This is a genomic window from Clostridium senegalense JC122, assembly GCF_000285575.1.
In the GTDB taxonomy this organism is placed as follows: Bacteria; Bacillota; Clostridia; order Clostridiales; family Clostridiaceae; genus Clostridium_J; species Clostridium_J senegalense.
Window position 1 is genome coordinate 401,758 of the sequence record NZ_HE611051.1, and the last position, 55,710, is coordinate 457,467.

Here is a 55,710-nt window from a genome sequence, read left to right on the forward strand (position 1 = left end):
CATCTTTATATGTATTATCCTTTGTAATCACAAAACTAAATTTATAATCATTTTAGAATTTTTACTGTATCATAATATATGGAAGATGTAATACTCAAAATAGTTACTGCACAAGCTATTACTACAGTGTTAATAGTTAAGATTTTGGCATTACTGCTCAATTTATTACTTATATCAGATATAAATATTAAATTTTCTCCTCTATAATATAATTTTTTAGACTTTTTTAAAACACTTACTAGGATAACTATGGTACTAAAAAAGAAAAATAAGTTCCTATTATGTTAATAATTAGCACTAGAAAACAAAAATCTAATGAGGACCTTATTAACGGAGTAAGTGCTAAAACATATGATGTAATTATTAGTATTACTCCTAAAGTACATTTAAAAATAGATTGATTTTTACACATAACTTTTTCTTTTTATTTTTCAATAATTCTATCAATTCATATGTTGTTATAAGTTTATAACTTTTGATTTCTGAAATTATAAAAAATATGCTTATAATTATTAATGTAATTATTAATTCTTTAAAGTTTATATTTATTGAAGCATATTGCTTATTTTTAGATAAAGTAAAAATAAGCATTAACATTAACTTTGATAATATGGTTGCTAAAAATATTCCTAAAGTTGAAGCTATAAACAATACTATTAACTTTTTATTAAAAAGAAAAAATAAACCTTCTTCTTTCTAACACCAAGCATCCTATATACACCTATTTGCTTTTTTATTCTGTTTACTAAATTAACATTACTTAATCCTAAAAGAATACCAAAAATAATTGTAAAAATTATAATTGAATAAATAATTAACATAATAAAGAAAATACCTATTTCTTTAGAAAAATTTTTATCACCTATAATAATTAATGTACATATAGCAAAAACATAACAAATTAATATAAAAAAATATTCTTTAAAACTTGCAAAATCTTTCTTGAAATTTTTAAGAAAGTCTTTAACAAATTTCATTTTTTATTCCCCCAAGCATTGCAATCATATCTGTTATTTTAAAATAAAATTCTTCTTTACTTTCACCTTTTACTATTTCAGTAAATATCCTTCCATCTTTTATAAATAAAATTCTATCTGCATAACTAGCTGCCAGTGGATCATGTGTAACCATAATTATTGTTATCTTATATTCCTTGTTTAAATTTTGTAAATTACTTAAAAATATTTTACAACTATTAGAATCAAGTGATCCTGTTGGTTCATCTGCTAAAATTAATGATGGATTCGTTATAATTGCTCTACAAGCCTCAGCTCTTTGTTTTTGACCACCTGAAATTTCATAAGGATAATTACTTAACACATCATAAATACCTAATTTTTTAGTTAAATCTTCAACCTTACTTTCCATTATTTCTACTTCCTCATTTTTAAAAGTTAATGGTAATATTATATTTTCCTTTATAGTTAAAGATTCTAAAAGGCTTGTCTCTTGAAATATAAATCCTAACTCCTCTTGTCTAAGTTTTGATATTTCCTTATCATTAAGTTTATTTATGTCTATATTATTTAAAAGAACACTTCCATCTGTAATACTATCAACACTAGAAATTATATTTAACAACGTAGTTTTTCCTGACCCTGAAGGCCCCATTATCCCTATAAATTCTCCCTTATCAACAGTAAAACTTATATTTTTAAGTGCTTTAAATTTATTATTTCCAAATCCATAAATCTTGCTTACATTATCTACCACAAGTATATTATCCATATAACTTCTCCTTAAAACTGTTAAATTATATCTTTAATGTTATATATTATATTATAATTCTTTTTTATGCAATATATAACAATTAGTTGCAAATACAACCATACTAAATATAATTAATACACTAACTTGAGAAAAAGTATATATTTTGCTTTGAAACATCATATTAGTTGAATAAAATGGTAAATTTTCTATTATTGTTTTTACTCCATCACTTAATCTTGAAGATTGTAGTGCATTTCCGAAAAGAGCTAATATTAAATCGAAGTAGCATATATAAGTTACTATTGCACCAATATTGCTATTATCAGCTAACATAGTCATTAAAAATATACTTAAAGCTAAGCTACAACTATAAAGAATAAAATATGATAAATCTTTTATACTATTTATAAAATTCATTGAATCTAAACCTGTATTAGAAATAATACTAACAACTATACTTCCTAACATAAGTGCTATATAAAATATAATTGAATTTATAATTATTGAAATTAATTTAGATAGAAATATTTGAAACCTACTATAAACTCCTGAATATAGTACTCTATTAACATTTTTTTCAAAACCTTTTCCTAATATGAAAAAATTAGTTATTAAGATTCCATAGGACAACATGTTGTTAAAATTTCCTGGAAAACTTTCTATATTACGGCTTCCCAATATAGCCATTAAACAACATATTATTATAATTAATACTATGTTTCTATTTTCCTTAAATACTTTTCTTTCCTTTAAAGTTAAATCAAAAATTTTATTCATATCTATTTTGCTCCTTTTACAAATTATTTAATCTCTCTTTTATTCATTATTAATAAGGAAATTATAGAAAATGCTATTCCCCAGCAAATCATAACTAATACTCCATTTAAATTACTTCCATTCATTAATTCAGAAGTTATATAAAAAGGTGTTTTAGTAAATATATATAAGCCTGTTGGTACTTCCACTAACTTATTAACCATTACTACAAACGCTGCTGCCAAAAAAATTTACTACTCCTAAAATCAAGCTACCTACAACTACAGTTATTTTTGTTTCATAAGTTATAGATACTATAACCATAGCTAATGCCCCTATAGTGAACGTTGTTGCCACTAAAGCTATTAATAATCTTAAATGATTCAGATGTATAAAACTTTCAATGCCTAATTTATTAGGTATTGAAAGTGCTGCAAACAATCCGTTAACCTCTGTCGTAATCCACACTATTACCCCTAATAAAATTAAAGAAATTATTTTAGAAATCATTATTTCTGTTCTTGTAAAAACTCCTGAAAATATTGTTTTTGTTGTATTATGTTCTATATCATTTGCTAATACTAAAAAGCTTAGATATACTATACCAATATATAACATACGCAAAAATTCAAAATTATAACAATTAATATCGTATCCACCAGGTTGTATAAAGAAAATCCATATAGCGGAATATATAAAGCATAATATTGTTCCTAAAATATATTGTTTAGATTGAAGTATGTTTTTAATAGTTTTCCAAGATAAATTTAATAATTTAAACATTTATATCACCGCCTACTGTTTTCATAAATTTTTCTTCTAAACTTTCCTTCTCTTCATAAACACTTGTAAATAAAATTCCATCATTTATAAGTTCTTTTATAATTTGTTGAATCTCAATTTTATTTTTTTGTATTTTTACTTTATCTACATCTTCAGTTGAAAACTCTATATTTTTTTCTTTAAAAAATCTTTTAAATTCTTCTATATTTTTAGTTTCAAAAACAGTAGTAGCTATTTCACTACCTTTGTTTTTTAAATCCTCGCATCTAATTACTTCGCCCTTTTGCATAAATATAACTCTGTCACAAAGCATCTCAATTTCTGAAAGTATATGACTTGATATTAAAACTGTAGTTTTCTTTTTTTCTGAAATATATTTTATAAATTTTCTTATTTCTATTATTACATTTGGATCTAATCCATTAGTAGGTTCATCAAGTATAAGTAATGGTGGGTATGAAAGTACTGCCTGTGCAATACCTAATCTTTGTCTCATACCTAAAGAATATGTTTTTACTTTTTTATTAATAGCATCTTCTAAACCTAACATTTTTACAATTGTAGAAATTTCATCATTATTTTTCACTCCTGATATTTGAGCGAAAAACTCTAAATTTTCATATCCAGTTAAATTAGGATATAATCCTGGAGTTTCTATAACACATCCTACTTTTTTTGTTTTACTTTTTTTCATGTTCATAATATTTTCATTTTGTATAAAAACTTCTCCATCATACTTATTAGTAAGTCCAGTTATTATTTTCATAATAGTTGTTTTGCCTGCTCCATTTGGTCCAACTAACCCAATGATTTCACCTTCATTGATAGTGAAATTAATATTTGAAAGCACAGTCCTTGTTCCATACTTTTTAGTTACATTGTTTATTTTTAAAATATTATTCATAATTTTTTCCCCCTAGTCATTTATGTTTTAATCTATTTATATTTTATCGTCTTATTAGGGCCCTATCCATTTCATTACATAACAAACTCTACCTATAAACTTACATTTTTGTAATATTATAATGCTTATTTTCTATTTTTCACTTTATTATAAAGAGAAATGTATTTATAATTGTATTGTAAGTAAAAAATGTATTTTTACGGTAAGGACGGTGTATTATGTTTAAGATACTTATAGTGGAGGATGATTTAGATTTATCTAATCAATTAACTATTCATTTAAACAAATGGGGTCATAATTCAAAAGCTGTGGGAAACTTTCAAAATATTTTGCCAGAATTCAAAGCATTTAATCCTAATTTAATTCTCTTAGATGTGAATTTACCTTTCTATGATGGTTTTTACTGGTGTAATGAAATAAGAAAAATTTCAAAAGTGCCTATAATTATTATCTCTTCTAGAGATTCTAATATGGACATAATAATGGGAGTTAACTTCGGTGCAGACGACTATATTAGCAAGCCTTTTTCTTTTGATGTACTTTTAGCAAAAGTTAATGCTATTTTAAGAAGAAGCTATAATTTCACAAGTGACTCTAATGATATTTTGGTACATAATGATGTAACTTTAGATTTGACCCAAGGCATTGTATATTATAATGATCAATCTATAGAACTTACTAAAAATGAACTTAAAATTATTTCTATTCTTATGAAATATAATAAACAAATTGTCTCTAGAGATAAAATTATGGAAAAACTTTGGGATAGCTCTTGTTTTGTCGATGATAATACTTTAACTGTAAATGTGAATAGGTTAAGAGGTAAACTTAAAGAACTGGGATTAGAAAATTTTATTGAAACAAAACGTGGAATAGGATATATAATCAGTTAAATGAACTTTTTAAAATTTATTAAAGACAATAAAACCTTTTTTATATTTGACAGCAGTTTTTTAGTATTTCTATATTTAATTATTATTTGTTCTCCTATTACAGGAGATATCTTTAATATATTCTCATACATATTCATAATTAATATTTTATTTTCTTCTTTATATTTGTTGTATTTATATAATAAAAGAAAAAATTTTTAATATTACTATATTCGTCTTTAGAAAATAAAAATTTCAATGAATTATCTAAACTAAATAAAACTTATGAGGAGAGTTTATATTTTAATTTATTTAAATCTCAAAATATGATATATGAAGATACTTTAAAGACTTTTATAGATAAATATACTGAAAATGAGGAATTAATAACATTATGGATTCATGATATAAAAATCCCTATTTCTATAATTAAACTAGTTATAGATGAAAATATGGATTTGAGCTTTGAACCAACTCTTAAAGACATTGATTTTCAAGTTAGAAATATAGATGATTCTTTAAATAAATTACTTTATTTAACCAGATTAGATGATTTTGATAAAGATTTTATAATATCAAATGTTAATATTAAAAAATAATAGAAAAAGTTATAAGTAAACATGCTAAGTATTTTATATCAAAAAAGCTTAAATTGAAACTTATTAATTTAGATTATTACATATTAACTGATGAAAAATGGCTATTTTTTGTAATTGATCAATTAATAAGTAACTCTATAAAGTATGTTAATTACAACGGATGTATCTTAATAAGATGCCATATAGAAAATAATAATCTTATTCTTACAATATATGATAATGGCATAGGTATTAAACAAGAAGACCTTTCAAGGGTTTTTAATAAAGGCTTTACAGGAAATAATGGAAGAGTTAATACTAAATCTACTGGTCTTGGACTTTATCTAGTCAAATCTTTATGTGATAAAGTAGGCTATACTATTTTTATTAAATCTAAAATTAATTGTTATACCGCTGTGTCAATTGGTTTTCCTAATTTTTCTGATAAAAAAATATAAGAAAAAAGAAGCTCTTTAATTATTTTGAGCTTCTTTTCTCTTATATTAAATATTGTATAAATACTGTTGCTAATCCTAAGAAAAAGAAAAATCCTAAAACATCAGTAGCTGTTGTTACAAAAACTGCTGATGCTAATGCTGGATCTATTTTTAATTTTTTAAGTGTCAATGGAACTAAAAATCCTGCTGTCGTAGCTACTGTCATATTTAAAATCATAGCCAGTCCAATAACCAATCCAAATACAGGTTTTCCAGACCAAATTCCACCTATTATAGAAATACATATCCCAACTGAAAGTCCATTGGTTAAACCTACACCTATTTCTTTAAAGAAAATCTTTTTAGCATTTTCAAAATTTAATTCCCCTAGGGCTAATCCTCTAACAACTATTGTTAATGTCTGCGTTCCTGCATTTCCACCCATGCCTGCAACTATTGGCATAAATGTAGCTAATATAACAACTTTACTTATAGTTCCTTCAAACATACTTACTGTTGCTGAAGCTAACATAGCAGTAAGTAGATTAACAAATAACCATGGAAGTCTACTTCTTACAGATTCAAAAAGTGTTCCATTAACTTTTTCACTTTCACCAACTCCACCTAAACGATGTATATCCTCAGTTGTTTCATCTCTTAAAACATCTATTATATCATCAACGGTTACAATACCTAGCATCTGCTTTTCATCATTTATAACAGGCATTGTTAAAAACCCATATTTTTCAAACCTATGTGCAACTTCTTCCTGGTCCATGTCATGATGGACACTTATAACGTTGCTATTTAAAACATCAATAATTAATGTATCAAAAGGACTTACAACTATTTCTCTTAATGATACAACACCCTTTAACTTTTCATCTTCATCTACAACATACAGATAATATGCACTTTCTGCATTTGGAGCAACTTTTTGAAGATATTTTAATGTTTCTTTCACAGTCATATTTTCTTTAATTGAAATATATTCTGTTGCCATTATACCACCAGCTGTATCTGGCGCATAAGTAAGCAATTGTTTAACATCTTCAGCTTCTTCAACTGGCATGTTATCTAAAATTTTCTTAGATTCAATTTCATCTAAGCTACCTAGCAAGTCTGCGATTTCATCAGATGACATTTCTTTTAATATATTTTTTTGCTTTTTCTCGGAAAAATTCACCAAAAGTGCATATTTTTCTTCATCATCTTCTTCGTCTATAACTTCTGCGATTAGCCATTCTGGTATTCTATGAAGTATTTTGATTACATCTACAGCCTCTATTTCATGTAGTACATCTAATATGTCTGCTGGATGTATATCCTCTATTATTTCATCTATTCCCTTTTGTGAACCGTAAAGTAATAACCTTTTTAATTCTTCCCTGTCCATTTCAAGTTTCATCAAACTCCTCCTTTAAATTAAGAGAAGCCTTGGAATAAAAAGTGTATAAATGAATTCAAGGCTACTCTTATATATTTACTTGTAAAATTGCACCTACTATAAGGGTCGCTGTCCATTTATATCACCTCCCAAATTTATAAAAAACTATTAAATATCATTAAAAACAATAAAAAAAGACCTTCCAGCTCCTTGCTAAAAAATCTAGTATCTTTTAGTTGTAGAGCTTTAGCACTATAAAGCTTAGACTTATCGTCAGCTACATTAAAAATTACCTTTGCGATAATTCCTGTTAACCCATTGGAATCTCTCGATTTTTCTGGGCAGTAGCATGTGTCTTTATAGGAGCCTCACCTAACAATTCAATTTTTCTTCCACATATAATATTATTCCTTTAAATAATACATGTCAAATCAAATTTTATATTTTTAAATCTTATTATAAATTCTTCATAGCATTATTTCTCTAAATTTATAATAAGATTTTCATTGATAAATTAAATCAAAAACATAGCTAAATAGCAAAAAAGGATATTCAAAATAAATTTTAAATATCCTTTTTAAATAATTAATTATTTTTCTTTAACAAAAGTTCCTTCTTTCATTATTACATCCATTTTATCAACAGATATATTTTTTATATCCTCTAATGGGTTTCCATCTATTACAAGAAGATCAGCAAATTTTCCTTCTTCTAATGTTCCTGTTATTTTATCTATTCTAAGCATTTCAGCTCCATTTTTAGTAGCAGCCATTATTGTCTCCATTGGTGTTAAACCTGCCTTATTTAATGCATACATTTCAGTGATTGCATATTTACCATATGGAGTTAAACTACTACAAAACGAATCTGAACCTACTGTAATTCTAATACCTTTTTTATTTGCATTCTGAAGATTATCTATTATACGATTCAATTCTTTTTCTGCAATTGTTGCACCTGGATATTTATCATGTATTGGTCTATATGGTGGTTCATATACTGTAAACCACTCAAAGAAGAATTGAAGAGTTGGACAGAAAGTAATATCTTTTTCTTTCATTATCTCAAGACATTCCTCATTTAATTCTTGTCCATGTATAATTGCAGAAACTCCTGCTTTACAAGAATTTAATGCTCCCTCATATCCTTCTGCATGTGACCAAACTGGTAATCCTACCATTTTACATTCATCAACAACTGCTTGTATTTCTTCCATACAATAGTGTGAATCTGCTTTAGCATCTAATCTCCATATGCCACCACCTGTTGACCATATTTTAATTGCATCTGGATTTTCACGTAATCTTTTTCTTATAGCTTTGCGAAGTTCCCAAGGTCCATCGATACGTTCTGCCCAAGGATGAGAATCGTTGTTGTAATCTAATGGTAATCTATGTGAATCACCATGTCCTGCTGTTCTACAAAATCCTAATCCTGTAGTTACAACACGTGGTCCTGGTATTATGCCTTCCTCTATCATATTACGAATATGTATTCCCGAACGTGAGATTTCTCCTACAGATGTTAATCCATGTTCTAATGCTTCACGTGCTTGAGCAACTGCTACTATTGTTTTTTGTATAGGTGGTTCAAGTACCCAGTCACTATCATTATCAGTTAAGTTTCCACTAAAGTGAAGATGACTATCTATTAATCCTGGCATAATAGTCTTGCCATTTATCTGTACTTTTTCATAATCATCCTCAATCGTTTTCATTGCTCCTGCATAAACGATTTTCTTGTCTTCAACAAGTACTAGTGAATTTTCTATTGAATCTTTTCCTGTTCCATCTATTAGCAATCCGCCAACAAATGCAATTTTACTCATAAAAATTCCCCCTAAATTGTATAGGTTTATTTTCTGATGTTTCAAATTCATTAATATTAAAATTGTTTAAACCTATGCAAATTTCTAAAATTTTATTAAGCATATAAAAAATAAAATATCAATATTCTAAACAAATAAGTTAGAATACTAATCTATTATTTATTTAATTATGCCTTTTATTAAAACATCACTTTTAGTATATATTAATTGGGATTTTTTATCTATATAAAATTTAAACTTTATTAACATAAATTTAAATTTTATGTTATATTTTCTTGTTAAATAATTTCTATCAAAAAACTGTACTAAGTTCTATGTTTTTCAACTTAGTACAGTATTATTTAAATTACTTTTTGATTAATATTTTACTATTTTTTATTAAAATATATCCTATTAAAAATACGATACAATTAAGAATTACACATATTATTAAAGCACTATTTACAGATATTTTTGCAAAAAAACCGATTATTATATTGCAAATTGCAGCTACTATGTTACCTATCATTGCATAAGCTGATAATATTGTAGCTCTATTAATAGAATCTATACTGGCATTTTTTATAGTTTCTGTTAATGGTTGTGTAATTGCAAAAGATCCTTCAATAATAAATATTAATCCTATTGTTATATAAGAAATGTTATTAATTATCAATATGCTATTAGCTACAATAATTAATATTATAGCTAAAATATAAGTGTTGTTTCTTCCTATACGTTTTTTCACTACATGTGCTCTAATTGCTATAAATGTAGCAATTTGCATAATTGCCGCTAATATTCCAAACCACTTCATATCTATTCCACTTCTTATATACAGTGGTTGATTTAAAAATACACAAATACTATGAGTAGTTTCCGAAATAACTGCTATTAAAACGATAAAAATCAAAATTTTTTTATTTACTAACGAAAACTTTAAACTTTCTATTATAGTTTCTTTTTTTTCATCACTCTCAAATTTTACATCTTTTAAAAAAAAGCTTAATAAAAAAGTTACTACATAGGCCATTATTGTAACTAATGCTAATAAATCTAAGGATTTTTTAACCATTATCCCGCTTAAAAGTGACGATATTAGAAAACCTAATGTAGAGCATCCACTATATCTTCCGAAGGTCTTATCACTATCTTCTTCCTTTATCGATCCATATAATATTGCACTATCGCATCCTGAAATTCCTGAAATAGCTAACGCAGCTAATATTGCTTCTAACAAAAACATATTAAATGACTTTGCATAATAAAAAGCTATTTTTGACAATAAAAATAATCCAAAAGAAATATTTAAAGTCTTTTTATATCCTATTTTATCTCCAATAATACCCCAGGGAATTTCAAAAAACATCATAAGCAACACAAATATACTTTCCAAAAAGAATATTTCATTTAATTGAAGCCCTCTATCCAATCTATAAATAGTTGCGAAAGCTCCATAAAACACTAGACCTTGAAAAAAGGCTATAATATATAATATATATTTATTTTTTAATCCTTTCATAATCGCCCTCCATTATTCTAAACACTTAGGATTCCAAGTTTCGTTTTTAATTTATCTAATATAAATAAAATTATTTTTATTAACAAATCAAATTTTAAACTTATATTCCTATATTTATTTGCATAACAAATAAACCTAAAAACCTAGGTTCTTTTAAAATTCACATCACAAAATTATACTTCTGTAATGCTATTTAACTTGTTAGTACAAATCAATGTTTAGATGCGACCATAAAGGCATTCCCCTTTCAATTGTATATTCAAGTAAATTATACCATAATATCCAATATAGTTTTTAATAATATTTTATTAATTTCTTTTTATATACTTACATTAAGTTAATTATTAAAAATTTAATTTTTTAGTAACATTGTGAACTGTATATTAATATATTACTAAGAGAAAGATAGTATTTTAATGAAAATTTATACATTTGAACTTTTTTATGTTGTTTTATAAATTTAAATTTATTAGGAGTTGAGCATTTTGAAAAAATTAATTTGTATTCTAATTTCTCTATGTACTATTACTTTTATTGGGTGTTCTAATAATTCTAACGAAAATTTAAAACCTAAGGACACTTCTAAGGCTGTCAATTTGCAAACAAAAAAAGATTCATCTAAAAAAGATGTCAGTAATTCTACAAATAAAAAAGAAGCAATTCCATCTAAAGATGCTTCTAAATCAAATGATAGTTCAAAAGATGTAGAAACTATAGTTAACAATCTTTCAAAAGAAGATGATGCTAATAATGAAAATGCATCTAATTCAGAAAAAGTAAATCCTGAAACTGTTAAAGAAAGTCCTTCTATTTCTGAATCTGAAATCATGAATCTTATAAATAATGGTGAACAAGCTTTAAGGTCCATATTTAAAGGCTCTGCCTATTATTCCAAAAACATTATAATTAAAAATGATGTTTATTATGGTGAAGTTACTGATTTTAGTTCAAGAGAGGAAATGGCCGATTCTTTAAAACCATATTTCACTAATGAAGCTATAAATTCACTTTTAGATAAGTATTTAATAACCGAAAATGGGAAATTGTATTTTACTATAGGAGATGCTGGTAGACGTGTTAACTATGCTGATTCTCAAAGAAATATTGAATACAATGAAAATCAAATAACTGTAACTTTTTCTCGTGTATATTCTGAAAATGACATAGGCAAAGAAGTAAAAACTCTTCAACTTATTGATGGCAAATGGTTATTTACAAACTTTTGGTATGTTTAATATAATTTATATAAGAGAATACCCTTTATGTTCTTTTATTTTTAACCAAAATTTTTTTAATTATTATGCTAAGTTTTCAACTTAGCTTTTTTGTATTTTCAAATTTGTTATAATGTGCTGCTTTTAGTGATATACTTATTATATAAGTTTAATATTATTGGAGTAGAAAATGAATTATATAATTTTTGATTTAGAATTTAATCAAATCACAAATACTAGCAAAAATGATTTAAAATCTAATACTGACTGCCCTTTTGAAATAATTCAAATTGGAGCAGTAAAATTAGATAAAAACTTTAATTTAATTGATAGGTTTAATTCTTTTATAAAACCACAAATATACTCTGAACTTAATCCTATTATTGAAAAATTAACTTCTATAAATATTAATATTTTAAATAATGGTGATAATTTTGAAGATGTTTATAATTCTTTTACTAATTTTGTTTCTTCTAATGATATCTTTGTTGTTTGGGGAGCTTGTGATATGAAAGAATTATTTAGAAATGCCAAACATTATAATTTAGATGATTCATTATTACCTAAAAAATTTATTGATATTCAGAAATATGCATCTAAATACTTTAATTATAAAAAAGGTAAAGTTATAGGACTAAGTACAGCTATAGATTTACTATCTATTTCTGTTGATGGGAATTTTCATAATGCTTTAAATGATGCTTTATACACATCAGAAATATTTAAAAAATTATATAAAAATGATATTATCCCAACCATATATGAGATTACTAAAAGTACTAGTCGAAAGACTAATAGTACTTCCAAGGTTGATTTAGAAGGATTACTTAATCAATTTGAAAAAATGCTTAATAGAAAAATTACTAAAGAAGAAAAATATATAATTAAAACTGCATATTTTATGGGCAAAACTAATCAATTTAATGTTGATTAGTAATAAAAGCTATGAAATTTATATAAATTTCATAGCTTTTATTCTATACTCAAATAACTTATTCTTGTTTAAATCTTTCTATTATATAGTCAACTATATATTTACTAGCATTACCATCTCCATATGGATTATTAGCCTTTGCCATTTTATTATATTTTTCTTCGTTATCTAATAATTCTTTAGTTAAATTATAAATATTTTTTTCTTTTGTTCCTGCTAATTTTAACGTTCCTGCTAATATCCCCTCAGGTCTTTCTGTAGTATCTCTTAAAACTAAAACAGGCTTTCCAAGTGATGGTGCTTCCTCTTGAATTCCACCACTATCAGTCATTATTATATATGCTTTATTTAAAAAATTATGAAAATCCAATACTTCTAAAGGTTCAATAAGATGTACCTTTTGATTATTCCCTAAAACTTCATTAGCAATTTCTCTTACAATAGGATTCAAATGCACAGGATAAACCACTTGAACGTCATCAAACTCATCAACAATTCTTTTTATAGCCTTAAACATATTTTTCATAGGTTCTCCTAAATTTTCCCTCCTATGAGCAGTTAAAAGAATCATTCTGTCACTTCCAATTTTATTAAATATAGGATGATAGTATTCATTGTTTACCGTTGTTTTTAAAGCATCTATAGCTGTATTTCCTGTGACATATATGTTTTCTTCTTTTTTTCCTTCTTTAATTAAATTTTTCTTAGATATTTCAGTAGGTGCAAAATGCATATCTGCTATTATGCCTGTAACCTGTCTATTTACTTCTTCTGGGAATGGAGAATACTTATCATAAGTCCTTAGTCCTGCCTCTACATGACCAACTGCAACCTGATTATAAAAAGCTGCTAAGCTACCAGATAGAGTTGTTGTTGTATCTCCATGAACTAAAACTATATCAGGTTTAACCTCTTTTATAACGTCATTTAACTTTTGTAGTGCATTTGTTGTTATATCAACTAATGTTTGACCTTTTTTCATTATATTTAAATCATAATCTGGATTTATATCAAATGCAGTTAATACCTGGTCCAACATTTCTCTATGCTGTGCAGTAACACAAACAACACTTTTAACATTTTCCCTACTATTTAATTCTTTTACTAAAGGTGCCATTTTTATTGCTTCCGGTCTTGTCCCAAACACAGTCATTACCTTTATCATTACATTTCCTCCTTAAATCAATACACTTTTAATAGTAACCTTATACTCTATCCATTATACCTGCTTATATTATCATACTTAATATTATTTTTTATATAATAATTTTACAGTATATATTATCCTTTGTATCTATTATACTTAAAAACTCTTTTTTTACACAAATTTGTACACATTACTAATTTTAATATATAAAAATAGGAAATTTAACATAATTAAATTTCCTATTTTTTTGAAATATTTTATTTATCATCTATAAATTTTGATATTAGCATGGTACAAACTGTATTCCCTGCTGAATTTATAAGTGTAGCAGGAGCATCAATAATTGTTGCTATAACAAGCATAATAGCTAATCCTTCTGGTGGAAATCCAAATATACTTAGAATAAGCATTTCACCAATTGCTCCACCACCTGGAACTGCACCTACTACAGCACCAATTAGAAGACCAACAATTAAAATTGTAAATAATGTACCAAAATCATCAGTACTTCTTCCAAATATCCCAAATAAAAACATTATCTTAAATATACCACCTACTACAGAGCCGTCTTTGTGTATATTGACACCTAATGGCATAATAATATTAGCAAGAGTATCTGAAACCCCCATCTTTTTTGCCGCTCTAATATTAGCAGGAATACAAGCTGCACTTGAACAAGTAGCAATTGCTGTAATTGATGGTTCTGCTGCATTTTTCCAAAATAATTTTATTCCTTTTTTTCTATCTGCTACATAAGCATAAAAAGTAAAAAATCCAAAATAATATATAATTGTTATAGCTAAATATAATACAAATACCTTAGCATAACCCTGTAAAATTTGACTGCCTAATTGTCCTATAACTGAGGCAAAGTAAGCTCCTAATCCAATTGGAGCATAATACATTATTAAACTCATCATTTTCATTGTTACTGCTGCTCCACTATTTAAAAATGAAGCAAAAGGTTTACCATCTTCTTTAGATAACATTGTAGCAAATCCAATTAACATAGAAAATATTATTAATGCAAGAAGATTACTTCTTGATAATAACTCTGAAAAATCTTTTACAGTTATACTAGAAACAATTTTTTCAAATATACCAACATGTTCAGTCGCATTACCTTCAAAATTACTCATAATCTCTTTAAATATAGATGGATCTAATCCTTTAGTTGGATCAAATAACTTAAAACTTACAACACCTATAATACCTGCAATAGTAGCAGTAATAGCAAAAACTACTATAGTCGTTCCTAAAATCTTACCTAGTTTTTTAGAATTATCCATATTCGCAATAGCAGAGGATATACTAAAAAACACTATCGGTACTAATAATGAAAATATTAAATTTAAAAATAAATTTCCAAAAGGCTCAAAAACTATAGCTTTTTCTCCCATCGTTAATCCTATAATTCCACCAATAAAAATTGATGCAAGTAAAATTAATGATGACTTATAATTTTTTAAAAATTTCACTCTCATCTTACCTTTCTACATGTTTATTAAATAAACTCATAAACACTCAATTCAAACCCCTTTTTATTATACAAGTTACAGTCAAACTTGAAAATACATTAATGTAACTTGGTATATTTTGTATAAAATTAAGCTTTAATTTATAATATTATAAATATAAAAATAATTTACAAATCTAATTGTTATTTAAAAAAATGCTTAAAAATGATAATTAATTTACCATCCCTAAGCATTGATTTCATAAATTATAATTTAAACATAAATAAATTGAAGTTTAAGTTTTCATACTTATTTACTACTGTGCAACATCTATAAATTTAAATTCTTTTACATCAAATAAACCTTTATCTGTTATTTTTAAATTTGGTATTACTGGTAACGATAAAAATGATAATGTTAAAAATGGATTAAAATCTATATCTGGTGCAATTTTTTCTACTGCTTTATGTAAATTATTTAAATCCCTAACTACATCTTCACTACTTCTTTTTGTTATTAATCCACCTATTTCTAATTGTATAGATGCTAATACCTTATTATTATGTACAACTATTATTCCTCCACCTATTTTCTCAAGTTCTTTAGTTGCAAATAATATATCCTCATCATTACACCCTGCTACAATCATATTATGAGAATCATGTGCTATAGTAGTGGCTATGGCTCCTTTTTGTATTTTTAATCCATTTATTATACCTAACCCAACATTTCCCATTCCTTTATGTCTTTCTATTACTGCTATCTTCAATAAATCCTTAGTTATATCACTTTCAAACTTCTCTTTATTTGTTAATTCACTTTTATTTATTTTCAAATGATTACTCTCTAATTTATTTGGTATAAGACCTATGACATTTATATGGTTTTTATTTTTTAAATCTATGGAGAAACTTTTTAAATCTAAATATGGTAATTTAACACTATTATATTCATTAAAATTATAAGTTTTATTTTTTAAGTCCCAAACTATTTCATTATCCTTTAAAACAACTTTCCCATTTTTATATACCATATCGATTGAGAAATTATTTAAATCATTTAAAATTAAAAAATCTGCTATATATCCTGGTGCTATTGCCCCTTTATTTTTTAACTTATAACATTCAGCAGTATTTAAAGTAGCCATCTGTATAGCTGTTTCTGGTTTTAATCCATATTCTATAGCCATCCTTATAGAATGATCTATGCTTCCATTTTTCATCAAATCATCTATATGTTTATCATCTGTACACAAACATACTCTTCTAGAATTTGATATACTTGTTGCTTTTATTAACTCTTTTAGGTTTTTTGCAACTGTACCTTCTCTTATTAAAACATACATTCCTCTTCTAAGTCTTTCAATAACTTCTTTTGCATTATGACACTCATGATCCGTTGTTATACCTGCAGTACTATATGCATTTATCATATACTCATCAAATCCTGCACCATGACCATCTATTACTAAATTTCTCTCTTTTGCATCATATATTTTGTTAATCATTGAATCTTCACAATTAAATACAGCTGGACTATTCATAACTTCGGCCAAACCTAAAACATTATCTTTTTTATATAAAGGTAATAAATCTTCACTTTCTAAAACTGCCCCTGAACTTTCAAATCCCGTAGCAGGAACACAAGAAGATAACATAAAATAATAGTCTAATGGTAAATCATCACTCAATTCCATCATAAGTTCTATGCCCTTACATCCTAAAACATTTGCTATTTCATGAGGATCTGTAACCATTGATGTTATTCCATGCTTAATTGCAGCCTTGTAATATTCATTTGGAGTTGTTAATGACGACTCTATATGTGCATGTCCATCTATAAGTCCTGGACATATATATTTTCCAGTTCCATCTATTATTTCTTTTCCATCATATTCTCCAAGACCAACTATATATCCATCTCTAATCGCTACATCACATATAAATGTATCATTTTGAAATACATCAACTACTGTTATATTCTTTATTACTAAATCACTTAACTCTTTATTTATTGAGCTTCGAATTTGTCCTTTTAATATTTCTTTTTTCATTATTCAATCCACCTTATAAAATATTTAACCTTCGTGGATATAAGACTATAAGTGAATTTTTTAAACTTATATACGGTTTCTAGTTCACTTTTAAAATTACTTTAAAATCTGAACAGACCTAAAAAGTTATGCAAGCTTTTAGTTATTCAACAAACTTAATTTAAAACTTGTAACACTATATACTTTTCAATTAATAATAAACTTAGCCAAGTATATTCTGTCTTCATAGCTATACTATTTACGGTAGTATTGTAGAAACGTCTAACCCATATTATTAGACTTATACGAAGGTTATTGTTCCTATTATATTTAAAAGGATTTTTTATGTCAACAGAAAAGTTTTTTTAACATAAAAATAGATAGTAAATTGTATAAAAATTTACTATCTATTTTACAAACTAGCCTATTTTCTTAAATTTATTTTTGTTAATATATAAAGTAATTCCAGCACCTAATATTAAAAATATTACTCCTAGTTCAATTATATCTTTAGTACCATATTTTGAACCTGTTTGTGGTAAACTTTTATCATTATTTTTTTTATTATTTGTGCTACTTTCTTTATTACTAGAGTCCTTATTTGGCTTTTCTTCAGGTTTAATCTCTGGTTTCCCATTAGGATTTTCTTTTGAATCATCCTTAGGATTTTCTAGTTCTGGTACAAAATCTTTTATATCATCCCATGTTATACTTCTTATGTTTTGACTTCTTCCATCTTCACTTGTAGGTATATTTACTTTTCCTTCATTAATAAGGCGAACTGCAGCCTCTCTTTTATCTGGATCAAAATTATAACCTGTAATCTTCCAATTATTATCTACATCAGGTTGTATTTTACCACCTTTTTCATTTATTATATATTCTCTTATTAAATCTCTAACTGCACTAACTTCATCATCTGCTGTTTTGTGTATAACTTCTACATTATCATCTTTAAATAAATCGCCTAAAAGTCTAGTACTTGTTCTATAATCATTAGCTGTTAAGTAAATCACATCATTATCATTAACTTTAGTTCCATCCTCATAAGTTAAATTTTCTATTCTTTGTCCAGTTGGCTTAGATATATTAATGTCATAATTAACTCCCGCAAACATATCATATTCATATCCTCTCATTTCAGGATTAAAGGATACTGTTAAATCTCCATCTTTATATTGATTATAATAATTTGCTGACCATTCCATATATTTTTTAAGTTGAGTTCCATTAATCTTTAAAGTATATAATGTATTATCAAACTTATATATTTTAACTACATCACATTTTCTTATTGTTCCTTCATTAATATTAGCACTTGGACTAAATAATGCTGCTGAAGTAATGTTCCTTGCTCCCTCTGGAATATGTTTCTTTGTGTAATATAACTGTGTATTTAGTATTAAATCCATAACTGCAGTATCTTGTATTTGTCCTTGAGTTATTCCCTTTATTTCATCTTGTGGAGCTAAATTTCCACCTGTTAAAGTTCCTATGATTTGAGTAGCTTCTTCTACTGCTTTATCATGGAAAGGTTTAAGTTTTTCATTTAATTCTTGATCAATAGGATAATCTTTTACATTTACAATATCAGATTGCTTATCAATTACACTATATTTGCCATCTTTATTTTTGCTTACTTTTAAGTTTATTTTTGAAACTTGTTCCCCTTGTTTACCTGGTTCTGTTATTAATACCCCATTTACAATATCTCCTGGTATTTTTGAATGTGCATGACCACATATTATAGCCGCTAATTCCGGACAAGCATTTGCTAAATCTGTTGCATTATCCCCATCAATATATTCTTTATTCTTACCCATATGAACTGTTGCAATTATTACGTCAGCTTCATTATTAGATTTTATTTTATCTATTGCTTTTCTTGTTTCACTTACAGGATCAGTAACTTTATATCCTGGCAACTTAGGACCATCCCATTTTAGTATATTGGGTGTAGTCATACCTATGTTAGCAATCCTTACCCCATCTATTTCTTCAATTACATATGGCTGTCCTAATAAGCTTTCATCTGGTTTATAAACATTTCCACATAAAACCTTCATTTTTTCAGGCTTATTTACTGTTTTTTCTACAACTTTATCACCATAATTAAACTCATGATTTCCTAATGTCCAAGATGTATAACCAATCTCGTCCATGGCGTATAACATTGGATGTATATCATCATTTATAAATAAGTCTGACATATTATCTTGCACGGTGTCCCCTGCGTCTACTATTATTGTATTTGGATTTTCAGATTTAAGCTGTTTAAATAATGATGATATTTGAGTTAACCCACCTTTTTTTTGTTCTTCATTACTTGCATAATCATGAGACATAAACCATCCATGTAAATCAGATGTTCCTAAAACTTGAATTTCTTTAACCTCATTATTAGCAAATGCCTTCGTTGGAATACTTCCTAAAGTTAATGAAGTTACAATAGATAAAGCTACAACTGTTGCTATTTGCTTTTTTCCTTTTAATTTTTTTAACATAAGAATCCCCCATTATAATAGATTTATTAATTTATGTATCTAAAAGTGGATAATTAATCCTTATCTTATTAATTATCCACCTTTAACTTATTTTTAATTATACTTATGCAGCATCATTTTTATCTTTTTTCTTGCTTACTATCATTATAAATGCAGCTGAAGATACCAATATAAATCCTAGTATTAACATATCAGTATTTCCTCTTGCAGCACCTGTTTGAGGTAGCTTCCCTTCTTTATTTCTATTATTTGAAGAAGGCTTAGTAGCTGGTTTTACTTGTGGTTTCACCTCTGGTTTTACTTCAGGTTTCACCTCTGGTTTTTCTTCAGGTTTTTCTTCAGGTTTTGGTCCTTGAACAAGATTATTTCCATAAGTATGTGATAATGTACCTTCTGTTTTGAATTTTTCTACTAAAGAATCTCTTAGTGGCACCATTGTATCTTTAACATTTATAGCTCCTGAAAAGTCATAATTATCTCCACCACCATAGATCATATCGTTAGTTGCTAATGTGTAATATTTATCCATTTCCACTGGTGTTCCATCTAATAAATCCATTGAAAGTATTCTATCTCCAAACTCTTTATTTGGATCATAATATACTTTTAAGCCATAGAATTGACCCCAACCATAGTTAGCTGGTGCTATTCCATTTTCTATAACTTTTTTTAAATCTGAACCCTTTATTTCCATAGTTACAAGTGTATTATCAAAAGGTAATACTGTATACATGTCTCCCATAGTTAAAGTACCTTTTGATAATGGTGCTCTTATTCCTCCACCATTCATGACACAAATTTGAGTACCTGCAACTTCTGCTAAATTTTTACTTATAAATTCACCTAGTTCAGTTAATCCCTTACTTCTATCATGAGGTAAGTCTACTGTTAAATCTGCTATTTTTTCATCTAATAATGGTTTTAAATCTAACAAATAATTTTCTACCATATTTTTAGTTTCAGCATCTTCAACTAATGTATCTGCTCTTTCATATAAAACATCTACAGACGGTGCTATAGATTTTATAGTTTTATCTTCATTTAAACTTATCTGAAGTTTTGCTATTGCTCTACCATTATTCATACCTTGTACTATAGGTACATCATTTACTATTCCTGAAATTTTAGTATGTGAATGAGCTGATACTATAGCATCTAATCCTTCTACTGATGCTAAATTGGCAACTTCACCTGTTATACTTCCATCTTCAGATTGTTTTCCACCTATATGTGTTAATGCTATAACAACATCTACTTTTTCTTCTTCTTTTAATTTTTTGCTTAATTGTGTAGCAATTTCTACTGGATCTTTAAATGTTAATCCTTGAATATTTTCAGCTTTAGTTGCGATTGCAGTATCTGGTGTTATAAGTCCTATAAATCCTATTTTAACACCATCAACTTCTTCTATAGCATATGGTTTTACCCATGAAACTGTATCATTAGTTGAATCATCATAAAGATTTGCTGCTAAAAAATTAAAATCTCCTTGTTCTTGCCAATTAGGTATCTTATCTCTTCCCCAATCAAACTCATGATTTCCCAATGCAGAATATTTAAGACCTAATATTTTTATCATATCTGCCACCGGTTGTCCTTCTTTCAAGTTAGACATAGGACTACCTTGGAATAGGTCTCCACCACTTACTACTACAGTATTAGGATTTTCACTTTTAAACTTTTTTAATTCTCCTATTAATTTTGCTGCTCCAACATTTTTTCCTGATTCTTGTAATGCACCATGAAAATCATTGAAACTTAAAATATTGATAACCTTTTCACTTTCGCTAGCCAATACGTTTTCTGCATCAAATTGGAAAACAAGAGAAAACATCATTATAAATGCTAGCAAAAACGAACATTTTTTTAAACTTTCTTTTCCTTTCATAAGTATCCCCCTTAATGAAATGTTTTTGTAATAATTATACACTATTTAATTAAATATTGTAACACTTTTACGTATTTTAACTTATATTGTATATTATTTGTCGAAATTTGAAATATTTATATATTTTATTATATAATTTAAAAAGCTGCTTAAAATATATAACAAATATATTTTAAGCAGCTTTTTTAACATTTAATTATGATAATCTATAGCTTTAGAACTTTCAATCATTTCTTTTAACGGAGCTAAAACATGATTAACATGATATGGATGAGATTGATAAATATTCATATCCTCTAAGGAATTAAATTTTGTCACAAGTGCAACATCATAAGATCTTTCTGTATGTAATTCATCTACACCTACTTCTAAGTATTTTAGGCAATCTATTTTTCCATTCATACTTAAAAATATTTCTTTTGCTTTTTTTAAATTTTCGTCACTTGGATTTTTTAGTTTAAAAAATACTATATGTGTAAACATATAATCCCCCCTTATTTAGACATAATTAAATAAATAATAGACCAGTATTCTCATATATTTGCCACGAATACTTTGTCGATAAAGTCCAGCCATAGCCCCACTATGACTGAAATTCACCTCCTTTTCTCGTTATAAATATCCTTCGAATTTTTGGTATCTTATTCTTTTTATATGTCTGAAAACATTATTTTTTTAACATTTTAGCTGAAAGCATTGCCTTCGCTATTAACAATTTGTCACTATTATAAATTGATATATCTACTTTTGAATAGTATCTTCCTACATCTACAACTTCTGCATATATATCTATAACTCTTCCCATTTGAACAGGTTTCATAAAATAAGATGAAAAACTATCTATTGCAATATTTGCGTTTACGTTATTTTGTCTTAAAGCCATAGTTCCCATAGTTGATAATAACATATTTAATGCATTCCACGAAGCTGTTCCTATAGAATCTAGCATTTCTGGAACAATTTCCCCCCAAAAATGAACCTTATCTTTACTTGTTGGCTCAAACTTAAAATTTTTTATTATTAAATCATCCATAGTTTCACCAACATGTGGCTGCCTAATTGCTATCTGCATAGCTTTTATTACATCCTCACGTGAAATAATTCCAACTAATTTATTTCTATTTACAACTGGACATAACTTTATACCTTCCCAAGCCATTATATGTGCAGCATAAGCAAGTGTAGTTGTTGGCATTACAACTATAGGCTTTTTTACCATGATTGTATCTATTATATCGTCATCATTAGTATCATTAGGTATATCTGCTAATGTAACAATTCCTACCACCCTTGCTTCATTATCTATTACTGGATATCTTTCATGGCCAGTTTCTCGCACCAATTTTTTTAAAGTTTTTATAGTATCACCACTGCTAAGACAAGTAGGACTATTCCCCATAATATCTTCTACTAAAATTATATCTTTTTTTATATTATTTTCAAACAATGCCTTGTTTATCATACTTGCTACTGTAAAAGTATCATAAGTTGATGATATCAATGGCAGTCCATTTTTATTAGCTAATTCTTTTATTCTATCACTACACTCAAAACCTCCAGTTACTAAGACTGCGCATTGTTTTTCTAAAGCGAGCTTTTGTGCAAGTTCTCTGTTTCCAACAATAAACAAACAATCTGCATCTATATATTTATGTATACTTTCAACTTCCATGGCACCTATTACAAATCGTTCTAACGTTCTTTCTAACCCAGCATTTCCACCTAAAATTGTGCCTTCAACAATAGCTACAACGTCTTTAAATGTTAGTTTATCTATATGTCTTTTTTCTAATTTTTCTACTCTCACCGTTCCAACCCTAGGTATTGTATTTACTATTCCTATGGTTTCACACTCTTTTATAGCTCTATATGCTGTTCCTTCACTAACACCTAAGCCGTTACTTATTCCCCTTACAGAGATTTTAGTTCCTATATCTAATGAAAGTATAAATTTTATAATTTCTTCATGTTTTGACATTAACTACCATTCTTCCTTCCTAAGTTCTTCAGCTATTTTTTCAATTCTTCTTAATCTGTGATTTACCCCAGACTTTCCTACAGGTGGATTAAGCATAGCACCTAATTCTTTTAATGACTCATCTGGATATTCTAATCTTAATTCTGCTATTTCCCTCAAGTTTTTAGCTAGTCTATTAAGGCCTATTTCCCTTTGAATAAGCTTTATACTCTCAATTTGTCTTACCGCTGCATTTACAGTTTTACTTAAATTAGCAGTTTCACAATTAACAAGCCTATTTACATTATTTCTCATCTCTTTCATTATTCTTATATTTTCTAATTCTAAAAGAGAACTATGAGCACCTATTATATTTAATAAATCTACAATTTGTTCTCCCTCTTTTATATATACAACATAACTACTTTTTCTTTGTATAACTTTAGAAGATAATCCATATTCATTTATTAATTTGCTTAATTCATTAGCATAATCTAAATTATGAGTTACAAATTCTAAATGGTATGTTTTTTCTGGATTACTTATGCTACCCCCACCTAGAAATGCACCTCTTATATAAGCTCTTTTAGCATTAACATCTTCAACCATACTTTTAGAAATTGTATAATTCAGACTAAAAAAACTTTCTTCAGTAAGTATACCTACATCTAATAGTAACTGCTTTACATTCATATCTTCTTTTATCATAACTATATAAACATTATTTTTCTTTAATGAATTACTTCTTTTTACTATGACTTGAGTGTGTATATCAAAATGCTCTTTTAACAACTTGAATATTAATCTAGCTATAGCAGGATTTTCAGTTATGATTTTAAAATTCAAGCTTCTATTAGCTCCTATACCTAATGTACCACTAGCTCTCATTATACCTGAAAGCTCTGCTATAGCTTCTTCTTTACTTAATTCTACATATCTACAAACTTCATTTTTTACCTTTAGTGAAAATGACATCTTTATTTTTTCTCCCTACTCTTTCTAGATTCTTTTAACATATGTGATAAATAAAAAAACTCTATGATTCTTTTATCATCATAAAATAAACTTTTTCTAAGTACTGTTTCTACTAACGTTGCTGCCAACTTATCTTCATTGTGTTTTATATGGCCCTTTTCATTTAATTTTATAAAATTTCCTTTTATATATTGAATTTTCATTTTTTTATTTTTTTTATTGTCTTGTTTTACTAAGTAATAATCATCATGCACACATCTGGATTTATCTTTTTCGCTTAACTCTGCATCATTTACTATTGCATAATCTATAACTTTATCTGATGAGTGCTTATATATTGCTTTTATGTGATCTTCTACAGAATAATTATCACTTTCACCCATTTGAGTTAATATATTTGATATATATATTTTAAGGCCATTACTTTTTTCTATAGCTTCAGTAATTCCGTCAACTAAAAGATTAGGAATTATACTTGTATATAGACTACCTGGCCCCAAAACAACTGCATCAGCTTCTAATATAGCATCTATAGCCTCATCTATAGCTTTAGCTTTAGATGGTTCTATATACACCTTATTTATGCTTGTATTGTCTTTTATACACTCTTTAGGTATATTAGACTCCCCTTTTACAATCTTTCCATTTTTTAATTTAGCACATAAAGTTATATTATCTAAAGTTACAGGTACTACCCTTCCCTTTACTGCTAAAACCGAACACGTTTTCTTCACAGCTTCATTAAAATTATCTGATATTCCATGCATAGCTGCTAAAAATAGATTCCCAAAATTTTGATTTTCTAAGGCTCCTTCTTTAAATCTGTACCTAAATAAATCCTCCATAACAGGTTGCGTATACGCCAATGCTGTTATGCAGTTTCTTATGTCTCCTGGTGGCAACATACCTAAATCTTTTCGCAATACTCCTGACCCACCACCATCATCTGCGACAGTAACTATAGCTGTTATGTTACTTGTATATTTTTTCAAACCAGTAAGTAGTGTAGATAGTCCTGTTCCTCCCCCTATAACTACTATTTTAGGACCATTAATAAGAACTTTTCTTTCATATAAAATTTCTGGAAGTGATTTACTTTCTATTCCATCATTTCCTATGTCCAAACTTCCTAAAGACAACATTTTTGCCCCATATCTTGTTAGTCCATAATAAAATACTGCTGATCCTACTAATCCTACAAATAAGAACATAAAATCAACGTTTTTATCTCTTATTGAATCTACTAATTTCAAACCTCCAAATGCACATAAACAAGAGCCTAATATAATATAAAACACCCATCTTTTAATCCCTAAACCTGGCCTAAGCCAGTACTTGAGCCTCATAGCTTTCCAGCTCCTCTACTAACATCTTCATTTATGTCTCTATGGTCTATAGTAACAGTATACCCACTATTTTCTAAAACCTCATAAATTTTATTTGCTATTGCTACAGATCTATGTCTTCCACCAGTACATCCAATTGCTATTATAAGCTGTCTTTTACCCTCTTTTTTATAATTTGGTAAAAGAAAATGTAACATATCACTTAACTTATCTATAAATATTTTCGTTTCATCTTTACTTAATACATAATCCCTAACTGGAATATCTTTACCTGAATATGGTTTAAGCTCTGCAATATAATATGGATTTGGTAAAAATCTAACGTCAAAAACTAAATCTGCATCTACAGGAATTCCATATTTAAAACCAAAAGATAGCACATTTACAAAAAGTTTTGTTTCTATTTGTCCCTGCTCTCCTAATATAGTTATTATTTCTTCATTTAATTCTTTATTACTAAGTTTAGTTGTATCTATTATATAATTAGCTTTTTCTCTAACTTCTTTTAGTTTCTTCTTCTCTATAGTTATACCATTTAATATTCTTCCCTCTGGTGCTAAAGGATGTTTTCTTCTAGATTCCTTATATCTTTTAACTAAAACTTCATCTGTAGCCTCTAGAAATAGCATTTCATAATCATTATAACCATGTTCTTTAAGAACCTTTAGACTTGCAAATAAGTCATCGAAAAATTTTCTTCCTCTTATATCTACTACTACAGCTATTTTATCTATTTTTCCTTCTGTTTGATAACATGCCTCTGCAAATTTAGGAATTAATGTAGGAGGTAAATTATCTACACAAAAATATCCTAAATCTTCAAGACTTCTCATAGCTTGAGTTTTTCCTGCCCCTGACATTCCAGTAACTATAACAAATCTCATACTAAACCATCCTTTTTATATTTAAATTTTTTTAAATTATATCACTAAATAGTAAACTAATCTTCTATTTTAATTTATTTCTGATTTTCTTAAATTTCTATTCTTAATTTTTTAACTAATATACTATAATATTTCTTAATAAAAAAATCAATAAATATTTATAGTAATATTCTTATAACCTCTTTAACTATATTTATATAATCATACATTATAATATTATAACATATTTAATTTAAGAAAATAAAATCCATTATAGTAATACCTATATCCTTTTAAGCATATTTATTCCATTATTAAATAATAAAGTAGCTTCTATAAATTCTCCATAGTTTACTTGTAAAATACTTCCTATTTCTTTAATTTTTTAATGAATTTCAAAAAATAATTATATTATATATCACGTTAAAGTGCTGATTTTTAGCTATTAAAAGTAAAAGTTAATAAATTTTTAATAATTTGTAATATTATTGAAAATTTTTATTTTAATAGTAAAATCTATAACAGAGGAATAAACAAAATTTTCAAAAAACAACGAGGGGGTTATATTATGAATTATGCAGTTAGATCAGAAATACTAAACTTAAATGTCTATAAAGCAGGTAAGCCTATAGATGAAGTAAAAAGAGAATTAGGTTTAAATGAAGTTATAAAATTAGCATCTAATGAAAATCCATTAGGTTGTTCTGAAAAAGTTAAAGCTGTTTTAAAAAATATGATAGATGAAGCTAATATGTATCCAGATGCTTCTAACTATGAATTAAAATATAATATAGCTAAAAAAAATAATGTTCATTTTGATCAAATTTTTTGTAGTACAGGTTCAGATTCACTTATAAAAGTTATTTGTAATACTTTTTTAAATTCTGGTGATGAATCTATAATGGGTGAAGTAACTTTTTCAAGATACATTGATTCCACTAAACTTATGGGTGGAAAAGTTATTCAAATTCCAATGAAGAATCATGGTTTAGATTTAGATGCCATGGTTAATGCAATTACTGAAAAAACAAAAATTATTTGGTTATGTAATCCTAATAACCCTACAGGCACAATATTTACTAAATCTGAACTTGAAAATATTCTTAAAAAAATACCTTCACACGTAATAGTAGTTATGGATGAAGCTTATATAGAATATGTAACTGATGATGATTATCCTGATTCTTTAAGTTTATTACCATCATATCCAAATATGATAATTCTTAGAACATTTTCTAAAGCTTATGGCTTAGCGGCATTGAGATGTGGTTATGGTATTGCAAGTAAAGAACTTGGTGGATATTTCAATAGAGTTATTGGACCTTTTGATGTAAACTTATTTGCACAAAAGGCAGCTGTTACCGCATTAGAGGACCAAGATTTTATAAAATTAGTTCATAGTACTAATAAAGATTGTAAAGAATACTTATATAAAGAACTTGAAAATCTAGGTTTAGAATATATTAAAAGTAATACAAACTTTATAATGTTTGATACTAAAAAAGATGATATAAATTTATTTAATGAGTTACTTAAACGTGGTGTTATAATAAGACCTGGAAGTTTCTTAGGAATGCCTGGTTGGATAAGACTAAGTATAGGTACTAAAGAACAAAATATAGTATTTATAAATGCATTAAAGGAAGTTTTAAGTTTATAAAAAAAGCAACTGCATTAGCAGTTGCTTTTAATTTATTATAATTTATTTATCTTCACCTATTATTCTTACTTCCGGATATAAATCAACATCAAACTGTTCTTTAACCTCTTTTTGAACCAACGCTATAAGATCTAATATATCTTTTGCTGTTGCATTTCCTTTATTAATTATAAATCCTGAATGTTTAGTAGAAACTTCTGCTCCACCTACACTTTTTCCTTTTAATCCTGCATCTTGTATTAATTTACCTGCAAAATGTCCTTCTGGTCTTTTAAAAGTACTTCCAGCAGAAGCATACTCTAAGGGTTGTTTAGAATTCCTTTTATCTGTTAAATCATCTATTCTTGTTTTTATATCTTCACTATTATGTCTTATTAATTTTAAAGTAGTTTCTAAAACTATATAATTATGAGTCATTACTACACTATGCCTGTATCCAAACTCTAAATCTTCCTTAGATAGTTTTATTAAATTACCTTCTTTATCAACTACTAACACACTTTCAACAACATCTGCCATGCATCCATTATAAGCACCTGCGTTCATAGTAGTAGCTCCGCCTATACTTCCTGGTATTCCACAAGCAAATTCAAAACCTTTTAAAGATGCCTTTAAAGATTTACTAGTTACATCACATAGCTTAGCTCCACTTTGTGCAATAACTCTATCCTCTTCAACTTTTATATTATTTAATTTACTAAACTTTACAACAACACCTCTTATACCTCCATCTTTAACCAGCAAATTTGAGCCATTTCCTAATATAAAATAATTACTTTCATATTTTTTGCATAATTTTATTATGGAAATAACTTCTTCATAATTAGTTGGATAAACTAAGATATCAGCAGGACCTCCAACTTTAAAAGTTATATGATCTTTCATAGGTGAATCAAATTCTATATTTTCTTCCTTTAATACAAGTTTTAATTCATTAATCAATTCTTTCTTCTGACTCATCTCTTACCTCTTTCACAAAATATTTACATATCTATAGTATAATTTATTACCATGTTATTTATCAATAATTACTATATATTTTTTCCTTTTCCTTGTAAATAATCTGTAAACATTTTTTCATCATAATTCATTATAAGCTCTTTTGGAAAACCTATATCTTCAACTAATTTTTCAACCATTGAAAATTCACCAATATTAAAGCAGTTATGTGCATCGCTTCCAAAAATCATCTTAACACCATATTGTTTACAGAGTTCTGCTATCTTATAACAATTCTTATCGCTACCTTTTCTAGAACTTACAAATGAACTGTTATTAAGCTCTATTATTTTATCTTCTTCTTTAGCCTTTATAACTACTCTTTCCATATCTATAGGAAATTTAGGATTTCCTGAATGACCAATTATAAATACATCTTTATTTTTTATAGCACCTATAATTGCATTTGTGTTTTCTTCTATTGTACCAGATTTTATACAAACATCATGTAAACTTGCAATCATATAGTCTAATCTTCTAGCTATTCTTTCAGGTATGTCTAAATTTCCTTCATAATCAATTATATTTGCTTCACAACCTCTTAATATTTTCACTCCATAAAGTTTTCTTGGAATATCATCTAAGTTTGCAAAATGGAAAATATGTGGTCCTCCTGGCATATCTGGACCATGATCTGAAACACCTAATATTTTTATTCCTTTATTCGAAGCTTCCTTTATATTCTCTAATAAAGTATTATATGCATGACCACTTGAAACAGTATGTGTATGAACATCAACTACAGCTTTCATATTTTCTCCTTTCTTTGTACATATTAAAGATTTAAAATAAGTATATGTACAAATTTAGCTCTAAGTATAATATTAAAATTTTTCTAAAGTTAATCTTATTTTTATTATATCCCTTTGTACATAGATTTAAATTTAAATTTTAAATCTATATAGTAAACACTATAAATTTTTTCTTAAACTTTCTAGTGATTTTTTATCCATAGATGGTAAGTTTAATATTTCTTCATCTGTTGCTTTTCTTATATTTTCAACAGTTATAAATTCTTTTAAAAGTTGCCTTCTACGTTTATTACCTATATATGGTATATCCTCCAATACAGAATGAAGAGTAGTCTTACTTCTAAGTGACCTATGATAAGTTATAGCAAATCTATGTACTTCGTCTTGTATTTTAGTAATTAAATTTATAAGTTTTGTATTAGATTCTATATATAATTCTTGATTTTCATAGATTAACCCTCTTGTTCTATGCTTATCATCTTTAACCATACCACATACAGGAATATTTATATTTAATTCATTTAACACTTCTAAAGCTATATTTACTTGGCCCTTGCCACCATCCATCATAATTAAATCAGGAAAAATAGAAAATTTTCCTGCTGTTAAATTTATTTCATTATTTTGTATTTTTCTTATTTCATCTAATCCATGTTTAAATCTACGTGTTAATATTTCCCTCATAGATTCGTAATCATTAGGTCCATCTACTGTTTTTATTTTAAATCTTCTATAATCACTATTTTTAGCTTTTCCATCTTGAAATACTACCATAGTACCAACAGAATCTACTCCCATTATATTAGATATATCATAAGCTTCTATTCTATTAGGAGTATATTCTAAATTCAATACTTCCTGTAATTCTTTCAACACTTTATTTTGTAGTTCTTTATCAGTTTTATCTTTTAATTTAAACATTTCTAAAGCATGACTAGAGTTTTTTTCTACCATCTCTAATAGTTTTTTCTTCTCACCTTTTATAGGAACTTTTATATTTACTTTATACTCTTTTTTAAGGGTTAGATATTCCTCAATAATATCTTTGTCTTCTATATATGTAACATATATCTGCTTAGGTATAAATGCAGTGCCACCATAAAAACTTTTTATAAACTCTGTCACTACTCTACCTTTTTCTTCTGTACCAGTATCATTTAATATAAAATGTTCTCGTCCCAGTATTTTACCATCTCTTAAAAAGAATATCTGAATGCAACTATCTTTTTCATCTTGAGATATAGCAATAAAGTCTTCATTTTCAAAATGTGAACTTATAATTTTTTGCTTTTCATTTATCTTTTCTATGGCAATTAATTTATCTCTTAAATTAGCAGCTTTTTCAAATTCTAAATTCATAGCTGCATCTTCCATTTCTCTCTTTATTAAATTTATTACTTCTTTATTTTTTCCATTTAATACATCTATAACGTTGTTAACTATAACCATATATTCTTCTTTATTTATAAGTTTGTCACAAGGACCTTTACATAAGTTTATATGATAATTTAAACAAGGTCGTGTATTTTTTCCTTCTAGAGTTATATTCTTTCTACAAGTTCTTAACGGAAACGTCTTTTTTATTAAATCATAGGTTTCATAAACTGCTGATGCATCTGTATATGGACCAAAATACTTAGCTCCATCATTTAATATTGACCTTGTAACTATTACTCTTGGAAATTCTTCATTCATTGTTATTTTTATAAGTGGAAAACTTTTATCATCTTTAAGTAAAATATTATACTTAGGACTATATTTTTTTATTAAATTACATTCTAATATTAATGCCTCTATTTCAGAATCTGTAACTATATACTCAAATTCAGAAATATGTTTTACCATGGCTTTAACTTTTTCACTATGATTTTTAGAGCTTTGAAAATATTGTCTAACTCTATTTTTTAAATTTTTAGCTTTTCCTACATATATAACTTCACCTAGAAAATTTTTCATTATATAAACTCCAGGATTATCTGGAAGATTTTTTAATTGAAATTGAAAATCAAACAATATTAACACCCCTTTACTTAATATTAAAGGTTAATATAAACTGCTTCAACATTTTTATAATTATTTTCAATTTTAGATTAGTTTTTGTTTATCTATATGTACTTTAATTTTTTGCTTATAGCCTTAAAATAATGTTGGCAATTTTAATGTGGAATAAATTATACTACTTAATATAATTATATTCTCTATAAATTTACCTCTTTTGGAACTACTACTGTATGCCATAGGAAATTTAAATTTATTATTTTTTATAGGATATAAAAGTGGAACACCTTTTCTAGTACACATATCACAAAGTAAATGTCCTATATATCCTAGCATAAAATAATATTGCAAATTCTTAAAATTATATGCCTTCGCAAATGCAGCTACAATAAAAGTAGTCATTAATGCTCCAAAAATACTATGAGTGAATCCTGTCCTATGTGGTGATAGTGCTATTAATATAGAACTTATTCCTACAATTTTTAATATCATAGATCCCTTATATGTTATATCTAAGTATATTATTAAAATGCCTAAAAATAGATAAACTACCACTTTTGTCGTATTGTTTCTAAAGGGTAACAGATACTTATTAAGTATACTTTTAGGATGATCTATATCCGGAAACATAGACCCAATAATTGTAAATAATAGACTTAATACTACATATTTCCCAGGTAATTTGTCACTAAAATACATAAAGGTTGTTACACCTACACTTAGGTGAGTTTTTCCTGTCATTATATAACACCTCACACCAAACTTCTATTTTTATAAATAAATCAAAATAAATTTTAATTCAATTTTAATTTACTGTTTTATTCTATATCTTATACAAATTATACTACAAAAGAATAATTTGTGTATAAAATCATTACTTTAAGTATATTAAAAAGTAATAGTATTAAATTATATCATATAAAGGATTATTATCCTCATAAATTAATAAAAAAAGACATATCACCTAAAATATTAGATAATATGTCTTTGTTATTACTTACTCTCCATAGTAATTACTTAACATGTCTTTAGCTACCTCAGCAGCATTTCTTGATGAATTTCCGCCTTCTTCTAATATGACTGCAAAAGCTATTTCTGGATTCTCATAAGGTGCAAAACCAATAAACCAACTATGCGGAACTTTATCACCACTATCATGATCTGCTGTTCCAGTCTTACCGCAAACTTCAACATTCCATAAATTTGCATTTGTTGCTGTTCCACTAGTGACAACTGTTCTCATATATTTTTGTAAAATCTGTGCTGTTTCTGGAGATATTACTTCTCCTATTTCCTTTGATTCTACCTCTGAAACTTTATTTCCAGATGGATCTACAACTTCCTTAACAACATTAGGTTCCATCATAACACCATCATTTGCAACAGTACTTGCAATTAATGCCATTTCCATAGGGCTTGCTAAAACACCACTTTGACCTATACCACTTTGGGCAATATTTCCTTGTTCATATTTTTTATATGTTGGGAAACTACTGTCTTCTAATACTAATGTTGAAGATGGAATTTCTTTATTAAAATAAAATTTTTCTGCTGTTTCTTTTAACTTATCATTTCCAAGTTCCATTGCTAAAGTTCCAAAAACCACATTACTTGATACTGAAAAAGCCTGTTCTAAATTTATAGAACCATGTGGTATTCTATCATAATTTTCCAATGAAGTAGTATCATTAAAGTATATTACACCATCATCTTGAAAAGTTCTAGTTGTTATGTCTGAAATATTCTCTATTGCTGATATTGCCGTAACAACTTTAAATGTAGAACCTGGCGCATATAATCCTGCAGTTGCTCTATTTAAAAATGGAGTTTCTTCATCCTGTGATAATTCATCCCATATTTCCTCTAAGTTATTAGGATTAAATGTTGGTTTAGAAACCATAGCTAACACTTCTCCTGTTTTAGGATTCAATGCCACTACTGATCCTTTTTGATCTCCCAATGCATCATAAGCTGCCAATTGTAAATTCTTATCTAAAGTAGTAACTATACTATTTCCAACTTCATCCTCATCTTTACCAAAGAATTTTTTAATGAAAACTGATCATTTCCACTTAATACTTTATCAAATTTTTTCTCTAATCCACTTAAACCATACACTACATCGTAGTAACCTATAACATGTGCAAACTGCTCTGGATATAAATATTTTCTAGTTTGATCAAACTCTCCATTTTTTTCACTACTAGTTAACGCATTCATATCTCTGTCAAATATCGTTCCTCTAAGTACTTTATCTCTTTCTGCCTGATGTCTTTTATTAAATGCACTTTCTTTATATTCATCACTTTTAAATACATAAATATAGTTTATATAACTTATTAAAGCTATAAAGAATGCAAGAAAAACTATAAGTACTTTTTTTATGTTATCTGCTATGTTATTTTTTTCATTATTACTCATCTCTATTGCCCTCCTCTGAAATCTTTTGAATAATTCCAAGTGAGAAATAAGTTATTAAAAGGGAACTTCCACCATAACTTACTAGCGGCAATGTTATTCCTGTAAGAGGTATGGCACCTGTAACACCTCCTATAATAACCAATGCTTGAGAGGCTATCATAGTACTATATCCTACTGCCAATAATCTTGAAAATTTATCTTTAACATATATAGCAGCTCTAATACATCTATAAAATAATAAAAAGTATATTAACATAACTGCTATACCTGTAAGTATTCCCATTTCTTCACATATAGCTGAAAATATAAAGTCTGTAGTTACAACTGGAACAAATTTAGGATATCCAAGACCTAATCCTGTACCAAAAACTCCACCTTCTGATAATGATATTAGTCCTTGAACTAATTGTAACCCTTCATTATATCCATATTTCCATGGATCTTTCCATATCATAACCCTAACCCTAACATGACCAAATAAGAAATAACCTGCGACTGCTCCAATTACAAATAGTCCTAATGATATTAAAACATATTTTTTCTTTGAAGTAGCAATGTACAACATAGTAACCGAAATTCCAAAAAATATCAATGCAGATCCCAAATCTGTTTGTAATAGCATAAACATTAGACATATTGCTACTACTGCTGCTGGTTCTGCTAAGCTTAGTATGTTATTTATACTTAAATTTCTATTTTTCGCTTTTTCTTTTTTTATCTCTTCGCTTTTTACTTCTTCGTCTTTTACTGTTTCTTTATTTTCAACATTATTTTCTTGTAGCTGTTTTATATCTTCTTTTTTACTTTCTAATTTCGAATTTGCTTTATTAAAAAGTTTTCTCACATAACTAGGAACCTGTCCGTAATCTTTCAAAGCTGATGCTAAGTAAGCTACTAAAGTTATTTTACCAAACTCAGATGGTTGAAAAGTAAACCCAGCTATTGATACCCAGTTCTTTGCTCCACCAATTGTTTGACCTAATAATGTACCCATTGACATAAATACTATTGTTATGACTAAGTAAACGTACTTGTAATTACTAAAACTTTTAAGATCTGGAAGTATTACAACAACCATTATAAATGCTGCTATTCCAATAGTAAAAAATATTATTTGTTTTGCAGCCAAAAATGTTCTAGTTCCCTCTTCAATAAAAGCACCTCCGGATATAGGAATATCTAATCTTGAAAGCATAGCTATTCCTATAACTGCCAAAAGATTAGAGAATAATAATATATATTTATCTCCATCAGGATAAAATTTTCTTATTATAAAGTGGGAATATCCTAACAACCCACACATCATACCTCCCATAACAAGAGATACTTTATCAAAGGTTGGTGAAATTATGGTTACATTAACAAAGAGTATCACTGTTAATAAATAAGTAAATCTTAAGACTCGTTTTTCTTCTTTTAAGTTATGCATAACCTTCTCCTTTCACCATCTTTAGTTAATAACTTTAAATTCTGATGATCCAATTTTAATTATATATCCTTTTTTCAAGGCTATCTTATTGGAGACTGCTCTATCATTCACAAATGTACCATTTGTACTTTTTAGATCTTCTAATATGTACTCACCATTTTTCATGTATATTTTTATATGATGAGACGATGCATATTTGTCTTTTAGAACAACAGTATTATCTTCCGCTCTTCCCATTGTAAGTTGTTCATTTAATGGGATAACGGAACCTTCTTGTAAATTTGGATTTTGTCCCTGTTTTACAATTTCTAATCCAAATTTAAGTCTACTAGTTTTTCTCGGTTTCTTTTTGCCTTCATTTTTTACATCTTTGTACATAATTTTTAGAGCATAAAAAATAATACAATAAATTATTATAACGATTATTATTTTAAATATAAAACTGAAATTAGCCATAGGCATTACTCCTTATAGTAAATAAAACAACATTTTTAATGCTGTTTTATTCAGTATTTTATTAGTTTTTATTGCTTTTCATGTCAATTATAACATCTTTTTTAAATATTGTCCTGTATAAGAACTATTACATTTACATATATCCTCTGGACTTCCTGTACATAATATAGTTCCACCTTTTTCTCCACCCTCTGGACCTAAATCTATAATATAATCAGAGCACTTTATAACATCTAAATTGTGTTCAATAACAACTACTGTATTCCCACTGTCAACTAATCTTTGTAATATTCCTATTAGTTTATTTACATCATCTATATGCAATCCAGTAGTAGGCTCATCTAATATATATAATGTTTTACCTGTACTCCTTTTAGATAATTCATATGCAAGTTTTATTCTTTGCGCTTCTCCACCAGATAATGTAGTTGAAGGTTGACCTAATCTTATATATCCTAGTCCAACATCCATTAAAGTAGCAAGTTTATTAACTATTCTTGTATGATTTTCAAAGAACTTAATTGCCTCTTCCACTGTCATTTCCAATATGTCATTTATACTTTTACCTTTATATTTCACTTCTAAAGTTTCTCTATTATATCTTTTTCCCTTACAAACTTCACATGGTACATAAACATCTGATAAGAACTGCATCTCTATTTTTATTATTCCATCGCCTTTACATGCCTCACATCTACCACCTTTAACATTAAAGCTAAATCTTCCTGGTTTATATCCTCTCATCTTAGCTTCTGGAACAGTAGAAAACACTTCCCTTATTAAATCAAAAGTACCTGTATATGTTGCTGGATTACTTCTTGGTGTTCTTCCTATTGGACTTTGATCTATATTTATAATTTTATCTATTTGATCATAGCCTCTAATTTCTTTATATAATCCTGGTATTTTTTTAGAATTATTTAAAATTTTATTTAATCCTTTATATAATATTTCATTAACAAGTGTACTTTTACCTGAACCTGATACACCTGTAACAGATACTAATACTCCTAATGGAAAGTCTACAGTTACATTTTTTAAATTATTTTGTTTAGCACCAACAACTGTTATCTTTCTATCCTGTGGTTTTCTAAACTCTTTTGGAACTTGAACTTTCTTTTTACCACTTAGGTATTGACCTGTTATAGAATTATCACATTTCATTATTTCTTCAATACTTCCTGCAGCTACAATATTTCCACCATGCTCTCCAGCTTTAGGACCTATATCCACTATAAAATCTGCAGCTTTCATAGTATCTTCATCATGTTCAACTATAACTAATGTATTACCTAAATCTCTTAAATGTTTAAGTGTTTTTATTAATCTATCATTATCCCTTTGATGAAGTCCTATACTTGGTTCATCAAGTATATATAATACTCCCATTAAACTTGATCCTATTTGAGTTGCTAATCTTATTCTTTGGGCCTCTCCTCCTGATAAGCTTCCAGAAGAACGTGTTAAGTTTAAATAGTTTAATCCTACATCTATCAAAAATGTTAATCTGCTTCTTATTTCTTTTAAAATTTGCTCTGCAATAACTTTATTTTTCTCTGATAATTTTAATTCATCTAAGAATTTCAATTCATCGTTTATAGCCATTATGCAAAATTCAAATATATTTTTTTCTCCTACTGTTACAGATAACGCTTCTTTACTTAAACGTGCACCTTTGCACTTTGGACATGGATTATCACTCATATATTGCTCTATTTCTCTTTTTATATAATCAGAATTACTCTCAAAGTATCTACGTTTTAAATTATTTATTACTCCTTCATAATCATGATTATATATTCCTGTCCTAAATTCTTTAGTATATTCTACTTTTACTCTCTTCCCATTAGTTCCATATAATATTATATCTAAGACTTCTCTTGGTAATTTTTCTATTGGTGTATCTAAAGAAAATTTATATTCTTTACTAAGAGCCTTTAATATAGAAAATGTCCATGAATCTTCTTTTAAACTACTATCTCCAAATGTGACTATTGCCCCTTCAAGTATGCTTTTGCTTTTATCAGGAATTATTAGATTTTCATCTATTTCCATCAATGTACCTAGACCATCACATTTATCACACTTTCCAAAAGGAGAATTAAATGAAAACATTCTAGGTGACATTTCTCCTATACTAATTCCACATTCTATACAAGCAAAATGTTCACTAAATAATATATCTTCACCATCTATTACATTTACTATAATTAGACCTTCTCCTAATTTTAAGGCAGTTTCTATAGAATCCGCTAACCTTGATTCTATATCTTCTTTTACAACTAGTCTATCTATAATAACTTCTATAGTATGTTTTTTATTTTTTCTAGATTTATTTCTTCTTCTATTAAATCTACTATAGTTCCATCTATTCTAGCTCTCACATAACCATTCTTTTTTATATTTTCTATGATTTTTACATGTTCTCCTTTTTTACCTCTAACTATAGGTGCTAGAATTTGTATTTTAGTCCTATGTTCTAAATTCATTATTTGGTCAACCATTTGGTCTACAGTTTGTTGAGTTATTACTTTTCCACATTTAGGACAATGAGGAGTTCCAACTCTTGCATATAATAACCTTAAATAATCATATATTTCTGTTATTGTACCTACTGTAGACCTAGGATTTCTACTTGTAGTTTTTTGATCAATTGATATTGCTGGAGATAAGCCTTCAATATATTCTACATCCGGTTTGTTCATTTGCCCTAAAAACTGTCTTGCATAAGCAGACAATGACTCAACATAACGCCTTTGACCTTCCGCATACAATGTATCAAATGCTAATGAAGATTTTCCTGATCCTGAAAGTCCTGTAAATACAACAAACTTATCTCTTGGAATTTCTAAATCAACATTTTTAAGATTATGTACTTTTGCTCCTTTTATAAAAATTTTATCTCTCATTATTTTCTCCTCTAATTTTTTAATTTTTCTTCTAGCAGTTTAAAAATTAAAAACTTTTACTTATTTATATTATTTTTTAAAATAGTATCTAATTGTTTTATCCTATCTCTTAATTCAGCGGCACGTTCAAATTGTAAATCCTTAGCAGCTAATTTCATTTCTTCTTCTAATTTTTCTATTTCTTTTGTTATATCAACTTCATTGTTATCTAATTGTGGACTATATTCAAGAGTTTCTTCTGCAACTGTGGATATTTCTATTATTTCTCTAACATCCTTAATTATTGTTCTTGGTATAATGTTATTCTTTTGATTAAATATATTTTGTATTTCTCTTCTTCTTATAGTTTCATCTATAGCCTTTTTCATAGATTTTGTTATCCTATCTCCATACATTATAACCTTACTTTCAGAATTTCTTGCAGCCCTACCTGTAGTTTGTATTAAAGATGTCTCCGAACGTAGGAATCCTTCTTTATCTGCATCTAATATTGCAACAAGGGCTACTTCTGGAATATCTAATCCTTCCCTTAAAAGGTTTATTCCAACTAATACATCAAACTCACCCATTCTTAAATCTCTTATTATCTTCATTCTTTCCATAGTATCAATATCAGAATGTAAATATGTAGTTTTAACACCTAAATCCTTTAAATATTTTGTTAAATCTTCTGCCATTCTTTTAGTTAAAGTAGTTACTAATATCCTAAAACCTTTTGAAATTGTTTCTTTAATTTCACCATATAAGTCATCAATTTGCCCTTTTATTGGTCTTACCTCTATTTCTGGATCTAAAAGTCCTGTAGGTCTTATTATTTGTTCTGCAACCTCTTGTGAATGTTCATTTTCATAAGGACCTGGTGTGGCACTTACAAAAACTACTTGATTAAGTTTTTCTTCAAACTCTTCAAATTTTAGAGGTCTATTATCATAAGCTGAAGGAAGTCTAAACCCATACTCTACCAAAGATGTTTTTCTTGACTTATCGCCTCCATACATGGCTCTAATTTGTGGAAGAGTAACATGACTCTCATCTATAAATAAAAGAAAATCATCTGGAAAGAAGTCCATTAATGTTTGTGGTGGAGTTCCTTTTGCTCTTCCATCTAATATTCTAGAATAATTTTCTATTCCTGTACAATACCCAACTTCTCTAATCATTTCTATATCAAAATTAGTTCTTTGTTTTAATCTTTGAGCTTCCAATAATTTATCCTGATTTTTAAGCTCCTCTAACCTTTCATCAAGCTCCATCTCTATTTGCTCTATTGCTATTTCTAATTTTTCTTTTGAAGTAGCAAAGTGAGATGCTGGAAATATAGATACATGCTTCATTCCTGAGATTATCTCACCAGTTAGAACGTCAAATTCCCTTATTTTATCTACTTCATCTCCGAAAAATTCTACTCTAATTCCCTTATTAGTTGATGATACCGGAAATATATCTAGAACATCACCTCTTACTCTAAAAGTTCCTCTAACAAAGTTTATATCATTTCTTTCATACTGTATATCAATTAATTTTCTAATTACTTCGTTTCTGTCTTTTTCCATACCTTCTCTTATTGATACAGTAAGTTTTTTATATTCTTCAGGGTTACCTAAACCATATATGCAAGATACAGAAGCCACAACTATAACATCTTCTCTCTCTAATAAAGAAGCTGTAGCTGAATGTCTTAGTTTATCTATCTCATCATTTATACTAGCATCCTTCTCTATATAAGTATCAGTTTGGGCTACATAAGCTTCTGGCTGATAATAATCATAATAAGAAACAAAATATTCGACAGCATTGTTAGGGAAAAACTCTTTGAATTCTGAACATAGCTGCGCTGCTAAAGTCTTATTATGAGCTAAAACCAAAGTAGGTTTTTGAACATTTTCTATTATATTTGCCATAGTAAATGTTTTTCCCGAACCAGTTACACCTAGTAAAGTTTGAAACTTTTTGCTACTTTTTATACCTTTAGCAAGCTTTTCAATAGCTTGAGGTTGATCGCCCATTGGCTTAAACTTAGAATGTATTTTAAACTCACCCATATAGATACCCCTCTCTTTACTCTAATTAGTTTTCTATATTAATTGTCAGATTTATCTCTTTCCTTAATCTTTCTTAATATATCTTCAAAAGTATTTTCAATTTTTAAGACCTTACTTTTATTTGGTACAATCCTTGGAACTATTACTATTCCAGGTCTTACTTTTTTTTCAATAGTTTCATTTATAAACAATTTTTCTGTTCCCCTTTTTATTTCCATATAAAGATTATTTGGAACTTGCTCCATAAATTTAAAAATAAATTCATCATCATTCATATCAAAATTGTTTATATTTAAAATTATATCTTTTGACTTTAATCCTATTTTTTCACCAAAAGAATCTTTAGCAACATCTAAAATCATAATTCCCTCATTGTCACTAATATATATAGGTTCTCCATTAATCTCTCTTTTCCTTTGAATTTTCATCATTAATTCATGAGCTATTGGCATGAATAACACTAATAAAAATTTAGCTATAATACCTGTTTTTGCAACAGGCGCTAATATTATTAATATTAATCCATATAAAGATATATATAACCCTGATATTAATGTCTTTTTTTCTTTTGTTTTTGTAAAAGTAACTGATGTATAACCAACTACAGTATATAATGGAAGTGCTGCTAGTACTATTGTTTCAAATAAAATTTTATTTTCTTTATGATTTAATAAAGGCCACCAAACTGGAGCATTAATAGCATCACCTGTAATACCATGGTTATTTGCTATAGCCATAAGTAAAACTACTGGAAGAGCCCATAATCTTTTAAAGGCAAAACCACCTACAATTTTATTATCCCTACTTCCAAAAATAGGTATAGCACCTCTTTTTCCATCAACCATAACTAAAATACCTTCTACAAAATGCATGATACCAATCAATGCCACTAAGTTAATTATATCTACTACAAAAATATTAATTTCTGGTTTATTCATAAGTTCTGCTATCAATGAAAATATCAATGAAAATAGACCCAAAATAGCACCTGAATAAGAAAGGCATATAAACCTAGGATTAACCATCATTAAAATTATTGATATTATAAATATAATATATACATTGGACTGTGCATCAAAATTAATACCTAAAAAAGTTATAAGTATACTAGCTAATGTCCCTCCAAATATTCCTATAACAATTTGAGATATTGTCAACTCAAAAGCAGAAACATTTTTTTGTCCCATCACCATATATTCAATTTTGTTATTTTTTTATTCTTTAAATAGAAAATAACTCCAATTAATATTAAAAACATTGAATATGTAGGATTTACAAGTATAGATGCTACTTGAGTTAACGTGTATTTTAAAAGTTCCATAATAAAAATCCCCCTAATCATGTTGTAAATTTACAATTGTCACTATAATTATATTAATATATCATAAATATTTGATAAAACAAATAATTGTTCAATAATCTTTATTAATTATAACTTATATTTTTATTTTTAGTGTAAGTAATTTTAAAATTATCTTTTTAAAAACTTTCCAAATCAAAAATAATATATAAAAATAACCAGTTAAATTAGTGAGTATTTTCATAATATATAGAAAGGTTATAAAATAAGCCTTTCTATATATTATATTTTAAAATCATCTCATCATTAACTAGTTATTCGTATAAACTATTTTATTTTTTCTCTTGCTATTTCTAAGGCTTTTTTAAGTTGTGGATCATTCTCTCTAGAATAAGCTTTTTCCTTTAATTCATCCGGATATTTAACATTAACATCTGGCTCTATTCCCACTCCATGAATATTTTTTCCATTCGGAGTAAAATATTTAGAAATAGTAACTTTTAAAGCAGTACCATCTCCAAATCCATCTTGATCTCTGTAAAATGTAGTTTGAACTACACCTTTACCAAAAGTTTTCTCACCTACAATTGTTGCAACACCATAATCTTTAAGTGCTCCTATAAATATTTCTGATGCACTAGCACTATTTCCATCGCATAATACAGTAACAGGAACTCCTATACTGTTTCCACCTACTGAATTATAATCTTTTCTATTTCCATTTTTATCTTCAGTGTACACTATTGTTTTTCCTTGTTCTACAAACTGTGAACTCATTTCAACTGTTTGGTCTAAAAGACCACCTGGGTTTTCCCTTAAATCTATTACTAAACTTTTCATACCATCTTTTGATAGATTTGCTAAAGCATTTTCAAAGTTTTTAGCTGTATGCTCATCAAACATAGATACTTGTATATATCCTATTTTATCTTCCATCATTTCATAATTTACAGTAACTAAATCTATTTGTTTTCTAACAACATCTATGTTCATCTGTTCTTCTGCTCTAGAAACAATTAATTTTACAGTTTCCCCCTCTTTACCTTTCATCATAGAGGTTGCTTTATCTACTTCATTACCTGTTACTGGCGTATCATTTACTGACATTATAATATCACCAGCCATAACACCTGCTTCTTTAGCAGGAGAATTTTCAAATGTTGATACTACAACTATATTATTATCTTTAACCCCTATTTGTATCCCTAATCCAACATAACTTCCTCCAGTTTGAGTTGTAAACTCAGTAAACTCTTTTTGATTCATATATGTTGTATATGGATCACCAAGTGCAGCAGCCATACCTTTAGCGGCACCCTCTATTAAATTATCTTGATTTATATCCCCTATATAATATTTATCTATTTTATCTTTAATTGTATATAATTTTTCAAAAGCTAATACATTTTGAAAAGTTTTTTGACTTACTACCACTTTTCCATTAGGTAATCTAACTGAAACCATTGTAACTACAAATGCAGTAATTATATTAGTTAGAATTAATAATAACACCGTATATGTAATGGATTTACTTCGCCTATTACTTTTTTTATTATTTCCCCCTATGTGAGCTAAATCTTTCTTTTCATCACTCATTTTCTTCACTCCTTAAATTCACATATATATATTATTTATGTAAATACTTAATAATTATAACATCTTTTTATTAATCTTTACATTATATATATTTTCTACTACTTATTTTTAAAGTACTAGTATAGTATATGTTTTAAATAGAAAATAATTTATTATTATCTATTTATTTATAAAAAAAGTGCTATCTTTAATAAGACAGCACCTTTAAACTAAAATTTCAAACTAAACTTTTAGGAATTTTCTCATAGACAATATACTTCCTATAGAACCTATTAAAATTCCCCCTAATATAAATTCCCATATTAGAACTTTAAATATATAACTACTTGATATAAGTGAAAATCCTAAAAATGCATTAGCGGATTTTGATTGTAATAAAGCATACGCACAAAATACAATTAAAATTGATAATAATGCTCCTATTACACCGAGTATTACACCTTCTATTATAAATGGCCATCTTATAAACCAATCAGTTGCTCCTACATATTTCATTATTCCAATTTCACGTTTTCTAGAAAACACTGTTATTTTTATAGTATTTCCTATAAGGAATAATGACACTAATATAAACACAACAGAACCAATTAAACCCGCTATAGTAACTGAATTAGTTATCTTAGTTACTTGACTTATTAAATCTCTAGCATCTTTAACTTTTTCTATTCCAGAAAGACCATCAATTTTTTTTACAACATTATCTATAGATTCTGGATTTTTAACTCTAACTATGTATGAACTTGGAAATGGATTTTTCTTGTCAAATCCAGCCATTAAAGATTTTTCTGTATCATCTAATTGATTTTTTACATTGTCTAAAGCTTGATCTTTACTTTCAAGTCTTACTTCTACTACACCAGGTGTAGCTTTCAAAGTTTTTTCAAGCTTTTCTAGTTCTTCTTTTTTTATATCATCTTTTAAGTAAACTCTAGCTTCTACTTTAGAACCTAATTCATCTACAGCTTTATTTACATTTACTATTACAAGAGATACTATACCAAATATAAAAAATGTAGCTGCAACAGTGGCAACGGATGCCATACTTAATGTTTTGTTTCTAACAATACTTTTAAATGAGTCTTTAAAAAAATATTTAACTGAATCAAATTTCATATCCGTATTTACCCCTTTCCTCATCTCTTGCTACAGTTCCTTTTTCTATAGCTATAACTCTTTTTTTCATTGTATCAACGATATCTTTAGCATGAGTAGCCATAACAACTGTAGTTCCTGCTCTATTTATATCACTTATAATATCCATTATTTCTAATGAAGTCTCAGGATCTAAGTTTCCAGTAGGCTCGTCCGCAATTAAAAGTGCCGGACTATTAACAATAGCTCTAGCTATTGATATTCTTTGTTGTTCTCCCCCAGATAACTCATTTGGGAATGATTTATATTTTTTAGAAAGTCCTACCATAGATAACACTAGTGGTACTTTTTTATGTATTTCTTTATCAGATGCACCTATAACTCTTAATGCAAATGCAACATTCTCATAAACATTTAAAGTTGGTATTAGTCTAAAATCTTGGAAAACAACCCCTATCTTTCTTCTATAAAAAGGAATCTGTTTATGCGTTACTTCATTCAAATCAGTACCATCTACTATTACTGATCCTGCAGTAGGGTCAACTTCCTTTAATAGCATTTTTATAAAAGTTGATTTTCCTGATCCACTTGGTCCTACCAAGAAAACAAACTCACCTTTATTAATTTCTATATTTAAATTTGATAATGCTAAAACATTATTGTTATACACTTTCGTAACATTTTTAAATTCTATCATTTCCTAGTCTTCACACTCCTATCTTAATGAAAATAACAATCATTGGACTTTTATTCACTTCATTATAGCACAACTTTCTATTATATTGTTTAATAATAGAAAAAATTTTATCGAATTGCAATAGAAATCGGAAAAAAAATAGTGGCAAATATGTAAATCATATTCCACTATTTATATATCCTTTATACCTTATGCATTATTACATCTAATATTAATGAATAACTTAACACATATACACTTGTAGACAATATAGCTCCTATTAGGTTAAACTTTCCATAATACTTACGCCATTCATTTTGATGATTTAACGGCCCCATAGTACTTGGTTTCATAAAAGCAATTCCTGATATGGCTAGTCCAAAACACGAACACCAAATTCCAGTAAACATAATAAATTTAACTACTTCATTAAGTGATAGCTGTGTCTCTCCTAATAAACAATATAATACCCCAATTACAGCTCCTAATATAGTCATAATTAAATAAACTATAATCGATATCTTAAAACTTCTAAAAAGATCTTTAAGTATTAATCTTGTTTTTGATAATTTATTTTCATAATTCATCGTAGTCCCCCCAAATTGTAATTTACTGTTAATATATAAATAATTTTATCATAAATTGATAAATAAGAACCCAAAATTCAAACTTTTGTTTCACTATAAGGTTCCAAATTAAATTTTAAACTTATTCATTTATCAAATGAGAAAACTCAAATTAATATTTTATCAATAACTAACAGATTATTTTAGTTAAAAGTTATGGTTATTACTAATCACTTCGTTCCTAGTAATTCTCAACTTACCTTTTTTTATAATTTTAAGTTATTTTATCATATTGTTTTGTAAAAGTCATTATTTTCTGTTAATTGAATAGTAATTTAACTTAATATATTAAAATTTTTCATCTTATAACCTTTATCCTTTAAAGTAATAAAATATTATTATAGAATATTATTATATTTTTATATTACCTTAAAATATTTATAATAAGGAGAATAACATTTATGTCTATAATTGCTTTAATAATAGGAATTACTTTAATAATATATTTTCTATTAATAAACTTGCATTTTGGTAAAGTTTCTTTTAGTATAAATTTATTTATTTTAGGATTAATCTTAATTCTATATTACTATAATAAAGATTTTTTAATTAACACTACTATCTTTAAAATTTTATGTCCTTTTTTAACATTACTTTTTATAATATTTATTGTTTTAGAAATTTTTATTATCTATTTTAGCCTTTCTAAAAATACTTCATATTGCGATTATGTTTTAATTCTTGGTGCTGGACTAAAAAATAATAAGCCTAGTAAAACACTACAGTATAGATTAGATTCTGCTATTTATTATATTAACAATTATAATAATAAATGTAAGATAATTCTATCTGGAGGTATAGGTGCCAATGAAATAATTTCCGAATCCTTAGCAATGAAAACTTATTTAATTAGCAATGGAATAGATGAAAATAGGTTGATATTAGAAGAAGATTCTAAGAACACATTTGAAAATCTGAAATATTCAAAAATTAAAATTTTAAATGATAATAATGATTTTTCTAAGATAAAAATTAAAATAGTAACTAGTGACTTTCACTGTTTTAGAACTCATATATTAAGTAAAAAAAATAACTATAAAAATATAACTTTTTATAGTAGTAACAGTAATATATTATTGAAACCAAACTATTTTATAAGAGAATTTTTTGCCATAGTAAAATCTATATTTTTTTGTTAATAAAAAACGAAATGCTACATAATATTATATAGCATTTCGTTTTTATTCTAATTTTTATTTTAGTTCTAATCCTTTTTTTACAGCTTTAACTATTTCTTTTGCTGTTAATCCATATTTTTCTAATAATTCAGCAGGTTTACCACTTTCACCAAATGTATCTTTTACACCTACTCTTAAAACTGGAACTGGATATGATGAAGTAACCACTTCTGCAACTGCAGAACCTAATCCACCTATAATACTATGCTCTTCAGCTGTAATAATTACTCCTGTTTCTTTTGCAGAGTTTGAAATAGCTTCTACATCTATAGGTTTAATAGTATGTATGTTTAACACACTTACTTTTATTCCTTCTTCACTTAAAATATTAGCTGCTTCTAAAGCTGCATCAACCATTATTCCTGTTGCTACTATAGTAGCTTCTTTTCCTTCTCTTAATTTAATTGCTTTACCTATTTCAAATTTATAATCTTCATTTGTATTTATTTGTGGAACACCACTTCTTCCAAGTCTAACATAACAAGGTCCATTATACTTAGCAACTGCTTCTATAGCTGCTTCTGCTTCTTTTGCATCACTAGGGCTTATAACAACCATATTAGGGATACTTCTCATAAGTGCTATATCTTCAATAGCTTGATGTGAAGCTCCATCTTCTCCAACAGTTAATCCAGCATGTGTTGCACAAACTTTAACGTTTAATTTTGGGTAGCATATAGAGTTTCTGATTTGTTCAAATCCTCTGCCTGCTGCAAACATTGCAAATGTACTTACAAAAGGTATTTTTCCACAACTAGCTAAACCAGCTGCAACTGACATCATGTTTCCTTCTGCTATACCCATATTAAAAAATCTTTCTTCGCATACTTTTTTAAAATCTGCTGTTTTAGTTGATTTTGATAAATCTGCATCTAAAACAACTATATTTTCATTTTCTAAACCTATTTTTGCAAGTGTTTTTCCATATGCTTCTCTTGTAGCTATTTTACTCATTACGCTTCCCCTCCTATTTCTTTTAATGCTAAATCGCATTGTTCCTTGCTAGGAGCTGATCCATGCCAACCTGCTTGGTTTTCCATAAATGATACGCCTTTACCTTTTATAGTCTTGCACACTATCATTGTTGGCTGTCCTTTAACAGTTTTTGCTTTTTCTATAGCTTCTTTTATAGCTTTTAAATCATGACCATCTTCTAAAACCATTACATTCCATCCAAAAGCTTCAAATTTATCAGCTATAGGATTTGGATTCATAACTTTAGATACATCTCCGTCTATTTGTAGTCCATTAAAATCTACAAATGCAGTTAAATTATCTAACTTATAATGTGCAGCACACATTGCAGCTTCCCACACTTGACCTTCTTGAAGCTCTCCATCACCTAAAATAGTATAGACTCTATAACTTTTTTCATCTATTTTCCCTGCTAAAGCCATTCCAACTGCTGTTGATATACCTTGACCTAAAGATCCTGTTGACATATCAACACCAGGAACATAATTCATATTTGGATGTCCTTGAAGCATTGCTCCTGTTTTTCTTAAATTCATTAATTCTTCTTTTTCAAAAAAGCCTCTTTCTGCCAAAGTACTGTATAGTACTGGAGCTGCATGACCTTTTGAAAGAACAAATCTATCTCTATTTGGGTCATGTATATTTTTAGGATCAATATTCATTTCATTAAAATATAAAGTAGTTAAGATTTCTACTGATGATAATGACCCACCTGGGTGACCTGACGCTGACTCAGTTAACATTGTAACTATGTCTTTTCTTATTTCTTTAGTAATATTTTGTAATTGGTCTAGTGTTTTTTCCATACCAATACCTCCTAGATTATCTTCTATTAAATATTATAACAATTTTCTACCTTTTAACAACTATTTATATTTACAAATAGTAAACTAACCGTTTTTATTATTTGCATATTAATTTATTTTAATATGCAAAATAGCACTTTATTTCAATAAATAATTTTTTTAAATTATAATTTTAGAATTTTACATATAAAAAAGCAGTTATATATAGCACATAAATACTATACCTAACTGCTTTTTATGTTATATAAACTTTAATTATTTTTATTTTTATGCTTCAAATCTAAACTAAGCATTAATGAAATATCAACTTTTTCCATATCTTCCTTAGTCATATGACCTATTTTCTCTTTTAACCTTCTTTTATCTAAGGTTCTTATTTGTTCCAATAAAACTACAGAATCTTTATTTAACCCATAGTCTTCTGAAGATATTTCAACATGAGTTGGAAGCTTAGCTTTATTAATTTGTGAGGTAATTGCTGCTACAATTACAGTAGGGCTATATCTATTCCCTATATCATTCTGAATAATTATAACAGGTCTCACGCCTCCTTGTTCCGATCCAACAACTGGACTTAAATCTGCATAAAATATATCTCCTCTTTTCACAACAGTTGTCATTAGGCAATTCACTCTCCTAAAGCCTTGATTCATATTCTATGAAATCACAAACATCTTGTTCTAATCCCAATTCAGACATCTCTAAATTTATATCAGCCATTTCAATATATCCATTTTTCATACTTTCTATGAATTCTATTGAAAAATCGTCTTCTATATATAATATGATTGAATCGTCTATTGCGTCTTCTTTTTTTTCATAATCTGAGGTTAAATTGCTACTTATGTTTCTTAGTAAACTTTTAGAAATATCAACATTTAATTTCTTTGAATCTGACATGGAAATCAATACCTCCTAATATAACTAATAACAACCATTATGTACCGTTTTAATTATAATTGAATTAATGTCATAATGTCAAAGAAATTATTGGTTTCTTTTTACTTTATACAACAGTTTTTTACCAAATATGACAGTTATATTGTTATACATAGTTTCTAACCTTAATTACTTTTCCACCTTTTACATACACTCTAGGAACTCTTTTATTTATTGCACAAATAACTTCATAATTTATAGTTCCTAAAAGTTTTGCTATATCATCGGCATCAAATTTATTTCCATGGTTGTCTTCACCTATTAGTATAACCTCATTTCCAACTTTTACACCTTCAATATCAGTAACATCTATCATACATTGATCCATGCATATGCTTCCCACAACAGGAGCAAAACTTCCATTTACAATAACCTTTGCTTTATTAAAAAGTAATCTAGTATAACCATCTGCATATCCCACTGGTAAAGTAGCTATTACACTGTCTCTTTCTGTTGTAAACCTCCTACCATAGCTTATGTGTTTTTCCTTTGGTAAGTTTTTTAAATGTACTATGTTAGATTTTAAAGCCATAACTGGTTTTAAATCTAACTTTTCTTTCATAACTTCATCCGATGGATAATATCCATATAAAATTATGCCCGGTCTTACATAATCAAAATGACACTGTGGCAAATCCATAACAGCTGCACTATTGCTTATGTGTTTACTTTTTATGTTTACACCTAAATCCACTAATTCTTTATAAAAATCATTAAATTGATTTAGTTGTTTTTCTGTATAATCCTTACATTTTTCATCAGCAGATGAAAAATGTGAGAATATGCCTTCTATTTCTATATTAGGAAGTTTACTTATATTAACTATATCCTCAATACTTTGATTATTAGGTAAAAAACCTATTCTTCCCATGCCTGTGTCTATTCCTATATGAATCTTAGCTATTTTATTTTTCTTTTTAGCCATATTCGATAGCTCTTTTGCAAATTCATAATTTATAACAGTTTGTTCAATATCATATTTTAATAATGTATCTATTAAATTTGGTGGAGTAAAACCAAGAATCATTATTGGTGCGTCTATTCCTGACCTTCTTAGTTCTACTGCTTCACTTATTACAGCCACAGCTAATCTTTCAGCACCATTTTCTAAAAGTACAGGTGCTATATCAATAGCTCCATGACCGTAAGCATCTGCTTTTACAACAGCTATAATTCCTTTGCTTTTTGATACTCTTTTTATCTCTCTCATATTATGAGCAAGTTTATCTAAATTGATTTCTGCCCATACTGGTCTTAAATGCCTGAACATTTTCTTCACCTCACAGTAAATTTAACTATTCTAAGCTTATATAATACCTCTAGTTGGCTTTAATGTAACTATCTTTAGTTAATTTCGAAATTTTCAATTTCTTTTAATTTCAAAAATTTATTATAAGTACATATTAATCTTATATTCTCTTTTTCATCTAGAATATGATATTCTCGTGGTAAACCATCTTTAATATCTATATACATTATGCCTTTATATATATTTCTATTATAACCGGGCAATAATAAACTAATAGTTAAATACTGCTTATTGTTTAATTCCTTATTTTCTATAACTACTTCATTGCTTGTATTTATAAGATTAATAAATTCATTTACAAATAATCCTTTTAATACTTCATCAAATCCGTCTGGTAAATCATATTTTTCACCATTATTATTATCTTTAACATGTATCCCCTTATCATCATATGTAAAACATCTATTTTCCCCTAGATTAATTTGTCCCCCTTTTTCTCTTATGTAGATTTGCTTTCCATCATAGGTAAGATTTTGCTTTGCATTTTTAATGTCTATCTTTATATTTGCAGTATATCCATTAATATTTTTTAAATTTTCAATAATTTCTTCATATGCTAAAGGTTTTTGTGGCTTAAATTTAAAAAACATTACAGATGTTATTGCTATTATAAAAAATGCTACAATCATTAATAGTGTATTTTTATTTATACTCTTCACTTAATACCCCCTATTAGAATTAATACACTACTATATTATTATGCAATTACCAATACTATAACTTATTTATAAATTTTATATATTTTTATATTAATTGCTTAATATCTCTTCCCTAGAATCGTCTTTATCTTCTAAAAGCATTTTTATACCATAAGGTAAAAATTCAATTATATGTGTTGCATTTACGCAAAACATATCTTTTGATAAGACATCTCCACAGAATCCATGAATGTATGCTGACATATATGTTGCCTGGAATGGTTCATAACCTTGGGCTATGAAAGATGCTATAATTCCCGTCAGTGTATCCCCCATCCCCCCTGATGCCATAGCACTATTTCCTGTAGAATTTATATACACTTCATCACCATTAGTTATTATTGTTTCATACCCCTTTAATAGTAATATAATATTATGTATTTTAGCAAATTCCTTGCATATTTTTAATTTATCCTCTTTTATCTCATCTATTGTCAAACCTGTTAATCTTGACATTTCTCCGAGATGAGGAGTTAAAACGATTTCATTATTTTTCAACTCTAATAATTCAAGATTTCCTTGTAATACATTTAATCCATCTGCATCAATAACTAAAGGACATTCACTTTTAGTTACAATTTCTTTTAATATATTATAAGTTAAACTATTATTCCCCATACCTGGACCTAATGCTATTACATTGCTTTTTACAACTAAATTATTTATCTTATCAGTTTGTTCATAATTAATTGTCATAGCTTCATTAAGTTTAATACTCATAATTCCCTGTACTGATTTATGCGTACATAATGTTACAAGACCTGCACCACTTTTTACTGCTGCTTCTGTAGCAAGGTATGCTGCCCCACTAAACCCTTTAGACCCAGCTATAACTAAAACCCTTCCATAATCCCCTTTGTGACCATCTATTTCTCGTTTCACAAAACAACTACCAATAAAATTACCATCTAATTTTTTAGATTTTAAATGAATATTATGTAAATTGGATATTATTGTATTTTTTATTTCCTTTAATCCGCCACTCACTTTAGTTCACCTCCAATATGGCATAGGCTACTGCATTGTCCTCCCCATGAGATATACTTAAATGAATTTTGTATTGTCCATGTTTTTTTGCAACTTCATTAGCCTTTTCTTTTAACGTAACCATTGGTTTACCTAACTCGTCGTTTATTATTACTAAATCTTTTAATCCAAATTGTCTAAATCCAGTTCCTAAAGCTTTAGATATAGCTTCTTTTGCTGCAAATCTTCCTGCTATGTATTGAAAATTCATAGGTTTTTTAGCTATACATTCCAATTCTTCGTCACTTAAAATTTTTCTTGTAAAATTACTGTTTCTTTCAATTGCACTTTTAATTCTTCTTATTTCTACTATATCTACACCAATGCCTACAATCAAATTTCATCCTCCTTTCTTTCTACCAAAAATTGTACTTTTTTTATTATATTATCACAAATTTGAATTTTATAGTAGATATCTTATATATTTTAAATTACATTTTATGTATTTTAATATGTTAAATTGCTATGTTTATACTAAAATAAGGGAGATAGCTCCCTTATTTTAATTTATACATATATAAACCAAATAATATATGCGTATTTTAATCTATTATCTGATTTAATATGCCTTTGCTTTATGAAACTGCTATTTTTAAATTTTTATTTTTTATAGCTTCATCGAAATCATTAACATACTCGTCTACATACTCACCTATAACATCTATTAAGTGAATAGGTGAAACTATATTGTTATTTAAAAGCTCTATTATTTCAGTCACTTTCTCTTTTTTAGGACTTATATATCTAACAAAATCCTTATAATTTGAAACAACTTGTCCCTTAACTGTATCTTTTCTTTCCACTTCTATTCCATATGCTTTTAATGAATTGCATTTTTCATTATTCTTAAAATTGTAATCACTTTCTAAAAGCTTATACACATACTCATACTTTACATTATCAATCTCAACTACATTTTTTAAACTTTCAACTATAACCACTGAATACAACCCCCTCAAAAACTAACGCTCTATATGAAATGATTTTATCACTTAAGTTTAAAAAATTATGTCATTTAATGTAGTGTAGATTTTTATTTTCTCCCTTTTAATTGACACATTAATGTTTCTATTGATATATATTATAACTCTGATATAATATTTATTGATTAACTCTTAGTCTTTTTTAGATTATTTTGTCGAAATTGACTAATTTTGTAGAAACTTTTTTGTACTATCATTTTTACCTTTTTGTACAAACTCTAGTCTACCTTTTTGTAAACCTCCTACACCTTTTTGTAAATTTATCACTTTTCTAGTTGTTCTTTTACATTCGCATATCCTTTTTTTATCCTTTGTAGTTCTTCTTCCTTCATATGATGATTTGAGAATTTAGCTTCATTATATATCTTAGTCATACATTCTAAATCCTCCATATTATCAAATTTTAAATTTACTACATTCTTTAATTGTGTAGCTGTCATATAATTTTTAAAAACCCCTACTTTATCTGTAATCTTTTCAAATTTTTTATAAGTATAAAAAATCTCTTCTTTTATTGTTTTTTTATTTTTAAAAATTCTTTTATTTTTTCTAACTTACTTTTCTTATTTATATCTTTTTCTTTTTTTATATTTTCTACATACTCTATATAATTATTTTCTACCTTCTTTTTTGCAACATGTATTTTACTAAACATTTTATAAACAATTACCATAATGAAACTTGCAAATAATAATTTTACTACTATATCTAATCCACTATTAACTTTTATATTATTATCAAATATATTTTAATTTCATTAGAAATTT

Annotated in this window: 51 protein-coding genes, 2 pseudogenes and 2 riboswitches; of the genes and pseudogenes, 7 read left to right on the plus strand and 46 right to left on the minus strand. The window is 27.2% G+C overall.

What is annotated here, in order from left to right; all coding sequences use genetic code 11:
- Positions 1-375 precede the first annotated feature (375 nt).
- The 7 genes from CSGHG_RS10040 to CSGHG_RS10070 are packed head-to-tail and all read right to left on the minus strand — an operon-like array spanning position 376 to position 4,153.
- Positions 376-651 (minus strand): hypothetical protein, encoded by a 276-nt coding sequence (locus CSGHG_RS10040; RefSeq protein ID WP_010294658.1) that lies wholly within the window; start codon positions 649-651, stop codon positions 376-378.
- Positions 652-656: 5 nt separating this feature from the next.
- Positions 657-977, minus strand: coding sequence for a hypothetical protein (locus CSGHG_RS10045; protein WP_010294661.1), 321 nt, complete (start codon positions 975-977; stop codon positions 657-659).
- A complete protein-coding gene (locus tag CSGHG_RS10050) occupies positions 964-1,728 on the minus strand; it encodes an ABC transporter ATP-binding protein (RefSeq protein ID WP_010294663.1) in 765 nt (254 codons plus the stop codon). The genes CSGHG_RS10045 and CSGHG_RS10050 overlap by 14 nt, the downstream gene beginning before the upstream one ends.
- 51 nt (positions 1,729-1,779) lie before the next feature.
- On the minus strand, positions 1,780-2,487 hold the full coding sequence (locus CSGHG_RS10055) for a hypothetical protein (RefSeq protein WP_010294666.1): 708 nt from the start codon (positions 2,485-2,487) through the stop codon (positions 1,780-1,782).
- Between the two features lie 23 nt (positions 2,488-2,510).
- Positions 2,511-2,711 (minus strand): hypothetical protein, encoded by a 201-nt coding sequence (locus CSGHG_RS21905; RefSeq protein ID WP_010294668.1) that lies wholly within the window; start codon positions 2,709-2,711, stop codon positions 2,511-2,513.
- Positions 2,683-3,249 carry a hypothetical protein gene (locus CSGHG_RS20460; RefSeq protein WP_010294670.1) on the minus strand — a complete coding sequence of 189 codons (567 nt, stop codon included), beginning with the start codon at positions 3,247-3,249 and terminating at the stop codon, positions 2,683-2,685. The genes CSGHG_RS21905 and CSGHG_RS20460 overlap by 29 nt, the downstream gene beginning before the upstream one ends.
- The gene (locus CSGHG_RS10070; protein WP_010294672.1) at positions 3,242-4,153 is read right to left on the minus strand and encodes an ABC transporter ATP-binding protein; all 912 of its coding nucleotides are present in this window, start codon (positions 4,151-4,153) and stop codon (positions 3,242-3,244) included. The genes CSGHG_RS20460 and CSGHG_RS10070 overlap by 8 nt, the downstream gene beginning before the upstream one ends.
- A gap of 218 nt (positions 4,154-4,371) precedes the next feature.
- Between CSGHG_RS10070 and CSGHG_RS10075 the strand changes: the two genes are divergently transcribed.
- The 3 genes from CSGHG_RS10075 to CSGHG_RS21915 all read left to right on the plus strand — a co-directional run bounded on the left by CSGHG_RS10075 (position 4,372) and on the right by CSGHG_RS21915 (position 6,061).
- Positions 4,372-5,046: a response regulator transcription factor gene (locus CSGHG_RS10075; protein ID WP_010294674.1), complete on the plus strand. Its 675-nt coding sequence runs from the start codon at positions 4,372-4,374 to the stop codon at positions 5,044-5,046.
- Between the two features lie 305 nt (positions 5,047-5,351).
- Complete coding sequence (locus CSGHG_RS21910) at positions 5,352-5,624, plus strand: ATP-binding protein (RefSeq protein WP_052314795.1); 273 nt, start codon at positions 5,352-5,354, stop codon at positions 5,622-5,624.
- Positions 5,625-5,677: 53 nt separating this feature from the next.
- On the plus strand, positions 5,678-6,061 hold the full coding sequence (locus CSGHG_RS21915; RefSeq protein WP_052314796.1) for an ATP-binding protein: 384 nt from the start codon (positions 5,678-5,680) through the stop codon (positions 6,059-6,061).
- A gap of 40 nt (positions 6,062-6,101) precedes the next feature.
- Here the strand turns inward: CSGHG_RS21915 and mgtE are convergent, their stop codons facing one another.
- From mgtE to CSGHG_RS10095, 3 genes are all read right to left on the minus strand, one after another.
- Complete coding sequence (gene mgtE, locus CSGHG_RS10085) at positions 6,102-7,448, minus strand: magnesium transporter (protein WP_010294677.1); 1,347 nt, start codon at positions 7,446-7,448, stop codon at positions 6,102-6,104.
- Between the two features lie 203 nt (positions 7,449-7,651).
- Positions 7,652-7,814: riboswitch (M-box (ykoK) riboswitch) on the minus strand.
- A 202-nt stretch (positions 7,815-8,016) separates the two neighbouring features.
- Positions 8,017-9,255: a metal-dependent hydrolase family protein gene (locus tag CSGHG_RS10090; RefSeq protein ID WP_010294680.1), complete on the minus strand. Its 1,239-nt coding sequence runs from the start codon at positions 9,253-9,255 to the stop codon at positions 8,017-8,019.
- A gap of 346 nt (positions 9,256-9,601) precedes the next feature.
- Complete coding sequence (locus CSGHG_RS10095) at positions 9,602-10,756, minus strand: MFS transporter (protein WP_010294684.1); 1,155 nt, start codon at positions 10,754-10,756, stop codon at positions 9,602-9,604.
- A gap of 485 nt (positions 10,757-11,241) precedes the next feature.
- On the opposite strand from CSGHG_RS10095, the gene CSGHG_RS10100 reads away from it, so the two are divergent.
- Both CSGHG_RS10100 and CSGHG_RS10105 read left to right on the plus strand, forming a co-directional pair.
- Positions 11,242-11,991, plus strand: coding sequence for a DL-endopeptidase inhibitor IseA family protein (locus tag CSGHG_RS10100; protein ID WP_010294685.1), 750 nt, complete (start codon positions 11,242-11,244; stop codon positions 11,989-11,991).
- A 169-nt stretch (positions 11,992-12,160) separates the two neighbouring features.
- Entirely contained in the window at positions 12,161-12,904 is a 744-nt protein-coding gene (locus tag CSGHG_RS10105) for a 3'-5' exonuclease (RefSeq protein ID WP_010294687.1), read from the plus strand.
- Between the two features lie 58 nt (positions 12,905-12,962).
- Here CSGHG_RS10105 and wecB read toward each other — a convergent pair whose 3' ends face one another.
- From wecB to rapZ, 10 genes are all read right to left on the minus strand, one after another.
- A complete protein-coding gene (gene wecB, locus CSGHG_RS10110) occupies positions 12,963-14,069 on the minus strand; it encodes a non-hydrolyzing UDP-N-acetylglucosamine 2-epimerase (RefSeq protein WP_010294689.1) in 1,107 nt (368 codons plus the stop codon).
- 239 nt (positions 14,070-14,308) lie between these two features.
- Positions 14,309-15,529: a dicarboxylate/amino acid:cation symporter gene (locus CSGHG_RS10115; protein WP_026022309.1), complete on the minus strand. Its 1,221-nt coding sequence runs from the start codon at positions 15,527-15,529 to the stop codon at positions 14,309-14,311.
- Positions 15,530-15,824: 295 nt separating this feature from the next.
- Positions 15,825-17,561, minus strand: a complete 1,737-nt coding sequence (ade, locus tag CSGHG_RS10120) for an adenine deaminase (RefSeq protein ID WP_010294691.1) — start codon at positions 17,559-17,561, stop codon at positions 15,825-15,827.
- 206 nt (positions 17,562-17,767) lie between these two features.
- Positions 17,768-17,869: riboswitch (purine riboswitch) on the minus strand.
- A gap of 90 nt (positions 17,870-17,959) precedes the next feature.
- Positions 17,960-20,044: a 5'-nucleotidase C-terminal domain-containing protein gene (locus CSGHG_RS20470; RefSeq protein WP_010294693.1), complete on the minus strand. Its 2,085-nt coding sequence runs from the start codon at positions 20,042-20,044 to the stop codon at positions 17,960-17,962.
- A 103-nt stretch (positions 20,045-20,147) separates the two neighbouring features.
- Complete coding sequence (locus tag CSGHG_RS20475; protein WP_010294694.1) at positions 20,148-21,932, minus strand: 5'-nucleotidase C-terminal domain-containing protein; 1,785 nt, start codon at positions 21,930-21,932, stop codon at positions 20,148-20,150.
- A gap of 192 nt (positions 21,933-22,124) precedes the next feature.
- Entirely contained in the window at positions 22,125-22,415 is a 291-nt protein-coding gene (locus CSGHG_RS10135; protein ID WP_010294695.1) for a Dabb family protein, read from the minus strand.
- Positions 22,416-22,599: 184 nt separating this feature from the next.
- Complete coding sequence (locus CSGHG_RS10140; protein ID WP_010294698.1) at positions 22,600-23,910, minus strand: DRTGG domain-containing protein; 1,311 nt, start codon at positions 23,908-23,910, stop codon at positions 22,600-22,602.
- Positions 23,911-23,913: 3 nt separating this feature from the next.
- Entirely contained in the window at positions 23,914-24,864 is a 951-nt protein-coding gene (gene whiA, locus CSGHG_RS10145) for a DNA-binding protein WhiA (RefSeq protein WP_010294699.1), read from the minus strand.
- Positions 24,865-24,866: 2 nt separating this feature from the next.
- Positions 24,867-26,210, minus strand: coding sequence for a gluconeogenesis factor YvcK family protein (locus CSGHG_RS10150; RefSeq protein WP_010294700.1), 1,344 nt, complete (start codon positions 26,208-26,210; stop codon positions 24,867-24,869).
- Positions 26,207-27,094: an RNase adapter RapZ gene (rapZ, locus tag CSGHG_RS10155; RefSeq protein WP_010294701.1), complete on the minus strand. Its 888-nt coding sequence runs from the start codon at positions 27,092-27,094 to the stop codon at positions 26,207-26,209. Before rapZ ends, CSGHG_RS10150 begins: the two co-directional genes overlap by 4 nt.
- Positions 27,095-27,641: 547 nt before the next feature.
- Here rapZ and hisC point away from each other — a divergent pair.
- Entirely contained in the window at positions 27,642-28,733 is a 1,092-nt protein-coding gene (gene hisC / locus CSGHG_RS10160) for a histidinol-phosphate transaminase (RefSeq protein WP_010294702.1), read from the plus strand.
- A gap of 42 nt (positions 28,734-28,775) precedes the next feature.
- On the opposite strand, the gene murB is transcribed toward hisC, so the two are convergent.
- The 15 genes and pseudogenes from murB to CSGHG_RS10230 all read right to left on the minus strand — a co-directional run bounded on the left by murB (position 28,776) and on the right by CSGHG_RS10230 (position 46,990).
- Positions 28,776-29,693 carry a UDP-N-acetylmuramate dehydrogenase gene (gene murB, locus CSGHG_RS10165; RefSeq protein WP_010294704.1) on the minus strand — a complete coding sequence of 306 codons (918 nt, stop codon included), beginning with the start codon at positions 29,691-29,693 and terminating at the stop codon, positions 28,776-28,778.
- 71 nt (positions 29,694-29,764) lie between these two features.
- The gene (locus CSGHG_RS10170; RefSeq protein ID WP_010294707.1) at positions 29,765-30,484 is read right to left on the minus strand and encodes a phosphatase; all 720 of its coding nucleotides are present in this window, start codon (positions 30,482-30,484) and stop codon (positions 29,765-29,767) included.
- A gap of 159 nt (positions 30,485-30,643) precedes the next feature.
- The gene (gene uvrC / locus CSGHG_RS10175) at positions 30,644-32,497 is read right to left on the minus strand and encodes an excinuclease ABC subunit UvrC (protein ID WP_010294709.1); all 1,854 of its coding nucleotides are present in this window, start codon (positions 32,495-32,497) and stop codon (positions 30,644-30,646) included.
- 123 nt (positions 32,498-32,620) lie between these two features.
- A complete protein-coding gene (locus CSGHG_RS10180) occupies positions 32,621-33,223 on the minus strand; it encodes a metal-dependent hydrolase (protein WP_010294711.1) in 603 nt (200 codons plus the stop codon).
- A 256-nt stretch (positions 33,224-33,479) separates the two neighbouring features.
- Positions 33,480-34,903, minus strand: a pseudogene (locus tag CSGHG_RS20480) (peptidoglycan D,D-transpeptidase FtsI family protein).
- Positions 34,896-36,332: an FtsW/RodA/SpoVE family cell cycle protein gene (locus CSGHG_RS10190; RefSeq protein ID WP_010294719.1), complete on the minus strand. Its 1,437-nt coding sequence runs from the start codon at positions 36,330-36,332 to the stop codon at positions 34,896-34,898. The pseudogene CSGHG_RS20480 and the gene CSGHG_RS10190 overlap by 8 nt, the downstream one beginning before the upstream one ends.
- A gap of 21 nt (positions 36,333-36,353) precedes the next feature.
- Positions 36,354-36,788: an FHA domain-containing protein gene (locus tag CSGHG_RS10195; RefSeq protein WP_010294721.1), complete on the minus strand. Its 435-nt coding sequence runs from the start codon at positions 36,786-36,788 to the stop codon at positions 36,354-36,356.
- An 87-nt stretch (positions 36,789-36,875) separates the two neighbouring features.
- Positions 36,876-39,697: pseudogene (gene uvrA, locus CSGHG_RS20485) on the minus strand (excinuclease ABC subunit UvrA).
- 56 nt (positions 39,698-39,753) lie between these two features.
- Positions 39,754-41,739 carry an excinuclease ABC subunit UvrB gene (gene uvrB / locus CSGHG_RS10205; protein ID WP_010294724.1) on the minus strand — a complete coding sequence of 662 codons (1,986 nt, stop codon included), beginning with the start codon at positions 41,737-41,739 and terminating at the stop codon, positions 39,754-39,756.
- Between the two features lie 38 nt (positions 41,740-41,777).
- Positions 41,778-42,926, minus strand: coding sequence for a Do family serine endopeptidase (locus CSGHG_RS20490; RefSeq protein WP_010294726.1), 1,149 nt, complete (start codon positions 42,924-42,926; stop codon positions 41,778-41,780).
- Complete coding sequence (locus CSGHG_RS24660) at positions 42,926-43,060, minus strand: hypothetical protein (RefSeq protein ID WP_268869858.1); 135 nt, start codon at positions 43,058-43,060, stop codon at positions 42,926-42,928. Before CSGHG_RS24660 ends, CSGHG_RS20490 begins: the two co-directional genes overlap by 1 nt.
- A 306-nt stretch (positions 43,061-43,366) precedes the next feature.
- Positions 43,367-44,635 (minus strand): S41 family peptidase, encoded by a 1,269-nt coding sequence (locus CSGHG_RS10215; protein WP_010294728.1) that lies wholly within the window; start codon positions 44,633-44,635, stop codon positions 43,367-43,369.
- A 222-nt stretch (positions 44,636-44,857) separates the two neighbouring features.
- Positions 44,858-45,748: a permease-like cell division protein FtsX gene (ftsX, locus tag CSGHG_RS10220; RefSeq protein ID WP_010294730.1), complete on the minus strand. Its 891-nt coding sequence runs from the start codon at positions 45,746-45,748 to the stop codon at positions 44,858-44,860.
- Positions 45,738-46,424, minus strand: coding sequence for a cell division ATP-binding protein FtsE (gene ftsE, locus CSGHG_RS10225; RefSeq protein ID WP_010294733.1), 687 nt, complete (start codon positions 46,422-46,424; stop codon positions 45,738-45,740). The genes ftsX and ftsE overlap by 11 nt, the downstream gene beginning before the upstream one ends.
- 182 nt (positions 46,425-46,606) lie before the next feature.
- Positions 46,607-46,990 carry a hypothetical protein gene (locus CSGHG_RS10230; protein WP_010294736.1) on the minus strand — a complete coding sequence of 128 codons (384 nt, stop codon included), beginning with the start codon at positions 46,988-46,990 and terminating at the stop codon, positions 46,607-46,609.
- A gap of 440 nt (positions 46,991-47,430) precedes the next feature.
- Between CSGHG_RS10230 and CSGHG_RS10235 the strand changes: the two genes are divergently transcribed.
- Entirely contained in the window at positions 47,431-48,168 is a 738-nt protein-coding gene (locus CSGHG_RS10235) for a YdcF family protein (RefSeq protein ID WP_010294739.1), read from the plus strand.
- 54 nt (positions 48,169-48,222) lie between these two features.
- On the opposite strand, the gene CSGHG_RS10240 is transcribed toward CSGHG_RS10235, so the two are convergent.
- From CSGHG_RS10240 to CSGHG_RS23210, 11 genes are all read right to left on the minus strand, one after another.
- Positions 48,223-49,161, minus strand: coding sequence for a transketolase family protein (locus CSGHG_RS10240; RefSeq protein WP_010294741.1), 939 nt, complete (start codon positions 49,159-49,161; stop codon positions 48,223-48,225).
- Positions 49,161-49,988: a transketolase gene (locus tag CSGHG_RS10245; protein WP_010294743.1), complete on the minus strand. Its 828-nt coding sequence runs from the start codon at positions 49,986-49,988 to the stop codon at positions 49,161-49,163. The genes CSGHG_RS10240 and CSGHG_RS10245 overlap by 1 nt, the downstream gene beginning before the upstream one ends.
- 251 nt (positions 49,989-50,239) lie before the next feature.
- Positions 50,240-50,608: a type II toxin-antitoxin system PemK/MazF family toxin gene (locus CSGHG_RS10250; RefSeq protein WP_010294745.1), complete on the minus strand. Its 369-nt coding sequence runs from the start codon at positions 50,606-50,608 to the stop codon at positions 50,240-50,242.
- Positions 50,609-50,624: 16 nt separating this feature from the next.
- On the minus strand, positions 50,625-50,888 hold the full coding sequence (locus CSGHG_RS20495) for a hypothetical protein (protein WP_010294748.1): 264 nt from the start codon (positions 50,886-50,888) through the stop codon (positions 50,625-50,627).
- A 145-nt stretch (positions 50,889-51,033) separates the two neighbouring features.
- Positions 51,034-52,197 carry an alanine racemase gene (gene alr / locus CSGHG_RS10260; RefSeq protein WP_010294751.1) on the minus strand — a complete coding sequence of 388 codons (1,164 nt, stop codon included), beginning with the start codon at positions 52,195-52,197 and terminating at the stop codon, positions 51,034-51,036.
- A gap of 74 nt (positions 52,198-52,271) precedes the next feature.
- Positions 52,272-52,895: a germination lipoprotein GerS-related protein gene (locus CSGHG_RS10265; protein WP_010294753.1), complete on the minus strand. Its 624-nt coding sequence runs from the start codon at positions 52,893-52,895 to the stop codon at positions 52,272-52,274.
- Positions 52,896-52,985: 90 nt separating this feature from the next.
- The gene (locus CSGHG_RS20500; protein WP_010294755.1) at positions 52,986-53,921 is read right to left on the minus strand and encodes an NAD(P)H-hydrate dehydratase; all 936 of its coding nucleotides are present in this window, start codon (positions 53,919-53,921) and stop codon (positions 52,986-52,988) included.
- A gap of 1 nt (position 53,922) precedes the next feature.
- Positions 53,923-54,297, minus strand: a complete 375-nt coding sequence (gene acpS / locus CSGHG_RS10275; RefSeq protein WP_010294757.1) for a holo-ACP synthase — start codon at positions 54,295-54,297, stop codon at positions 53,923-53,925.
- 238 nt (positions 54,298-54,535) lie between these two features.
- A complete protein-coding gene (locus tag CSGHG_RS10280) occupies positions 54,536-54,901 on the minus strand; it encodes a DUF6514 family protein (protein ID WP_010294759.1) in 366 nt (121 codons plus the stop codon).
- A 305-nt stretch (positions 54,902-55,206) separates the two neighbouring features.
- Positions 55,207-55,383, minus strand: a complete 177-nt coding sequence (locus CSGHG_RS23205; protein ID WP_155844753.1) for a hypothetical protein — start codon at positions 55,381-55,383, stop codon at positions 55,207-55,209.
- A 71-nt stretch (positions 55,384-55,454) separates the two neighbouring features.
- Positions 55,455-55,616, minus strand: a complete 162-nt coding sequence (locus CSGHG_RS23210) for a hypothetical protein (protein WP_155844754.1) — start codon at positions 55,614-55,616, stop codon at positions 55,455-55,457.
- Between the last annotated feature and the right edge of the window lie 94 nt (positions 55,617-55,710).

Bases quoted from the DNA above. Each gene is read 5' to 3' on its own strand.
- CSGHG_RS10045 (WP_010294661.1), bottom strand. From the start codon at position 977: ATGAAATTTGTTAAAGACTTTCTTAAAAATTTCAAGAAAGATTTTGCA.
- CSGHG_RS10050 (WP_010294663.1), bottom strand. From the start codon at position 1,728: ATGGATAATATACTTGTGGTAGATAATGTAAGCAAGATTTATGGATTT.
- CSGHG_RS10055 (WP_010294666.1), bottom strand. From the start codon at position 2,487: ATGAATAAAATTTTTGATTTAACTTTAAAGGAAAGAAAAGTATTTAAG.
- CSGHG_RS20460 (WP_010294670.1), bottom strand. From the start codon at position 3,249: ATGTTTAAATTATTAAATTTATCTTGGAAAACTATTAAAAACATACTT.
- CSGHG_RS10070 (WP_010294672.1), bottom strand. From the start codon at position 4,153: ATGAATAATATTTTAAAAATAAACAATGTAACTAAAAAGTATGGAACA.
- CSGHG_RS10075 (WP_010294674.1), top strand. From the start codon at position 4,372: ATGTTTAAGATACTTATAGTGGAGGATGATTTAGATTTATCTAATCAA.
- CSGHG_RS21910 (WP_052314795.1), top strand. From the start codon at position 5,352: ATGATATATGAAGATACTTTAAAGACTTTTATAGATAAATATACTGAA.
- mgtE (WP_010294677.1), bottom strand. From the start codon at position 7,448: ATGAAACTTGAAATGGACAGGGAAGAATTAAAAAGGTTATTACTTTAC.
- CSGHG_RS10090 (WP_010294680.1), bottom strand. From the start codon at position 9,255: ATGAGTAAAATTGCATTTGTTGGCGGATTGCTAATAGATGGAACAGGA.
- CSGHG_RS10095 (WP_010294684.1), bottom strand. From the start codon at position 10,756: ATGAAAGGATTAAAAAATAAATATATATTATATATTATAGCCTTTTTT.
- CSGHG_RS10105 (WP_010294687.1), top strand. From the start codon at position 12,161: ATGAATTATATAATTTTTGATTTAGAATTTAATCAAATCACAAATACT.
- wecB (WP_010294689.1), bottom strand. From the start codon at position 14,069: ATGATAAAGGTAATGACTGTGTTTGGGACAAGACCGGAAGCAATAAAA.
- ade (WP_010294691.1), bottom strand. From the start codon at position 17,561: ATGAAAAAAGAAATATTAAAAGGACAAATTCGAAGCTCAATAAATAAA.
- CSGHG_RS20470 (WP_010294693.1), bottom strand. From the start codon at position 20,044: ATGTTAAAAAAATTAAAAGGAAAAAAGCAAATAGCAACAGTTGTAGCT.
- CSGHG_RS20475 (WP_010294694.1), bottom strand. From the start codon at position 21,932: ATGAAAGGAAAAGAAAGTTTAAAAAAATGTTCGTTTTTGCTAGCATTT.
- CSGHG_RS10135 (WP_010294695.1), bottom strand. From the start codon at position 22,415: ATGTTTACACATATAGTATTTTTTAAACTAAAAAATCCAAGTGACGAA.
- CSGHG_RS10140 (WP_010294698.1), bottom strand. From the start codon at position 23,910: ATGTCAAAACATGAAGAAATTATAAAATTTATACTTTCATTAGATATA.
- whiA (WP_010294699.1), bottom strand. From the start codon at position 24,864: ATGTCATTTTCACTAAAGGTAAAAAATGAAGTTTGTAGATATGTAGAA.
- CSGHG_RS10150 (WP_010294700.1), bottom strand. From the start codon at position 26,210: ATGAGGCTCAAGTACTGGCTTAGGCCAGGTTTAGGGATTAAAAGATGG.
- rapZ (WP_010294701.1), bottom strand. From the start codon at position 27,094: ATGAGATTTGTTATAGTTACTGGAATGTCAGGGGCAGGAAAAACTCAA.
- hisC (WP_010294702.1), top strand. From the start codon at position 27,642: ATGAATTATGCAGTTAGATCAGAAATACTAAACTTAAATGTCTATAAA.
- murB (WP_010294704.1), bottom strand. From the start codon at position 29,693: ATGAGTCAGAAGAAAGAATTGATTAATGAATTAAAACTTGTATTAAAG.
- CSGHG_RS10170 (WP_010294707.1), bottom strand. From the start codon at position 30,484: ATGAAAGCTGTAGTTGATGTTCATACACATACTGTTTCAAGTGGTCAT.
- CSGHG_RS10180 (WP_010294711.1), bottom strand. From the start codon at position 33,223: ATGACAGGAAAAACTCACCTAAGTGTAGGTGTAACAACCTTTATGTAT.
- CSGHG_RS10190 (WP_010294719.1), bottom strand. From the start codon at position 36,332: ATGCATAACTTAAAAGAAGAAAAACGAGTCTTAAGATTTACTTATTTA.
- CSGHG_RS10195 (WP_010294721.1), bottom strand. From the start codon at position 36,788: ATGGCTAATTTCAGTTTTATATTTAAAATAATAATCGTTATAATAATT.
- uvrB (WP_010294724.1), bottom strand. From the start codon at position 41,739: ATGGGTGAGTTTAAAATACATTCTAAGTTTAAGCCAATGGGCGATCAA.
- CSGHG_RS20490 (WP_010294726.1), bottom strand. From the start codon at position 42,926: ATGGGACAAAAAAATGTTTCTGCTTTTGAGTTGACAATATCTCAAATT.
- CSGHG_RS24660 (WP_268869858.1), bottom strand. From the start codon at position 43,060: ATGGAACTTTTAAAATACACGTTAACTCAAGTAGCATCTATACTTGTA.
- CSGHG_RS10215 (WP_010294728.1), bottom strand. From the start codon at position 44,635: ATGAGTGATGAAAAGAAAGATTTAGCTCACATAGGGGGAAATAATAAA.
- ftsX (WP_010294730.1), bottom strand. From the start codon at position 45,748: ATGAAATTTGATTCAGTTAAATATTTTTTTAAAGACTCATTTAAAAGT.
- ftsE (WP_010294733.1), bottom strand. From the start codon at position 46,424: ATGATAGAATTTAAAAATGTTACGAAAGTGTATAACAATAATGTTTTA.
- CSGHG_RS10230 (WP_010294736.1), bottom strand. From the start codon at position 46,990: ATGAATTATGAAAATAAATTATCAAAAACAAGATTAATACTTAAAGAT.
- CSGHG_RS10235 (WP_010294739.1), top strand. From the start codon at position 47,431: ATGTCTATAATTGCTTTAATAATAGGAATTACTTTAATAATATATTTT.
- CSGHG_RS10240 (WP_010294741.1), bottom strand. From the start codon at position 49,161: ATGAGTAAAATAGCTACAAGAGAAGCATATGGAAAAACACTTGCAAAA.
- CSGHG_RS10245 (WP_010294743.1), bottom strand. From the start codon at position 49,988: ATGGAAAAAACACTAGACCAATTACAAAATATTACTAAAGAAATAAGA.
- CSGHG_RS10250 (WP_010294745.1), bottom strand. From the start codon at position 50,608: ATGACAACTGTTGTGAAAAGAGGAGATATATTTTATGCAGATTTAAGT.
- CSGHG_RS20495 (WP_010294748.1), bottom strand. From the start codon at position 50,888: ATGTCAGATTCAAAGAAATTAAATGTTGATATTTCTAAAAGTTTACTA.
- alr (WP_010294751.1), bottom strand. From the start codon at position 52,197: ATGTTCAGGCATTTAAGACCAGTATGGGCAGAAATCAATTTAGATAAA.
- CSGHG_RS23205 (WP_155844753.1), bottom strand. From the start codon at position 55,383: ATGACAGCTACACAATTAAAGAATGTAGTAAATTTAAAATTTGATAAT.
- CSGHG_RS23210 (WP_155844754.1), bottom strand. From the start codon at position 55,616: ATGGTAATTGTTTATAAAATGTTTAGTAAAATACATGTTGCAAAAAAG.